We start from the raw sequence: 40,636 nt of genomic DNA, 5'->3' as shown, positions 1-40,636 counted from the left end.
TGAATCGCCCCTACTTTCCTAGACACCTCAAGAGCCTCAAACTGAGGTCAATCAGGAGGTGTTATGAGCAAGCAGCAACGTTACACGGAAGAATTCAAACTGGCCGCCGTCAAGCAGGTGACTGAGCGCCATTACCCAGTGGCAGAGGTCGCTGAGCGACTTGGTGTTTCCAGCCACAGTCTTTACGCCTGGATCAGGCGCTACAGCCAGCCCGCCGTGCAGCAACAGCATGACTCCAGCCAGCAAGCCGAAATTCGGCGCCTCAAGGCTGAACTGCGCCGCGTCACCGATGAGCGAGATATCTTAAAAAAGGCCGCCGCGTACTTTGCCAAGCTGTCAGGGTAAGGTACGCCTTCATCCGGGTGCACGCGTCCACACATCCCATCCGCCGACTGTGTCGGATGATGAATGTCCACCCGAGCGGTTATTACGCCTGGCAGCACCAGCCTTTATCTGCCCGCGCACTTGAAGACCAACGCCTCCTGGGCCAGATCAAGCAATGTTGGCTAGAAAGCGGGGGCGTCTATGGCTATCGCAAGATCCGGGATGACCTGCGAGAGATGGGCGAGACCTGTGGGAAACACCGGGTGGCGCGATTAATGCGTCATGAAGGTTTGCGTTCACAAACCGGTTATCGTCGCCGTCCCGGTCATTATGGTGGCCGGCCAACGGTGGTTGCACCGAATCATCTTGAACGCCAGTTCGATGTGACTGAGCCAAATAAGGTCTGGGTAACGGACATCACTTATATTCGAACCCATGAAGGCTGGCTCTATCTGGCCGCGGTATTGGATTTGTTTTCACGACAAGTCATTGGTTGGTCAATGGGGCCACGGATCGACCGAGAGTTGGCCATCAGCGCGTTACTGATGGCAGTGTGGCGACGGCGACCCGAGCAGGAAGTGCTGGTTCATTCTGACCAAGGGAGCCAGTTTAGCAGCTATGACTGGCAGGATTTTTTGCGGGAGCACCGGCTCAAGGCCAGCATGAGCAGACGTGGCAATTGCCATGATAACGCGGTGGCGGAGAGTTTCTTCCAACTCCTCAAACGCGAGCGGATCCGACGTAAAACCTATGCAGATCGGGAGGAGGCCCGGCAGGATGTGTTCGATTACATTGAAATGTTTTACAACCCCAAGCGTCGGCACAGTTTCAACAATGGGCTATCGCCAGTAGAGTGTGAAAAGCAATATTTCGAACGGCTCAAAAGTGTCTAGAGAAGCCGGGGCGATTCAGGGTGATATGGTTCCTCCAATGGAACAATCCGTACACAAAGATGGCTGTCCCAAATAAAAACAAAGATGGCTGTCCCAAATAAAAAGAGACCTTATCTTGCTCGGTCCATGGAGAAGGGGGGAGATGACGACGTCCCTTGGAGATCTTTACGAGAGTCGGCAAATATGGGGATCCACCTTTGGCTCGCATGACCAAACCTGATGCCAAGGGGCGGGTTGGCCGATATCTCGAATGGGGGCAGCGTTGGCAATAAATAACAAGGGCGACCAGTTGGTCGCCCTTGTGTGATGGGCAGAAGCGCGGGCTCTGCCTGTGAAGGTGACGGTTATTGCAAATCCGTGCTCAGGCTGGGGGCGCCGAAGTTCACCAGGGTGGCATGGGAATGCTCGAAGTACTGTGACCAGAAGTCACCGAGTGCATCCATGGTCTTGCCGGAACGATAGGCGTGTTTCACCGCGTCGGTCACCAGCCCGGCGCCCGTGACGTAGACGCGAGCGCCTTGCAGATCGGCAAACAGCCCCTTGCTCTTGGCCTGCTTGAGCTCGTCACCGACATTGAGCTGCTTGATCTTGTTGGTGGCATAGAAGCTGGTGTAATCGGAGTGCTCCAGCATGTCCGAAATGAGGAACACGACGCGGTCATTGACGCCTTGCTCGGCCTTCATATCGTCACCCACCTTGCGCAGCGAGTTCATGATCTCGCTCTTGGGGATGTCCTGGCGGGCATCACGCAGTGCTTTCACGAACTGTTTGCCAAAGCCGTTACGAAAGACCTTGGTCTGCGTCGTCAGGCAGGTGTCCAGGCCGCGCAATTTGCGCATGCTGACATCGTCCCGGATCTCCCCTTCCAGCGGCATATCCAGTTGCCCCGCGTAGGCCAGGCGAAGGTATTCGCCAGGCAAGAAGGCGGAGAAGGTATAGAGCTTGACGCGATCGCCAGCCTGCACGAAGCGCTCTATCTGCCCCCAACTGCTGCGTTGCAGATCGTCAGGCATCGGAATGGTCTGGTCGATGATGACCACCAGTTCGCGACCGGTGCCCGCAGGCTTGATGTCGGTCAGGCCATTGCGCTCATAGCAGCTCTGTATGTCGTTACGCTCGGCCGCCAACGCTGCACAAGGCAGTGTCAACGCCAGTAGCAATACCTGGGTGATCTTCACGATTAGGCACTCTGCTTGGTGGGAAAGAGGCCCAGGGTCTTGAGGGCCATCTGCTGTTCACGGATATCACGCAACTGCGCTTCGTCCACCCCCAGTGCGCGGCTGGCTGCTGCCAGACTCTCTTCGGGCAGGCCAGTGACATCATGGAAATCGGCGGCCTTGACGGCAGCGCCGGTCTGGCCGGGGGCATCAGTGGTGGGCGGGAGAGCCGCCTCTGCGTGCGCAACAGCCGGTTGTACGGCGGGTGCCGGCTCGGCTTGCGCTGCCGGTGCGACCTGGGGGGCCGCCTGAGGGGCCGGCTTGGGCGGCACGGTGCCTGCCTTGTACTCGATAAAGGCCAGGAAATTGCGATGGGCGGATTTCTCCCCTTCCAGCGCCCCCAGCACACCCGAGTTGGTATGGTCACGGCTCGACAACAGGGTCTGCAAGCGGCGGAGCTTGTCATCGGCATGGCTGGCAATGGCGGTGCGTTGCTGGTCCATCGCGTCCAGCATCTCTTCGGCGGTCGCGTATTCGTGTGTCAGACGCCAGGCTGTTTTGGAATGGGTGCCCGCAAAGTGGTATTTGCTGGCAAGCCAGATGCTGATCCCCTGGATGGCGATGTAAATGAGCGACAGCATGACGTAGGTGGTCAGACTGGCCTCACGGATGGCCTGCATCTTGTCTTCGATGGTGGCCTCTTCCGCCTCGTTGTTGATGGCTTGAGACTCTTCCGGCAGATCAAACGGCGACCCCATGCTGCTGTCACTCTGTGCCGTTGTTTCGGCGCGCATGTTGTTGACCATCTCGGTTTCGATGCTGTCGAGGGTGGCTGAACGCACCACGAAGGCGCCCACGGCCATGCAGGCAACAAACGAAGCACAGACAATCAGCCAGACAAACTTGCGGCTGACACCTGAATTCACGTCTTTCAGGCGGGCCAGCAGCTGCTCGTAGTCAGGTTTGTCAGAGTCCGAGAAGGAGTCTTCCAGATTGATGGCCTTGTTTGCCTTGAGGGTACGGGAGCGTTTTGAGGGCTCTTCCCCTTGCCACCAGTGACGCGCCCGGGCGATCAGGCTGTTGTGATGCAGGGAGTGCCCGGCCACTTCAGCCAGGAATGCGGATGCAACGGCGAGCAGCAGAGCCGTCGCGGCTGCCAGCAGGTGGCGGTCATTGGTGGAGGCATCCATGTTCATCCAGCCTGCCAGCACGTAGGCAAAGCCCATTGCCTCGACCAGCACCAGCACCAGCACCAGAGCAAGCACCCACGCCGGGCGCGGGGAGCGGCCGGCCTCTCCTGCCTTGGCAAGGTAGTCGAGGGAGGCGTTGTAGGCATCTGTCCCCTTTAAATGCTTCTTGTATTCGCGGTAGTACACATTCGACAGGGTCACTTCATGGTTGATCCAGCCATCGCCATCGACCGAGGCTGGCTTGCGGGCGAGACGGGCCACTGTGCCGATCAGCGGCAGGCTGTGCCATACCCGGATCAGGAAGTAGGAGACATGCTCCCAATGCCGCCACACCACCACGGCGCTGACGAGGAATGAAACAATGCCAACGGTCAGCATCTGGTTGGCGAGGATCAGCGTCTTGAGCGCTGCCAAAGAAAAGTCTTCCACTAAGTTTCTCCGTTTTCTTATTTGGAATGGGTGGCGGGAATGGGCATGTACGAAGCGACATAAGCCTCGGAACCTGCCGGGTAGAACAGGGCTCCCTGGCTGACCTTGGCGTTGCCTTTGCTGAACACGAGGTCCATGCAGGACACCGACGCCTTGGGATCGCTGGTGAAGACGCGGTATAGCACCTCACTCTCGCCCTCATAGGTGTTGGCCACCGCCTTGAGGGTCTGGGGCTTCTTCTGATTCGAGGATTTGTAACCCTGAACGACTTGCAGAATCGGTTGACGATCGACCTGGGCGTTGTCACGCAAGATGGAAACCGGAGAGACAGTCACCAGGTGGCCGTTGACGGTATTGGCCCAGACGCGATTGTTATAGCCGGGCATGTACTCCTTGGTGGCATGGCGCGGGAGAGGCTTGTCGTCTGCCATGCTCAGTACTTGGCCTGCACTGCGTGGCTTATCTGCCTCACAGCTCGACATCGGCATGTCGCTTGCGTATGCGCTGCTGATCAGTGCAAAACCACTCGCCTTGGGTTTGATGTTCTGAGCCATGTTCCACTGATAGGTGCCGGCAGGCTTGCCGCCGAAGTCCACTGCGGCCTTGGCATCGGGCAGGGCCTTGGTCGTGCTGGTGTTTGAGGCGCTCTGCTTGGCGGCGGGTTGGCGAGGGGCGGTTTGCGACGTGGCTGCCACCTTGCTTGAACCGCTTGCGGACTGAGTCGCCGGTTTGGTCGCCGCCACACGCGGTTTGGCGGTGTCGGAAGCCCCGTAACGCAGATAGCGGGTGTTGTTCTCTTCGGATTGGGCCCGCATGACCAGAGCCTGCTCGTTCGCCAGTTCTACAATTTCGACCCGGCGATTCTGACCGCGAAGCAAGGGGTCGCTGTTGTCTGCGATGGGACGCGACGAACCTGCACCTTGATAGTAAATGGAAGAGGCCGGGATCCCCGATGCGACCAGGACCTTGCCGACGGCTCGCGCACGTTGCTCGGAGAGTCGCAGATTGAGTTCTGCAGGGCCGGTGGCGTCACTGTGGCCGACGAGGAGGATACGGCGCTGATCCGAGGCGTCTGCGGCTGCGGGTTTGGCATAGAGCTGGGCCAGTTTCGTGACCACGCGCAGGCCGCTTTCTGTGAGCTGGGCAGAACCACTCGAGAACATGCCGGAATCGGGGATCTGGGCCACAAGGCCGGCGTCCTGAGGGACACCGGCCACTGCGGCTGGCTCGGCAACGGTCAGCTTCTCGGTCGCGATGTTGAGATTCTCTTCCTTTGCTATCCGGTCAAGCTCTTGTAGCCTGGACTGCCACATATAGCCTGCCGCGCAGCCCAGCGCCCCACCGAGGGCAACCCCCGCGACAGCCCCTTTTTTCCCGTTGATGGCGTAGCCCGCAGCCCCTCCTGCAATCATGCCAGCCCCACAAAGCACCGGCATGCCGTAATCCTTGCCGATATCATTGACCGTGGATTTGAAATTCTGCATCTGCTGAGAGCTGCAACCCACGGCGGCAATCAATACACAGCTGAGAGGTGCAAGACGAAACGATTTATCCATAGCGATTCCTTGCCATTTATATTTAATAGCGAGATTCAGACATGCCAGTGAGGCCAGAGAAAAGCGTCTTCGGGCGGAGTGAAATATCGACACTTGCTGACATAAAAGATATTAGCGCGGGCTGATGTTTAATATCGGCGCCAGGCGTGATCATTCTCGCAAGCGGCTGTGTCTGATATGTCCTGAGTGTCAGAAGAGGCAATTATCTATGCGGTTCAATAGGTATCGAGTGGCTATGATAAGCCAAACGAGCCTGATCATGCGAGTGGAAAAGTGATGCAACCATAGGAAAAACATCAACTTTCCAATATCTTTGCCCATCTCACCGACGCTGAACACAAAGAGGGTTATTGTGACGCTCTTGTGATTTGTGAAAGACGCAGGCCGATTATCGCTATTGAGGATGAGGGCTGTTGGGGGAAGTATGTGGTTGCCCCCACTGACAGTGCTGGCGAAATAATGTTCATGGGCAGAATAACGTCTGGCAGCCCGTTTATATAATGGATTAATTGTCGATAAATATGTCTGATAACAGTTTATAGAGTGGGGCACAGGCAGTGCGAAGCATTGCAAGACCTCTGTTGAACGCATTGCTTGATAATATTGTCGAAAGGGTTTGGTCAGGAGCAATCAGATGGCGATAACAACGCGATCCCGAAGAGAGAAGGTAGGCAGCGGACTCGGGCTGGTGATGGGGCTCATCGCCTTTAACCTGATCGTGCCCCTGCTTCCGGTTGCAACAGAGATGTCGGATATGACCCGGATGATAGGAGCCATGGTCAGCGCCATGCTTTGCGCCGAGCTGGGCGCCAGGATTGGCAAGTGGCGGGATGCCAAAGAGCAGGCCGGACCGGCAGAGTAACTTGACGTGAGAAGAGCGCCAATCGCCTGAGTGCGGCGGTGTGTGCGGGTGTAACAGGCAGGGCGACAGTTGTCGCCCTGCCTGTTTTGCTATCGCGGTTTACCGCTCAAGCGCCGCGCCGCCGGGGGTCGCTTCGATGGAGGAAGGTGGCCAGGGTGTCGCGGGGCGATGCCGCATTGCACCAGAAGGCGCCTGGAGCGAGATGGCGCCAAGGCTGGATCTGCGAGGGAAATCCTGAGATCGTGCAGGCAGTTATCTGGTTATCCCCCTGAGAGGAGTGCCCATGCGCATTGCCCTGATTGGCCTTGGCGATATCGCCCGGAAGGCCTATCTGCCGCTGCTTGCAAACGACGAGCGAGTCACCCCGCTGCTCTGTACCCGGAGTCCCTCGGTGCTCGGCGAACTGGCGCGCCAGTACCGGATTGGCGAGTGTTTTACCGAGGTCGATGCGCTGCTGGCGAGCCGACCTGATGCGGTGATGATCCACGCTGCCACCGCCGTGCACGGCAAACTGGCGGAGCTGTTCCTGCGTGCCGGCATTCCTACCTTTGTGGACAAGCCGCTGTGTGACAACGCAGGAGAGGTGGAGGCGCTCGCCAATCTCGCCATCGCCAGGGACTGCCCGCTGTTTGTGGGCTTCAACCGTCGCTATCTGCCCGCCATGGCCGCCGCACGAGACCAGCCGCTGACCGAGCTCCATTGGCAAAAGCACAGGCACGCCCTGCCAGGGGCGCCTCGCCAGTTTCTGTTCGACGACTGTATCCATGTGCTCGACAGCCTCTGCTGTTATGGCGGCGAGCCGGACGGGGAGCTGCATGCGGTGCTGCGACGCAGCAGTGAGCAGCCCGAACTGCTGGCCGGGGTGAGCGTCGCCTGGCAGAGCGGGCAGATGGCAGTGAGCGGCAGCATGAATCGCAGCGCCGGCATGACCGAGGAGCGCATCGATGCCTATGGCGACAACCTCTCATTACATATCGAGAACTGCACCCGTGGCCTGCTTGCGCGAGACAACACAGTGCAGACCCTGGCACCGGGCGACTGGCAGCCCGTGCTGGCGAGCCGAGGCTTTGTCGCCATGCTTGAGCACTGGTATGGTCAGATTGACGTCGGGCGGGCAGACGGGGCGCTGGTCGAGAGCTACCTGCAAAGCCATCGACTGGCAGAGCGCCTCGTCGCCCTGGCAAAGGGATGACCCGGAGGCAAGGGGCTGGTGACACCGGCAGGCATCACTGGCTAGAGAAGCGGCAGAGCACTGTATGAGATGGTGGCTCCTTGCGCAGTCAGCCGTGAAAGGTGCCAGCGAGCGAGCCAAGCGAAGGCGGGTTTGTTATCTTGGCGGCCATCAAGAGCTGCAGGGCAAGAGATCGCAATGAAGAAGGTGTCGAAGATGAGATGGCTGACCGCAGTGGGCGGGGTATTCCGTTCATGAGCATCATTCTGGGGATCGATCCCGGTTCGCGCATCACCGGTTACGGGGTCATTCGCATCGTCGCGGGCAAGGCGGAATATCTGGGATCGGGCTGCATCCGCACCGATCTGGGGGAGCTGCCGTCTCGCCTGAAGCAGGTCTATGACGGGGTGAGCGAGATCATTACCCAGTTCAAGCCGGACGAGTTCGCCATCGAGCGGGTCTTTATGGCGCGCAACGCGGACTCGGCCCTGAAGCTCGGCCAGGCCCGTGGCAGCGCCATCGTCGCGGCGGTCAATGCCCTGCTGCCGGTGAGCGAGTATTCGGCCACCCAGATCAAGCAGGCGGTTGTGGGCACCGGTGGCGCCGCCAAGGAGCAGGTGCAGCACATGGTGACTCATCTGCTCAAGCTCTCTGCCACCCCCCAGGCGGATGCGGCGGATGCCCTCGGGGTGGCGCTCTGCCACTTCCACACCCGTCAGAGCCTCATTCGCATGGCCGGGCGGGCCAGCGGATCGGTGCGCGGCCGTTATCGCTGATCCCCGGGGGAGGGCTTCTGGTGTTGGCAGGGGAGCTGCTGGCAAAATCGCTGGTCGGGTCACAATCTGTCGCGTCCCTCGATGGGACTCCCATGGAGAAGCGCACCGAGCGGGTGAATATCTTTCTACTTTATCAATAACTTGTGACATTCATCACATATCCGCGATGAATCGGGTCGGTTTCGTCTTGCTCCGCCACACTCCCATAATATGGCGCCTGTTCAATAACAGTGTCCGTATGAGCCTTTCAGGTTCGCGTGTTAGTCATCATGGGAGAGACAAGAGTGAAACCTTTTGCTGCTGAATTTATGGGAACCTTCTGGCTGGTGCTGGGGGGCTGCGGGAGCGCCGTGCTGGCTGCCGCCTTCCCCAATGTGGGGATCGGCCTGCTGGGCGTCGCCCTGGCGTTCGGCCTGACTGTGCTGACCATGGCCTATGCCATCGGTCATATCTCGGGTTGCCACCTGAACCCGGCCGTGACCGTCGGGCTCTGGGCTGGTGGTCGCTTCCCGGCCTCCAACGTGCTGCCCTACATCGTGGCCCAGGTGCTTGGTGGGATCGTGGCAGGTGGCGTGCTCTATGTCATTGCCAGCGGGCAGGCGGGTTTTGATGTGAGCGCCGGCTTTGCTTCCAACGGCTATGGCGAGCATTCCCCCGGCGGTTACAGCCTGCTGGCCGCACTGGTGTGTGAAGTGGTGATGACCGGTTTCTTCCTGTTCGTCATCATGGGCGCCACCGACAGCCGTGCACCGGCCGGGTTTGCTCCCATCGCCATCGGTCTGTGCCTGACCCTCATCCACCTCATCAGCATCCCGGTGACCAACACCTCGGTCAACCCGGCGCGCAGCACTGGCGTGGCGCTTTTTGTCGGTGACTGGGCCGTGGGCCAGCTCTGGCTGTTCTGGGTTGCCCCCATTGTCGGTGCCATTCTGGGTGCATTGGCCTATCGTGTGATCGCCACGAAAGAGTGATGTGTTGCTAGTTAACGTGTGGTATCGACACGCCCCCGGGCGTGTTTTTTTATGCCTGAAGGAATACCGGGCAGGGCGCCATGCCAACGATAGGGTACGGCATGATCACAGTCCCTTGGCGCTCAGCATCTCTTTGTAGCGCTGATGCAGCAACTTGACCCGTTCCACATAGGCACGGGTTTCGGCATAGGGCGGTATGCCGCCGTGTTTTTGCACCGCACCGGCGCCTGCATTGTAGGCGGCGGTGGCCAGGGCCACGTTGCCGTCATACTGCTTGAGCAGACCCGCCAGGTATTTCACCCCGCCAAAGATGTTCTGCTCCGCCAGCAGGGCGTTGCCGACCCCGAGCTCGCGCGCCGTGGCGGGCATCAGCTGGGTCAGTCCCATGGCGCCCTTGCGGGAGACGGCCAGAGGATTGAAAGCGGACTCGGCATGGATAAGTGCCCGGATGAGAGCAGGCTCGACCTGATAAGCCTTGGCTGCCGCCTGTATGGTGCTGGTGTAGTCATAGAGGAAGAGGCCTGTCGTGCGCCAGTTGACCTTGGACGCCGGATCGCAGGCATAGCAGTCGTTGAACAGCAGCAGTTCGTAGTGACCCTGCTCCGGCATCATGTCGGAATAGCGTATGACCCCGTTCTTTTGTACCGACTTGTAGACCTGGATCTGACGGCTTGCAGGCTTAGCGGGTTCAGGGGAGGGGAGCGGCGCCGTGGTGAGCGCCACGGTACGCGGCGTGGGAACCGGGGAGGAGACAGCCGTCTCCGGGGTCAGGATCACCACCTCTGCCGGCGGCGGTATCTGAGCCGGGGCTGCGTGGGAAAACAGCGGCATCATGCCCAGCAACATCCATGCTTTCAACGGCTTGCTCCTTAAGCCTCGTTAGCCACGTTGAGTAAAGCATTCGGGATGGCGCAGAACAAGTGCCCGTGAACAGGGGAGGCTGGAAATGTGATGGCAGAGGGACGTCCCACCTGAGTGCTCACTCAGGACAAGGGGCGCGGCTCATGGCGTCAAGGGACGGATGATCGCAACCTCGTCTTTTCCATCGAGTTATTGGCTTTTTTGTAAGTTAAAGGCGTGTTATCTTGCTGTTGCTCCACTCTGGTCTGATCTCTTCGTGGAGCCAGCGAGCGAGCAGGAGAGGGCCGGTATGGCCAGAGCGAAATGGGCATGACAAGCAGGCGAGCGATGGAGCTCAGATTCGAAGAGTACTGTGATGCGGATCTTTCCCTCATCAGAGACTATTACGAGACGACGTTTTCCCACTATGTGCCGGATTTGGCAGAACGGATTTTTGTGGTCCGTGACGCGCACTGGCTGGTGGGGGCGGTGCGCCTGCGCGATGAACAGGATTATTACCACTTGTGCGGCTTTCGTCTGCTCCCTCACTACCAGTCCCTGGGGCTGGGGTCCCGCCTGCTGCAGCATGCCTGCCGCGATCTTTCCGACAAGCCCGTGATCTGTCACGCCCTGCCGTTCGAGAAACCCTTCTACCTCAAGGCGGGATTTGACCACCTTCCCCTGCATGAACTCGACGGGCCCCTCCACTCTCTCTATCACCAGCAGCACGAACAGGGTTACCAGATCGAGCTGCTGGTGCGTCAGGCGAAGGCGCCTGTTTTCAACTGACGTCTTATTGGGGTTTGGTCAGCAGGTGGATCTTGCCTGGTGACAGCTCCAGCCCCAGCAGATTTTCCTTGAGCCAGGCCTGATTGGGATCCTTGTCATCCAGCTTGTAGACAGGTTGGGTCTCCAGCCGTTTCTCCATGCTCTGCAGCAGCATCCTCAGCATGAAACCAAACTTCTGTTCCGCCGCGGCAGGCTCCAGCTTGTAATCGATGAGCTTCATGTTGTCGAGGAAGAGCGCACTCTTGGCCTTGTCGTAGCGGGGCCTCGCCTCATAGGTCATGTTGAGGCGCGCGTCGTACTCGGTCTGATCCGGGAGCGCGATTTTCAACTTGCCTTTGCCAAACACCCTGGCGGTATCCGGGCTCTGGCGACCAATCTGCACATCGCTCTGCTCGAGTTGCACATGGGCCTTGATGATGCCGGGCAATTCCAGCTGTTTGTCCACTTGCACCTGGGACTGCAGGTACTGATTTATCTGCTGCTCATTGATGTCATATGAGCCTTGACCTAGCATGGCCAGACTCAGCAGCATAGATTGCAGGATCATGCTAACGACCTGATAGAATGGGTGTGCCCCATAGCATACCATCCCGACCCTGTGGGGTCTGCCCGTGCCATCTGTCCAATACACCAAGGAGTCGCCTTGCTCGACGGTCTGGAATACGACATTCAGTTGCTGTTTTCCCGCTTTCTCGGCTGGTTGTTGCTGTTGTTTCACACCGTGATCGTGGCTGGGATCTCCCTGCGGGTGGTGATGAAGCGACGTCCCATCGGGGTATCCCTCGCCTGGTTGGCCCTCATCTATGCCATCCCCTTCGCCGGGGTCGGTTTCTACGTGCTGTTTGGCGAAATTCGCCTCGGCCGCAAGCGGGCGGAGCGGGCCCAGGCCATGTACCGTCCTTACGCCATCTGGATCCGCCAGCTCGCGCGCCTCTTCCCCCAGCACTGCTGCGAGGTGGGCAGCAAGGCACGCCCGCTCCACGATCTGATCCAGGGGCGCTTGGCCATGCCCATGCTCTCGGGTAACCGGATGACCCTGCTGCACAAGCCCAAGAGTATCGTAGAGGAGATAGTGCGCGACATCCGGGGCTCCTCCCAATCCTGTTATCTGGAGTTCTACATCTGGCACCCCGGCGGGGATGTGGACGAGGTGTGCGAGGCGTTGATGGAGGTGGCGGCACGCGGCGTGGATTGTCGTGTCTTGCTCGACTCCATCGGCAGCAAGACCTTCTTCCGCTCCTCCTGGCCCAAAACCTTGCGCGCCGCCGGCGTTAAAGTCGTGGAAGTGTTGCCGGTCGGCGCCTGGCGAATCCCCTTCCAGCGCCAGGACTTGCGCATGCACCGCAAGCTGGTGGTGATCGATGACAAGGTTGGTTATACCGGCTCCATGAACATGGTGGATCCCCGTTTCTTCAAGCAGGATGCCGGGGTCGGCCAGTGGGTCGACATCATGATCCGGGTGCAGGGCCCCGTGGTGCCGTTGATGTGGTCCACCTTCGTCTGGGACTGGGAGATGGAGACCGGCGAGCGGCTGCTCGACAGTCTGCAACATGAGCCGGAAGCCTGGCCACAGACCAACTATCGGGCCCAGCTCATTCCCTCCGGCCCCTTCGTCGGTGGTGACTGTATCCAGCAGAGCCTGCTGCTCGCCATCTACCAGGCTCGTCACCATCTGGTGCTGACCACCCCCTATTTCGTGCCGGACGATCCGCTGGCTGCGGCCCTCTCTTCGGCGGCGGCCCGCGGCGTGCTGGTGCAACTGGTGCTGCCTGCGCGCAACGACTCCCTGATGGCGAACCACGCCAGCAACTCCTTCATGGAGGATCTGCTGGCGGCAGGAGTGGAGATATATCGCTATGATGCCGGGCTGCTGCACACCAAGAGCGTGCTGGTGGACGATGATTTCGCTCTGGTGGGCACGGTCAACCTCGACCGGCGCAGTCTCTGGCTCAATTTCGAGATCACCCTGCTCATCGACAACCCGGTGTTTGTCGCCGAGATGAACCAGCTGGTGCAGGGCTACATGCTGGAGGCGACCCCCATGTCACTGACCAGGTGGCGTGCCCGCCCCTGGTACAAAAAATTGCTTGAGAACATCTTCTACCTGTTCAGCCCCCTGCTGTGACAGCCAGAGCGTGGACCCCAAGCCGTTGTCTGGCTTGTGTTGATGCCCATCCTCCCCGTAGAGTGCGCCCATGCACCCGCCATTGAACCATTGTGGAGAAACAGAACTGATGAAGAAAAAAGTGGCCTTGGCCGTCGGAGCCGTGTTGGTGGTGGGAGGGCTTGGCGCCTGCTGGTACACGGGCAATACGTTCGACCGGATCCTGGCCGAGCAGATCGCCAGGGCGCAGCAGGAGAGCGGGATCGAAGTCACCTGGAGCCCAGAGACGGAGAATCTGTTTACCCGCGACGGCGTACTCAAGGTGGTGGTGCCGCCCCAGACGCTGGCGAGTTTTGATCCCCAACTGGCGGGAAGCGAACCCATCGAGATGCAGTTCGCGTTCAACAGCCGCCTGTTGCCGCTCTATATCAAGAGTCACCTCCAGCTTGATACCGCACAGGGCACGCTGGCGCCCATTCTGACCTCCCTGGGGATGCAGCAGTGGCAACTGGGGGCAGAATCGGCGAGCAGCCTCTGGACCATGAGCAACAGCTCCCGCTTCTGGGTGAGTGACTTCAAGGTCAAGGAGGGGCTCAACGAGTTCACCTTCCTGCCCTTGAACGGCGACTATCGCGGGGATCTCGACGGCAATGGCCATCTCACCGCCCACTGGTTGGGGATGACGGTCCACGATGCCCAGAGCAAGACAGATCTGGCCTTGGCGGATCTCAAGGGCAGTGCCGACATGGCCGAGATCAGCGGCCTCTGGCTCTCTCCCCGCAGCGATGCGACCCTCACGGCCTTCTCCCTGACCCAGCCGGGGAACGTCAAGATCACGCTGGAGGGGCTGACCACGGCCACCGAGCTGGCGGGGGACGATCTTCAGACGCTCTCCACTCGCTATCAGATGAAGGTGGCGACCCTCAACATGGAGAGCGAGGAAGACCGGCTCGCGCTGACCCAGGGAAATCTGGATCTCTCCCTCAAGGGGCTGGATCTCGAGGGGTATCAGACGCTGCAAGAGGCCAGCAGCAAACGGGTGGATGAAGCGGCCATCCAGGAAGCGCTGGACAAGATGCTCCAGAGAGGGGCCACGCTGGAACTGGCGGATCTGAGTGCGCGATTGAACGGTGAGCCTGTCAGCCTGCAAGGGGAGGCCAAGCTGGCGCCCACCACCCTGGCACAGTTGATGGGCAGCGAGGAGGGGATGCAGGCACTCTCCGGTCTGCTGCATGCTCACCTTGGGGAGAAGCTGGGCCAGGCCGTTCCCCAGTTGGCCCCCATGCTGGAGCAATTCACTGCCATGGGATATCTGAAGGCGCAGGAGTCACAGCTTCAGGCCGAGCTCAAGCTCGACAAAGGGGCCGTGACCGTTAATGGCCTGCCGCTGCACCCGTGAGTGCCGCGCAATGAAAAGGCTCCCTCGGGAGCCTTTTTTCTGGGGGCGCGCAACCGCTTATTTGAACACGACGGTCTTGTTGCCGTAGACGAAGACCCGCTCGTTCAGCACCAGTTCCAGCGCCCGGCTCAGCACGGATTTCTCCACGTCGCGTCCGGCCTTGGCCATGTCATCGGCACTGAAGGTGTGATCGACGTGGATCACGTCCTGCTCGACGATGGGGCCTTCATCCAGATCGTCGGTGACGAAGTGGGCGGTAGCACCAATCAGCTTGACCCCGCGGTCGAAGGCCTGACGATAGGGGCGGGCGCCGATGAAGGCAGGCAGGAAGGAGTGGTGGATATTGATGATCTTGCGCGGATAGGCTTCGACGAAGCTTGGGGTCAGCACACGCATGTATTTGGCCAGGATGACGTAATCCGGCTGGTAGCCATCGATGAGCGTGCGCACTTGCTCCTCATGCTCGGTGCGGCTGAGATCCTCGTGGCTCACGCAGTGGAAGGGGATGTCGAACTTGCCGGTCAGCTCGGCGAGGGTGTCGTAGTTGCCGATGACCGCGACGATGTCCATGTCCAGGGCGCCGGCATAGTTCTTCATCAGGATGTCGCCGAGGCAGTGAGTCTCCTTGGTCACCAGGATGACGATGCGCTTCTTGCCCGCCTTGACGAGACGACGCTGGGCGCCGGCAGGCAGGGCATCATCGAGGTCGGCCAGCAGGGTCTCGTCGTTGAAGCGCCCTTCCAGCTCGGTGCGCATGAAGAAGCGGCCGTTTTCGTGATCCACGAACTCGTCGTTCTTGTTGATGTTGAGCTGGTGCTTGTAGCAGATGTTGGTGATCTTGGCGATGAGACCCTTGGCGTCGGGGCAATCGGTCAGCAGTATTTTCTTTTCCATCTCTGTCATGATTCCGTTTGTGATGTTGGCACCCGGTCTGCGCGGGCGCGCGCGTTTTTGCTGGCACTATGCCACAAACGAAATCAGAAAGGACAGCGCGCCGTGTATCGGGTGGTGCTCGCGCGAAAATTGCCGTGCAGCCAGCACCCGGTTTGTCTTTGATGGGTTTTTGGCTGGCATCCTGCGTCTTTTTTCTTTAGGCTGTCTGCGCTTATTCTCAGGGCGGGGCGAAATTCCCCACCGGCGGTATCCCGATGTGACTCGGGGAGCCCGCGAGCGCCCGACCCGGCATTCATCCGGGACGGGGTCAGCAGATCCGGTGAGATGCCGGAGCCGACGGTCATAGTCCGGATGAAAGAGGATAAGACAGATATTGCTGGCCAGACCCTGCCGGGTTGGCCGCCGCATGGCTACTTCTGTCTGCCTTTCCATGCCCTGATTCTGGTCCTTGTCTTTTTTAGGAGTCTTACCATGAATCAGTCTCTACTCAGTGAATTCGGTGATCCCATTGCTCGCGTCGAAGCCGCGCTGGCCGCCCTGCGTGCCGGTCAGGGTGTGCTGGTGGCCGATGATGAAGATCGCGAGAACGAAGGCGATCTCATCTTTGCCGCAGAAACCATGACCAACGAGCAGATGGCCATGATGATCCGCGAGTGCTCCGGCATCGTCTGCCTCTGTCTGACCGACGAGCGGGTTCGCCAGCTCGAGCTGCCGATGATGGTGGAGGCCAACTCCAGCCACTATCAGACTGCCTTCACCGTGACGATTGAAGCGGCGCAGGGGGTGACCACCGGGGTGTCCGCCGCCGATCGCATCACCACCATCCGCGCGGCCATCGCCGACGGCGCCCGGCCCTCCGATTTGCATCGACCCGGCCATGTCTTCCCGCTGCGCGCCCGTACGGGTGGGGTACTGACCCGCCGTGGTCACACCGAAGCGACCGTCGATCTGATGCAGCTCGCCGGGCTTAAACCTTATGGAGTTTTATGCGAGTTGACCAAGGAAGATGGCTCCATGGCCAGGTTGCCGGACCTGGTGGCCTTCGGTCGTCAGCACCGGATGCCGGTCCTGACCATCGAAGATCTGGTGCAATATCGTCAATTGCTGTCAGAACGTTCAGCCTGAGCCTCATACGAAATTGTAATAAGCCCAAATTTTGGTTACGCTTTGTGCGAACCTCATCCAGGGACACTCATTTTTGCTTAAAGTTTGTACGGAAAGTGTGCAACTAAAAAAAAATGAGGGTTTTAACGCATTTATCTGTGATGAGGCCTATCCAAACTATGATTTTTTTGTGCCATAATCACGCCGCTTGCTAAACGTCTGGCGAGTTAAAGGGAGCTTTTAAAAATGAAAAAAATGTTGTTGGTAGGTGTTGTTGGTCTGTCCGCTCTGCTGGGCGGTTGTGCAAACACCAGCGAACTGGAAACTTCCGTTCAGAATCTGTCTAACAAAGTTGACCAACTGGCTCAAGATGTTAGCGCTGTTCGTGCTGATCAGTCCAAGATCGCTGCTGATGTTGCAGAAGCCAAGCAAGAAGCTATGCGTGCTAACCAGCGCATCGACAACATGGCTACTTCCTACAAGAAGTAATCCATGCGAAAAAATGGCGCATTTCAATGCGCCATTTTTTTTGCCTGAAATTCGTCAAATACCCGCTTTTTTTCCCGCTAATATCCGCCTGACAAGGCAATGCCGACGAATCGGCATCCCCTCATCTGATTTTCCTGTCGCTCAATAGAGCAGGCTGTAGAGCTTGCGACGATAACTCTGCGCTGCAGGGTGCGCACCCATGGTTGCTAGCACATCGAGATAGATCTTCTTGGCATCGCCAAAGGCGAGATCACGTTTGAGGATGGTGAACAACAGGGCCAATGCCTCCTCTTGTCTACCAACCTGGCTGTAGAGCACCGCCAGCTCCTGGGCGAGGGCATGGTCATCAGGCTGTTCAGCGTGGCGCAGCTCCAGGGCGCGCAGCTCAGGACTGTCGCTGGCCTGCAGCGCCAGCGAGAGGCGGGAGCTCAGGGTCTGGTAATGATCATCCTGTGCCACCATGGGGATGGTCGAGAGCAGGCTCTGCGCCTCGTCAAGGAGATTGAGATCCAGCGCGGCCTGTATCAGCCAGAGCGTGATGTCGTGACGCTCGGGGGCGAGGCGATGGGCCTGGCCAAGATGGGTGTGCGCCACATCGGCTTGCCCGTTCTCCAGCGCCTGCTTTGCCTGATCGAGCAGCAACTCCTCCTCTTTGGGGGCAAAGGCGGCGAAATACTGGCGCAATGTGGCTTCATCCTGCGGCCCTTCCAGAATGGCCTGTTCATCCGGGCGCCCCTGATGGAACAGCACCAGCGCGGGCAGTGCGCGCAGGGCAAGCTGGCTGGCCAGAGGCTGCAACTGGGGGTCGTTCATGTCGACTTTGGCAAGGGTCACCGCTGCATTGGCCGGGCCGACCAGCGCTTCCACTTGCGGGGTCATGGCCTGGCACTCCGGCATCTGGGGGGCGTGGAAATAGATGACGACCGGCTTTTTCATGGACGCATCGAGCAATTCTGCGTGGAAGTTCTGGGGAGTGATGTCGACGATCATGAGGCTGACTCTCGAAAAATGGTGTGGATCAACATGGGGTCCAGCGGGGTGGAATTCAAGCGCGCATCCAGCAGATGGGCATCGACCCGGCGAGTCGGGGCAGCCAGGCTGAGCCATCCGCTGCCCGCGGGCCAGTCGCGGATTTCATAGTGGCGATTGTCGAGGTGATTATTGAGCTGCCATGCCTGCTCCGGAAGGAAGCTGATCTTGTCGAGTCCGGCGGCAATGCCGTCGCCATGCGCCTTGAGCACAGCTTCCTTGCGAGACCATAGCCGATAGAAGGCCGAATGTTGCTCCTCTAGGGGCTGGGCGCTCAACCATTGGTATTCGCTTGGCGCATAGAAGCGTTTGGCCAACGACAGTATGGGGCGGTCACGCAAGCCCATCTCGATGTCCACGCCAAGGGGGCCCTCCTCACAGAGGGCGATCACCAGCCACTCTCCGCTGTGGCTGAGGTTGAACTGCCAGCAATGACTGAGCAGTGTCGGCTTGCCATGCGCACCGATGCCAAAAGTCAGGGCATCGGCCCGGCAGTGGAGTCGCTCGGCCAGCAGGCGGCGCAGCAGCACCCGGCCGAGCAGGTACTCATGCTGGCGACCCGCCTGGTGGATCTCGTGCCAGTGACGGCGTTCATCCGGGGCGAGTTCGGATGCCAGCCTGATCACTAGGTCTGCATCGACGCTTGCCGTATTTAACAAATAGAGATCCGCAGATAGCATAATATTTCACTTAAAAATGGGGGTGAAATAGCGATAACAGTCCGTTTGATGCGCTCAAAACCGATGCTTTCAAGATTGTATATTGTTTGGGCATGATCACATAAATTGCGCTAAACAGAGCATTTCCTTGCAAAAATGTGAGGTCGATTGGGATTTTCGCTTGCCTCGATAGAATTCTTGGATATAGTCGGGTGCTGTTGCCTTATAAATTGCCCTTTCGGGCTGCATTTTAACAAGTTTCACTCTTTTTGCGGGGATAAAGGATTGCGCCACCTGATGCTACTGCTGGTCGCGCTCGGAATGGTGGGTTGTGCATCGGCACCCCAACCCGAGGTCGCGAGCAAGATCGAGGTTTCCATGATGGAACCCGTGATTGAACCCGAAGTTTCACCAACCCCTGACGTCAACGAAATCCTGACCGTATACAAAGAGTGGCGCGGCGTTCCTTACCGGATGGGAGGCAGCAGCCAGCGAGGCATCGATTGCTCCGCCTTCGCCCGTGAAGTGTTCCGCAATGCCGTCGGCATCGAATTACCCCGTGATACCCGCTCCCAGGTCCATGAAGGCACCCGGGTTTCCAAACAGGATCTGGTCGAAGGAGACCTGGTCTTCTTCAAGATCAACCGCCGCCTCAATCACGTGGGCATCTATGTCGGCAATGGCGAATTCATCCATGCCTCCACCCGCGCCGGGGTGACGCGCTCCAAGCTCGACAGCAGTTACTGGCGCAGCAAATTCTGGCAGGCACGCCGGATAGACATCTGAGTCAGGCTGGACAAACGGCTCGCAGTACGGACTGTTTTTCCAACCTCACTTGAACCGGGCCCTCAGGGCCCGGTTTTTTATGACCCTCGTTTAGACTTTCCCTGGTCGACTCTCTATAGTGTGGCCCCCTTGATCCTCGGCAGGTCCAGCATGACACCCCAGCAGAAAACCGGATTGCACCCGCGCAATCGCCATCAGGCACCCTACGACTTCGACGCGCTCTGCCAGCGTACCCCGGCGCTGACCCCTTTCGTGTTCACCAACGAGCACGGCACCCGAACCCTGGACTTTGCCGATCCGGCCGCCGTCAAGACGCTCAACCGGGCATTGCTGGCACTGCACTATGGCATTGCGCATTGGGATCTGCCCCCCGGCTATCTCTGCCCGCCCATTCCGGGCCGGGTAGACTACCTGCATCGAGCCGCGGATCTGCTGGCCGAGAGCGCGGGATGCGTACCGACGGGCAAGCAGGTTCGAGTGCTGGATGTCGGTGTCGGGGCCAACTGCATCTATCCCTTGCTAGGCGCCCGGGAGTATGGCTGGCGCTTCGTGGGCTCAGACATCGATCCTGTGTCGGTGAAGGCGGCAACCCTGCTGGCCACCAGCAATGGATTGGGCAACCAGATCACATGCCGTCATCAGGGTAACCCCAAGCATGTCTTTCGCGGGATCCTGGGGCCGCAAGAGCATTTTGCCCTCACTCTGTGCAACCCGCCGTTTCATGCTTCTCTGGCGGAAGCGAGCAAGGGGACGGAACGCAAGCTGCGCAACCTGGGCAAGGGCCAGGCAGTGGCCGGGGCGCCCGTGCTCAATTTCGGCGGTCAGAAGGCCGAGCTCTGGTGCGAGGGGGGCGAGGCGGCGTTTCTGGCGGCCATGATAGAGCAGAGCAAGGAGTTTGCCAGCCAATGCCTCTGGTTCAGCTCGCTGGTGTCGAAAAAGGAAAATCTGCCTGCCGCACGAAAGGCGCTGGCTCGGGTGGGGGCGCGGGAGGTTCGCGTGCTCGACATGGCGCAAGGCAATAAGGTGAGCCGGATCCTCGCCTGGAGTTTCCTGGACGATGGGCAGCGCAAGAGCTGGTGGACCGCCCAGGGGAGATGATCGAGGACGGGGCTCAGTGGCGACACGGGCCCCGTCTCTTTTTCAGATCAGATGTTGATTCGTTTGCAGCCTTCCATTCAATCGTTTTCCTGCCCGTGTTTGCTCGCATGTTAGTGACCACTCTCGCGCCTGGTACAGGTGTACGCCGAGATTTTTTTGTACTTGCTGATGAAACTTTCATAAAATAGGACTGGTTAGACCTCTTTACAGGCTTTGAATCGAATAGGGATCGGTAAATGAAAGTTGTCGATTTTCTGAAGCACAAGCGCGAAATTCTGGCGCAACACCCCTTTGAGCTCAAGGATTGGCTCTCTCCGGCGATCCGCGACTACTGGCGTGAGTTTCAGCAAAAGGCACACCTTCACCCCTTGCTGGGAAGAGTGCTGGATCTGCAGGGGGAGTCCCAGGATGCCCGCCAGCAAGAGGCTGCCAGAGTCACCCAGGTCGCGAATGGCCAGCCTGCCCTGGCGCAGGATCCCGTGGTGGAGCTCGAAGGCGAAGCGGCGGCACTCTATGCCGAGTTGCAGACCCGCATCGGTGAAGAGACCCATGTAGGTGAGTGGTTGCAGGTCACCCAGGCGTTGATCAACCAGTTCGCGACCGTGACCGGCGATCATCAGTGGATCCACACCGATCCCGAGCGTGCGGCAGCCGAGTCTCCCTTCAAGACCACCATTGCCCACGGCTTCCTGACTCTGGCCCTGCTGCCCCAGTTGACCGGTTCGGTGGACGAGAGCACGCCGGAGTTCCCGACCGCTCGCATGGTGGTGAATTTCGGCCTGGAACAGGTCCGCTTCCCTTATCCTATCAAGGTGGACAGCAACATCCGTGCACGTACCAAGCTGTCGCGTGTCACGCCCATCAAGGGAGGCATCGAGCTCCTCAAGGAGATCAAGATAGAGATCGAGGGGATCCGTCGCCCTGGCTGCGTCATCGAGTCGGTCACCCGGATCTATTTCTGACGCGCTCGTCTTGCGTCCATGAACACAGGCCCACTTCGGTGGGCCTGTGTCGTTTCTGGCGGGTCAGAAACTCGCCCCCAGGGTGATGAGGTGACGCCACTCCTTCTCGCTCACATCCATGTTCAGGCCATGGTAGTCGAGCCAGGCATCGTCCCAATCCAGTTCGCTTGACCAGGAGAGACGCAAATGATCGCTGAAGTAATACCTGAGGCCCAGGCTGCCGCTGACGGACTGCTTTCTGGTCAGATAGGGGGATGGTTGATCGACGAATTTTTCATAACTGCCCTTGCCAAACAGCTCGAACTTCTCATCCCAGAGTGTCAAGGGCTGCCGGTAGTCCCACCCCAGGCTGACGAAGGGATAATTGATGATCCTGTCGTCAAACAGGTCTGAGTTGCTCCACACCTCCGGCCTGAAATAGGCCCGCTCCAGGCCGAGCTGGCTGATGATCTCCAGCCGGCGTTGTCTGTCATTCCAGAAGCGGTAGCCGGGACCGGAGGCATAGTCAATCTCCAGATAGCCTGCCTCGATCATGTTGTAATCGATGTCGACGGAAGATCGCAGGAACCAGTGATCGTCGAAGAAAAAGTCGAGCTTGGGTTTGAGCTTGTATTCGTGGCTGTCGGTGATGTTGTTCGCCGTTTCGTAGATGTACTCGCCATCCAGGCTGTAACGCCAGTCCAGATTGGCAAACTCGGTGGAGACCTTGAGATTGACGTTGTTGGTCTTCTTGGTGTTCTCCTTGAGCTTGATGTTGAGATCCCCGTTCCCTGTCAGCAGCCAGGCATTGGCCTCGTCAGGAGAGTCCAGCAGGGGGATCCCCGTCTTGGTGAGCGGCTTGGGTTTCTCCTGCTTGTCCAGACGCCATCGTTTGATGGCGCGGCGCGGGACCGTCATGGCCTGACTGTAGGCGGGCTTGATGCGGATCTGCTCGTCCGTGATCTCCTCTATGGTCCCGCTCACTCGATCGCCGTTGTGCATCCAGAGGATGTCCGCCATCGCCGCGGAGCCAGGCAGCAGAAGCAACAGGCAAACCACATGACTGATTCTGTTCATGGTGGTCAGGCCTTCAGCCGCTCACGGGTTTGGGCAGCCCGCTCTTGCGCTCGAGCAGGGCGGTCACCCGAGCACTGTCGATGTCGGGTGCGGCGATGAACTGCTCGGCCTCGGGGGAGAGCACCAGCGGCGCCCCCTGTGCCATCTCCGCTTCGGTGCGGGAGAGGGGGGAGTGTACCTCCAGCCAGCGACGACCGTCGGGTTCTACCGCCATCTTGACCGGCTGGTTGATGACCCGGACCGGGGTGCCGACGGGAACAAGACCAAACAGGGTTTCGATGTCATCCGGGCGCAGCCGGATACAACCCGCGCTGACTCGCAGACCGACCCCGAAATCCTTGTTGGTGCCGTGGATGAGGTAGTCCTTGTTGCCATAGCCAAGACGCATGGCGAACTTGCCGAGGGGATTGTCGGGGCCGGGGGGGACCACGGCGGGCAGATCGATCCCCTTCTGCTCCAGCCAGGACTTGCGGACCATGGGGCCGGGCACCCAGGTCGGGTTGGGATTTTTCGCGATGACGGTGGTGGTCATCTCCGGCGTCTCGCGGCCGATGTCACCGATCCCGATGGGCAGCACCATTACCTCCTGCTTGCCCTTGGGGAAGTAGTAGAGGCGAAGTTCAGGCAGGTTGATGACGATGCCTTCTCGCGGCACGTCGGGCAGCAGCATCTGGGTCGGCAGAGTGAGCCGGGTGCCCGGGGTGGGCAGATAGGGGTCTACGCCGGGATTGGCTTCGAGCAGTGCCAGAAAGCCTGTCCGGGTATGCTTGCCGATCAGTTCCAGATGATCGCCAGGCTGTACGATGTAATCTTCCAGGGCGCCGATGAGACGGCTGTCCGCTGGCGGCAGGGGATAGGTGTTGGACCAGACAGGTGCGGCCCAGAGGCTGGCGGCGGCCAGCAGCAGTGAGACGATACGAGTGTTGAACATGGTTGTTCCTATCGGCTGGGGCGAGGGACGGGTTCCCTTCCAAAAAATGAGCAGAGATTGTCAACGAATCCCGCGGGGATTACCAGTCCGGCACCATGACTGCCGGGAGGGCGGTGGCGAGCGCGTCACAGGGTGTCACTGGCCCATCAGGCTCGCCGTATTCACCCGCCGGGAACCGGGTACAGGGTGGAGACAGTGAGCGAGGAGGCGTTGCCGGGTGAAAGTCACTGGCGTTGGGAGGGGCGGGATCGCCGGATGGCGGTTTTATCGCCAGTCGTCTGATCTGCAACGAGATTTACATTGATTTCCCGGCTAGGGTTGGGTCAATATGAGTGCCCGTGGAGAGATGCCGGAGTGGCCGAACGGGATTGACTCGAAATCAATTGTGGCAGCAATGCCACCCAGGGTTCGAATCCCTGTCTCTCCGCCATTTATTCCCCTCAAGCCCGCGTCCGTCGCGGGTTTGTCATTTCTATCTCATCTCTGTCCATCCCCCGCCTCAGCCATCTCCCAATGTCTTTTCCGATTTGAGGCCTGTGGTCATGGGGTAGCGAAGTCTCACCCCATTCTCTCGAATGTCTAATCACCTGATTAGCCACTTGCCGGCCCAGACAGGTCTCCCGGGGTCATCACCAACATGGTGATGGGGAATGGGCCCGCACCTGCAGGGTCATCTGGCCGCCCCCGCGAGCTTAGCCATCGCGATCCTCCTGAGAGGTGCAGAAAGCCTGCGAGTCGATGTGTCCAGAGCTGGCCATTGGTGCTTGGTTTTCTATCCCGCAGCCATCATCAGAGCAACGTGGCTGCGGGTTGGAGACTCATGCCTTGCGGCTGGCGAGCTGGCGAAGGCGCTGGGTGCTCTGGTGCAGACTCTGGTGCTGCACCTCGTTCAGGGCGCAGTGCTTGAGCACGTACTCGGCGCTGGCCACCACCGTCTTCCAGCGCGGTGCCTTGGGCAGGGTGTCGAGGTTCAAGTACTTGTCGAGGGTGCGGGTCTGGGGACTGGAGCGGTCCATGTAGACCCGCCACAGCTTGCTCTTCTCCGCCAGCACTATCTTGCCCTTGCCGGTGCTCTGCTGCCAGGTCTCCAGGGTGAGACGCATGGTGTCCACCAGGGCGCGGCGCAGAGGTTCGTCATCCTGCTGGCGAATGAGATCGTCCGCCAGCGACCTGAACTCCCCTCCCAGCCGGCTCAGTTCCCCCAGCAACTGGCCATCCTCGATGATGGCCTGGCGAGAGAGGCTCTTGAGGGCGTTCTCCAGTGCAGCCATGCGATTGTCGTCCTGGCGCGGTTCTGTGCCAAGGGTCAGCGCATAGGCGTGCTGCCCCCCCAGGTTGATGGGCAGGGCGCGGGCGTTGAGGGTGTCTCGCTGGCCCGCCACCAGGAAGTCCAGCTCCCGCTCCGGCTGCGCGGTCATGTCGGGCCACTGGCTTGCCAGCGGGGTGGCCAGCCACTCGTCCAGCATCTGCCCCTCCATGGCTTCCGGCTCCTGACCCAGCAGGCGCGCCAGGGCCCGGGAGGCAAACAGCACCCCTCCTTGCTCATCGAGGAAGACCATGGGGTCGGCCCCCTCGCCAAGCAGGGCGAGGAGCCGCTCCTGATCCTGGTGCAGTTGCTCCTGGAGCAGCAGACGGTGCTCTATCTCCTGTTTGAGCAGGCGGTTCTCCACCAGGGAGGCGCGCCCGGCGCTGGCCTCCAGCAGGGCTCTCACCCGGGCGAACAGCTCCTCCTTGCAGAAGGGTTTCACCAGATAGTCGTTGGCCCCGGCGTTGAAACCCTCTTCAATCTCCTTGGGCTGGTTGAGGGCAGTGAGCAGCAGCACCGGCAGCTTCTCCTTGGGGTGCTGCTGGCGCAGGCGGCGGCAGACGTCGAAGCCAGAGAGGGTGGGCATCATCACGTCAAGCAGGATGAGATCCACCGGCTCCTGAGCCAGCTTGGTCAGGGCATCGTGGCCGTCGCTGCTGGGCAGGATGCGATAACCGCAGGGCTGCAGGAGGTGGCGCAGTATGTGCAAATTGATGGGCTCGTCGTCCACCACCAGGATGACGGGGGCATCTTGCGGCGGGGGGGGCAGATCCTCGCTCTCCCAGTCCGGCAGGATGACGGGCTGCTGGCGCACCAGCTGGTGCTCTATCTGGCGGCTGTCGAGGGTCAGACTGCCCGCCTTGCCGCTGGCCAGCGGCAGGGTGAAGGCGAAGGTGGAGCCGACGCTCGGCTCGCTCTCCACGAACAGCTCCCCCCCCATCAGGTGCACCAGCTGGCGGGTGATGGAGAGACCGAGGCCCGCTCCCTGCTTGCTCACTTCCGGGCTCATCTGCACCAGGGGCTCGAAGATGTGCTCCAGATGCTCCCTGGCGATGCCGATGCCGGTGTCGGTCACCTTGATGCGCAGGAAGTTGCCCTCCACCAGGGCGCTCAGCACCACCTTGCCCTGGGGGGTGTACTTGATGGCGTTGCCCACCAGGTTGTAGAGCACCTGCTCGAGGCGCTGCTCGTCCGCCAGTACAGGGGGCAGCTCGGCGGGGCTCTTGTCCACCAGGGTGAGGGGCTTGGCTTGCACGAGGTGCTGGCAGAGATCCAGCACCAGCCGGATGACCCCCTTGGAGGAGACCGGCTGGGGGTGGATCTCCAGCTGGCCGTAGCGCATCTGGTGGTAGTCGAGCAAGTCGTCCACGAGGCGCGCCAGACCGTCGGCGCTCTTGATGATGAGGCCGAGCTGTTTCTGCTGCCCTTCGGTCAAGTCCTGCTGGCTGGCGAGCATGGACTCGGCCATCCCCTTGATGCCGTGGATGGGGGTGCGCAGCTCGTGGGAGGTGTTGGCCAGGAGCTCGTCTTTGAGCTTGTCCGCCTGTTGCAGACTGAGGTTCTGCTTGTGGGTCAGCTTGACCTGCTGTTGCAGCTCCTGGGTCTGGCGTTCGATGAGCTCGATCTTGTCCTTCACCGAGCGCTGCATGTGGCGAAATGCCTGTGCCAGCCGGTCGATGTCATCGTCGGTGCGGGGGATGGTGATGGGGTGATCCAGGGCGCCGTCCGCCACCTGTTCGGCGGCGGCGGTGAGGGATCGCAGGGGCGCCGTGATGGAGTGGGAGAGCCAGCGGGAGAAGAGGATCAGCAGCAGCAGTGAGCCTGCCCCCAACAGGATCACCAGGGTCTCGAGCTGGCGGATGGGGGCATAGGCCTCGCTGGTGGAGATCTCGGCGATGAAGGCCCACTCGGTATCGAACACCTTCACCTGGGTATAGGCGGCCAGCACCTCGTCATCGTGGTAGGAGAGGAAGGGGCCGACCCCCTGCTCCCCGGAGAGGGCCTTGATGATGAGGGGGGTCTGCAGCGGTCGGAAGTCGGGGCTGAAGCTGTTCTCCACGCTGAATTCGGGGGCGAGCCAGGCGTTGGCGCGCATCCGCTTGTCCGGGCCGATGAGAATGGTCTCGCCGGTTGCGCCGAGCCCCTCCCGCTCCGCCATGATCTGGTTGAGCTTGTCCGGCAGCAGCTCGAAGATGACCACGCCGCGCACATAGTCGTACTGCATCACGGGAGCGGCGAGGTAGGCGACCACCTGGCCGGTCAGCTCGTTGCGGCCAAAATCGGTGAACTCGAAGATCTGCTGGGGCTTCTGGCCGCCATCGAGGCGGCGCTTGATCTTGGCGAAGGTGTTGCCAAGGCCGCTGGACTGGTAGGGGCCCGAGAGCAGGTTGGTGGCGAAGTTGGCCTGCTTGGTGACCGAGTAGACCACGTCACCGTTGAGGTCGACCAGGAAGATGTCGCTGTAGTTGGATTTGCGCACCATGTCGGCGTAGCCGCGATGGAAGCGCTGGTGGACGCGGCCATACATCTCGTCCGCCAGGATGAGGGCGCTGATGGAGGGCTCTATCTCCACCTGACTGTCAGGTTGTTGCAGCTTGTCCCAGGAGCCCGGCACATAGCGGGCCTGGGCGCGGGCGCGGGCCTCCTGCGGCGTGGTGCCGAGCTTCTCGAAGGCACCGGTGAAACCGTAGAAGCGACCGATACTGTTGCCGGCAAAGTCCTGCTGGGAGAAGTTGATGATCTGCTCCTTGAGGTTGCCGAAGTAGTCTTGCAGCTGGTTTTTCTTGATGTTGCGCACCGAGACCAGATGGTTGGAGGTCTGGGTGGTGAGATCCTTGCCGTGGCTATAGAGGAAAAACAGGGTGACGACCAGGAAGGGCACCAGGCCCAACATGAAAAAAGCCAGCATCAGCTGCGGTCTGAGCCCCCGAGGCCTGAAGTTCCATTTCATCGCATGATTTTCAATTGAGAATCCAGTTACTAAGCGCGATGAGTTTCTGACTAAAGGCTAACTATTTCAATGGCTTTATCTTAAATTCGCTCGTCGGGTCACAGGGAGCGGGGGGATTTTCGACCAAGGCGTCTAAAGGGTGAGCAAACAGCACGGGAAAGGGCTTAAAGTGAGAAAAAAGGGTTGTGCCCGGGCTCGGGGTACGTATAATGCGCCTCGTTGTCAGGCAACTGGCACGCAAGCAGTCATGCGGGAATAGCTCAGTTGGTAGAGCACGACCTTGCCAAGGTCGGGGTCGCGAGTTCGAGTCTCGTTTCCCGCTCCAATACTCCATGGCACCAACCATGGACATCACTCTCAAGGCAATGCCTTGTCAGCATGGCGCGTTAGCAAAGCGGTTATGCAGCGGATTGCAAATCCGTTTAGTCCGGTTCGACTCCGGAACGTGCCTCCATCTTCTCCCTGTTTTCCACGTCACTGACGTTGTCCATCCGCCCTGGCGGCCCAGGATGATGCTTCATTGCATGTCAGTCAGCCGTGAACAACCTTCCCGTTGCCACGTCTTGTGCAGATGTAGATCCATCTCGGCCAATGCCTCGCCCCTGGACCCGGACCTCTCTTCACCCCCCTGTTCTGCCAGCGCGGCCATCTCCTTTATCAGCAGACCGCATTGCCACAGGCTGGCGGTGGGGACCCCGTGATAGGGGATGTCGATGGCATCGTCACGATTGAGCCGCCACTCCTGCCACTGACTCCAGGCGAGCACGCCCAATGCCCCCAGCAGCGCCGCATCTGCAAGTTTCATCCTGTGTTCCCCCGTTCTGGTCCAGTCCCCGTTAACTCTGGAACAGGGGCCGCGTTTTGCCACCTTTGTTGTTTTTTAGTTAAAGAATGTAACCCGGTTTCATTTTTAGGCTTTTAGCCCCATTTTTTATCAAAAAATGGCGCTGTCGGTGTAGTAATCCTACAATGATTGGCGTAATCTTTGTTCAGTGGTCTTACCAGTGAGGCGTTACATCATGTTTCATCCCTTCTCCCTGACTCAGATAATCCTTCGCCGCATCTTCGTCCTGATGGCGGGTCTGCTCGCCTTCCCGGTGATGCTGTTTCGCCGGGATCGCGCCCGTTTCTACAGCTACCTGCACCGCATCTGGAGCAAGACCAGCACCAAGCCGGTCTGGCTCAAGATGAGCGAGCGAGGGGAGCGGATCTTCTACTGATCCTCCCCGTGACGCCCGCTTCACCCGGCGCCAGACTGGCGTGACAGGCAGGGCGCACCTCCCGATATAAAAAAACCGACACCCTGGTGTCGGTTTTTTTATGGGGCTCGAACCGCCACCGGCCTTGTATCCATGGCTGGTCCACGTTGTCTCTTGTCTCTTGTCTCTTGTCTCTTGTCTCTTGTCTCTTGTCTCTTGTCTCTTGTTTCTGTGGGCGACCCTTTATGCCGCAAATGCCAACGCATTCTCAGCCGCGCCCGTGCGACATGACGGGAGGAAGGGCTGGCGGTACTCAGGGCGCTGGCCCCAGGGTGGCCAGCGCCGCGCGCAGACGGGCGAGGCCGATGGGCTTGAACAGGCAGTCGTTCATGCCGGCGGCGAGGCAAAGCTCCCGCTCGCGAGGCTGGGCATGGGCGGTGAAGCCCCAGACGGGCAGGTCATGGCCAAGGGCACGCAGGCTGCGTGTCAGCTCGAAGCCGTCCATCACCGGCATCTGGCAGTCGGTGATGACCAGATCGAAGGGGTGGCTGGCGAGGGCGCGCAGGGCCTCCAGGCCATTGCTGCGTACACTGACGTCGTGTCCCAGGTGCTTGAGCTGCTGGCGCAGCAGGATCTGGTTGGCGTGATTGTCATCGACCACCAGGATATGCAGCCGATGGGGGAGGGGTTGAGCCTGGTGGGGCTGGGGCGCCGGCATTGCCGTGATCGGGGCGGGGGGTTGCTGGGCGAGCGTGAGGGGCAGTCTTATCTCGAGGCGGGTGCCCTCGCCGACCTGGCTGTGAACGGCTATCTCCCCCCCCATCATCTGGCACAGGATGCGGGCGATATTGAGGCCCAGCCCGCTGCCGGGGAACTGGCCCTGGCCGTGGGCGCGATAGAAGGGGGTGAAGAGCCTGGGCAGCTTGTCCGCGGGAATGCCGGCTCCGGTGTCGGTGATGGTGAGGTGCAGCACAGGAGGCTGCTCGCCCCCGGTCAGGGTGGCGGTGATGGCGACCCGGCCCTGCTCGGTGAACTTGATGGCGTTGCCGATGAGATTGAAGAGGATCTGGCGCAGGCGAAGGGGATCGATCAGCACCCTCGGCATGGGGGTGTCGGGCAGCCTGACCTCATATATCAGTCCCTTCTGCTCGGCCATGCCCGCAAAGACCCGGGTGACGGACGAGAGCAGGGGGGCGAGATCGCAGGGGGTGGGAGTCAGGGTCATCTGGCCTGCCTCTATGGAGGCGATATCCAGGCTGTCCCCCAGCAGATCCAGCAGGCCGTTGGCGGAGTCGGCGGCGATGCGCAGCAGCTCGCCGCTGTGACGGCTGAGAGCGGGATCCTCGGTGGCCAGCTCCAGCATGCCGAGGATGGCGTTCATGGGGGTGCGGATCTCGTGGCTCATGGTGGCGAGGAAGTCGCTCTTGGCTCGGCTGGCGCTGTCGGCCTGCTGTTTGGCCTCGCGCAGCGCCTCTTCCAGCCGTTTGCGGTCCGTGATGTCTATCCAGCCGTCGATCACCCCGCTGATGGCCCCCTCCCCGTCGAAATAGGGCACCATCCAGTGATAGATGTCGCTCTGGGTGCCTCTGTGATGGAAGAGGCGATCCGCAAAGATGGGCTGCCCCTCCTGCAATACCCTGGCAAAGTCCTGCTCCAGCACGGCGATGCTGCCTGCATCGAGCACCCCTGACAGCCCCTGGGCGAAGGGCTGACCCAGGATGGCCTTTGGCTCGGCGCCGAGCTGGGTCAGGTATTTGCTGTTGCACAGCAGCACCTTGCCGCTCTTGTCCCGTACGACGATGGGGTGGGGCAGGCTCTCCCCCAGTGCCCGGATGAACCTGACATGGGCCTCCAGTTGCTGGCGGGAAGCCTGCTCGGCGCTGGCCATCCGCTTGAACATGCGGTTGCGATAGAGCAGCACCAGCGCCAGGGTGAGGAGCCCCACGAACACCAGGTAGACGATGTGGGCGTGGCGATCCATGAAGCCGGGCACCGGCAGTTTGCGGTTGCGCCACTCGTAACTCATCATGGCGAGCTCGTTGGGGGGGATGGCGAGGATGGTCTTGTCGAGGATCCCCATCAGCATCCCCTGTCCGGGCAGGCTGGCAAACCCCATCCGGATCGGCTCGTCATCGGCGGGGCCGGCGATGCGCAGCGGGCTCTGGGGATCATTGTCCAGCGCATGGCGGGCAAAATAGAGGGGCACGATGGCGGCATCCACCCGCCCCTGGGCGAGCACCTCCATCGCTTCTGCGGCACTCTCCACCTGGGTGATGCGGCTGCCCTCCAGTCTCTGTGCGAGGGGCACATGGCGCGTCATCGCCACCGTCTTGCCCGCCAGACGCCGGATGGTGTCGATCCCTTGTCCCTCCTGGCGGGTGAGGATCACATAGATGTTGTCGGTGGCGTAGGGCACCGAGGTGCGCAGCCCGTAGTGTTCGGCCACCTGCTGGGAGATGGCGCCGATGAGGTCGATGGCGCCTGACTGCATGGCTTTTGCCAGCTGACCCTCGGAGTCTGCCCGCACGAACTCGAAGGTGAGGCCGGTGCGTGTGCGGATCTTGTCCAGCATGTCCACCGTCATGCCGACCAGCTGGCCGTCATGATCCAGGGCGCCATAGGGGTAGAGGTTGTCCATCAGCCACACCCTGATGGGGGGCGCTTGCCGCATCCAGGCCCGCTCGGCGGCATCATAGAGATCGGCGCTTCGCTCGTTCATGTCGCGGATGGGCCCGTTCCACTGGGTGAAGAGGGTGTTGCGCGCCCGGTCGTCGATGGCCGCCAGCCCCGGTTGACCAGGCTGAGCAGGGCGGGCTCGGTGGCCGGGACGGCAAAGCGGAACTCGGCAGGCGCCAGCTCGGGCGGGGCCTCGCCCCGCTGGCGAAGGTTGTCGAAGCGCTCGCTGTTGAGGTAGTGGGTGGCGTGGGCATCCCCCAGCAGGATGTCGTCGCGGCCGAAGAAGACCGCATCGAACGCCTCCATGTTGGAGGGATAGGTCACCAGGGTGAGAGTGGGGTAGTAGTGGCCAAAGCGCGCCCTGTCTATCTGATCCCGGACGGCGGCTACCCGCTGTCCCGGTGTGAGCAGTGCCCCCCGATAACGTCTGGGCACGGAGAAGACGAGGGGGCTGCTGAAATAGGGGTTGCTCAGGCGGATCGCCCGGGTGTCACTGTCCGCCAGGGTGAGATTGCCGAGGCTGGCGAGGTGTATCTCCCCCCGTGCCAGGGCACGGAGCAGGTGCGCCTTGTCGGGGAAGGCGCTCAGGGCAACGGGTTTGTCCAGCATCCGGGCCAGCAAGTCGATGTAGTCGGCACTGAGCCCCTCGACGCGCTGGCGAGCGATCATGGTGAAGGGGCGGTAGTCCTCTTGCAGGATGCCGACCCGCAGTTGGGACTGCTGGCGCAGCCATCCGAGCTCCGCCTCCGACCAGCGGGGAGGCAGCGGGGCGGGATCGTAGCGGCTGTGCAGGGTCAGGGCCTGCACAGGTTGAAGGCAGAGCAGACAGAGCAGGATCAGTGTTCGATATAGGTTCATCTAGCCACCCGACGCGACAGCCATCCCTGCCAAGCCTCATCCAATGGCGGCCATTCTACCGGAAAATGGCTATAACGAGTCCGCTATTTCTCCACGCGCGTCGGCGGCAGCACGGCAAGCAGGGCGGCCTGGCCGCCCCGCCCTCAACCGAACTGGTAGGCCCCCATGTAGAGGCTGCCGTAATCCCAGCTGTCGTGCAGCTTTCGGGGTCTGTCGGCCCCCGCCGCGCCGAGCGCCACAAACAGGGGGCGCAGGTGATCGTCATGGGGATGGGATTCCACCGCGCCCGGCGCCCGGGCCCGGTAATCTTCCAGCGCTCCCCTGTCTCCCTCTGCCATGGTCTGCTCCAGCCAGCGGGCAAACTGGCTCGCCCACTGGGGAACCGGCGAGCCGTCCGGCCCGAGGGCACGGAGGTTGTGGGTGATGGCGCCGGAGGCGAGGATGCCGATCCCTTGCTCGCGCAGCCCCTGCAATGCCTCCCCCAGTTGCCACAGCTGGGCCGGGGTGAAGCTGGCCGGGATGGCGATCTGCACCAGGGGGAGTTCACTGTCCGGATCCATCAGGGAGAGGGGGGACCAGACTCCGTGATCCAGCTCGCGGCGCACCGGGGTGGCAGGCAGACCGGCCAGCAGCAGCTGATCGCTCACCGCTTCCTGCAACCATTGCGGGCTCGTCGCGGGCCAGCGGATCTGGTAGAGGGGCTCGGGGAAGCCGTAGAAGTCGTACATCAGGGCCGGGCTGGGCTCGACGTTGATCTGCAGCTCGCTTCGGCTGAACCAGTGGGCCGAGATCACCACCAGCCCTCTGGCACCCTCGAGGCGCAGTTGCTTCAGGAACCGGGTCGCGGGCTGATCGCGCAGGACCAGATCCGGGGCGCCGTGGGAGATGAACCAGACAGGGGCGATAGACATGACAGACTCCATATGCGTTGTGCCGATGCGCGCGGCGCACCGACAACCCGAGGCCAGGGCGACATGCCGCTGACGATGTGGTCATTATCTGCCCCTATTGATGGGTTAACAATCAGGCTTTATGGATAAGCACTCTTCACTTTTGGTTGATAGTCTGGCATCAGGGCGAGGGAGACCGGGGCAGAAACGACAACGCCGGCGCAGTGCGCCGGCGTTGTGATCAGGGTCCGTCGGACGTGGCCTCTGACGGGATGCCCCGCAGCACCACCGCCAAGATCAACGCGGGCCCAGTGCGGGTTTATTGAATGCCCAGCAGCTCCACGTCGAAGATGAGGACTGAGCCCGGCGGGATCTTGCCGGCGGCTCTGTCGCCATAGGCCAGGTTGGCGGGGATGTAGAAGCGGGTCTTCTCCCCTTCCACCATCAGTTGCACCCCTTCGGTCCAACCCTTGATCACCTGGTTGAGGCCGAACTCGATGGGTTCGCCACGGGCGACGGAGCTGTCGAACACGGTGCCGTCCAGCAGCTTGCCCTCGTAGTGCACCTTCACCTTGCTGGTGGCGGTGGGGTGAACGGTGCCGGTGCCCGGGGTCAGCACTTCGTACTGCAGGCCGGAGGCGGTGGTGGTCACCAGGGGTTTTTCCTGGTTGCTGGCGAGGAACTCGGCCCCCTTGCGCACGTTCTCTTCCGCCAGCTTCCGGTTGTTGCTGCTGGAGTAGAAGTAGTAGGCGGCGCCGGCGATAAGAAGGGCTATCAGAATGAATTTCATCGGTTTTTCCTGTTCCTTGAAATCAGAGTGCAATGAAGGGGCATCTTATCCCAGCCGGGGAGGGAGGGCGAGGGGGGATGCCGGAGGATGTGACCGGACGGGCAAGGCACCGGGGGCATGATGCCCCCGGTTCGGATTTACTTGACGGCCACCATCATCAGGGCGGGCAGGGCGAAGAAGAGCCCGGCCACGTAACCCAGCGCCAGCAGCTTGTTCTCGCTGCCGACCCGGGCCAGGGTTTCGGCGGCCTTGATGGGCAGCTCCCGCAGGAAGGGCACGCCATAGATGAGCGCCACGGCGAAGACGTTGAACAGCACATGCACGAAGGCGATGCTCAAGGCCAGCTGGGCGCCGGCGCCGCTGATGGCGGTGGCCGCCAGCAGGGCCGTGATGGTGGTGCCGATGTTGGCCCCCAGGGTGAAGGGGTAGAGCTGACGGGTGTTGAACACGCCGCCGCCCGCCAGGGGGATCATCAGGCTGGTGGTGGTGGAGGAGGACTGTACCATGACGGTCACCAGGGTGCCGGAGGCGATGCCGGTGAGCGGGCCACGTCCCAGCGCCTTGTGCAGCAGCTCCTTGGCACGACCCACCATGACCCGTTGCAGCACCTTGCCAAGGGCGGTGACGCAGAACAGGATCAGCAGAATGCCGATGACGATGGTGGCGATGGCGGGGCCCTTGCCCGGCAGGAAGGCGACGGCGCTGTCGATGAGATCCAGGGAGGGGGAGATGAGGGGCTTCATGAAGTCCATGCCCTTCATGGACATGTCGGCGGAGCCCAGCAGCAGACCGGACAGCCACTCGGCACTCTTTTGCAGCAGACCGAACATCAATTCCAGGGGCAGGAAGATGAAGACGGCCAGCAGGTTGAAGAAGTCGTGCACGGTGGCGGCGGCGAAGGCGCGGCGAAACTCGCCCCTGTCACGGATATGGCCGAGGGAGACGATGGTGTTGGTGATGGTGGTACCGAGGTTGGCCCCCATCACCATGGGGATGGCCATGCTCATGGGCAGGCCGCCCGCCACCAGGCCGACGATCACCGAGGTGACGGTACTGGAGGATTGCACCAGGGCGGTGGCCAGGATGCCGAGCAGCAGGGCGACGAAGGGGTTGTTGGCGAAGGCGAAGATCTGGGCCGCGCCCTCGGCGCCGCCGGAGAACCCTTTAAAGCCGTGTGAGACGGCGCCAACGGCGACCAGGATCAGGTAAACAAAGGTGATCACCGCGAGCCAGTTGAACAGGGGGCCGGTAGCGCGGGTCTGCGGGGATGACGGTTTGCTTTGCATGGTGCCTCTTGGGACGTCTGCGTTGAATTGGACGGGCGCATTACAGCAGTGCTCTATGACAGAAATATGACAAAGTGACACTTTGATGATGATTTGATGACAGGGGGCTCGGGATTGGCGGGCCAGATGGGAGTGTAGTGATTAATTCTGATTGTTTTGTTGTTTTAAGTGAATTGGTCTGTCGAATGTAGGGATGCGTTAGAAACTGACGGACGGGGTGCCATCCACTGGTGGATCCTGTGCCGCCACTCAGTCAATGGGAGTAGACTGCCTCGTCATTTAATCAGTAATTGCGAGTCTGTCATGAAACATTGGTCCCTTCTTCTCCTGCCCCTGGCGATGGCCTCTCTCTCCTCTCATGCCGCCGTGCTGCCCTCCGATTGCAGCTCCAAAGACGTGGCGATCGGCTCGGCCGTCAACAGCGCGACCGGGGTCAACAGCCATTGCTCCGCGCAGAGCGCCAAACAGCGTGTGGACAACGCGGTCAACGATCCCGCTGGCTATGCCAAGCGCAAGGCGGCCCAGGCCACCGGCGTGGATGACGCCTACTACAAGGCCAAGAACACCCAGCAGCGGGTCGAGAATGCGGTGGACAATCCCGGTGACTACGCCAAGCGCAAGGCCGCCGAGGCTGCCGGTGTGGGCGAGACCTACAACAAGGCGAAGAACACCCAGCAGCGAGTCGAGAACGTGGTGGACGATCCCGCCAAGGCGGCGGGCCGCGCCGTGCTGCGCAAGACGGGCACCTACTGAGGGGAAACCCGGCAGAAGGCGATGCGTCGTGCAAACAAGAGAGGGGAGCCCGTGGGCTCCCCTCTTTGCATCTTGCGATCGAGATGGCTTACTGGCCGTCGGCCGCTTCCTCGTACTGACGGAAGGGGATGCGGAACACGGCGAGGCGCAGGAAGAGGTAGGTGACCCCGATCCCCGCCCAGATGAGGCCAAGCTCCAGGGAGCTCTGCTCCAGGTTGATCCAGAGGGCGCCGATGGTGGCGGCCCCCAGCAGCGGCAGCACCAGGAACAGCAGGTGCTCCTTGAGGCTCTTGTTGCGCTTCTCGCGCACCCAGAACTGGCCGATCACCGAGAGGTTGACGAAGGTGAAGGCCACCAGGGCGCCGAAGTTCACCAGGGCCAGGGCCATGTCCAGATCGAAGGAGACCGCGGAGAGGGCCAGTGCCCCCACCAGCAGCACGTTGATGGCCGGGGTGCGCCAGGTGGGGTGGATATAGCCGAACACCCGCTCCGGGATCATGCGATCGCGTCCCATCACGTAGAGGATGCGCGACACGCCGGCGTGGGCCGCCATGCCGGAGGCGAGCACGGCCGCGGTGGTGCACACCAGCACCACGCTCTGGAACAGGGTGCCACCCACGTAGAGGGCGATCTCCGGCAGCACGGCGTCCGGCTCCTTGAAGCGGGCCAGATCCGGGAAGAAGAGCTGCAGGCTGTAGGAGACGGTGACGAAGATGATGCCGCCGATGAGGGCCGTCAGCACGATGGCGCGGGGGATCACCTTGCCGGCATTCGGGGTCTCTTCGGAGAGAGAGCTCAGGCCGTCGAAGCCCAGGAACGAGAAGCAGAGGATGGTGGCGCCGGTAAACAGCGGCAGCATGCTGGCAGACTCCACATGGAACGGACGGCTGCTCATCAGGGTGCCGGCCCCTTCACCGTGACTCAGGCCCCAGGCGATGAGGCCGAGGAAGGTGACGATGATGGCGATCTGGATGAAGACGATGAAGCCGTTGAGGTTCGCCACCAGCTTGATGCCGCGCAGGTTCAGGAAGGTCATCACGGTCACCAGACCGAAGATGAAGATCCAGGGCTCCACGGTGGGGAACATGGCGGTCAGGTAGATCTTGGCCAGCAGGATGTTGATCATCGGCATGAACATGTAGTCCAGCAGGGAAGACCAGCCCACCATGAAGCCCACGTAGGGGTGGAACACCTTCTGGGCATAGGTGTAGGCGGAGCCTGCGGACGGGAAGCGGCGCACCAGGTGGCCGTAGCTGAACGCGGTCAGCAGGATGCCGCCGAGCGCCAGCAGGTAGGCGGTGGCCACGCGACCATCCGTGATGTCACCGACGATGGCGAAGGTATCGAATACCGCCATGGGCGTGAGGTAAGCCAGACCCATCACCACGACCTGGAACAGGGTGAGGGTCTTGAGCAGCTTGGCACCGGCCATCACGCTTTCTCCTCTGCACAGGCCCCGTGGGCGAGATGGGACGGGATCAGGGACGCGGGAACGCGTCGCTGGACACAGGGGGCGCCCATCTGTGGCACAGATGCGTGGCGCACGCCGGCGGGGACCGGCAGGAAAGCAGTGAAATGCCCCATGTTTTTCCTCACAACGTCGGGAGATTGCTTGGCAATCTGGGTATCAATTCCGGCACATGGCCGGCCTCTTGGTGAATGGTGGTGTGCCCCAGAAAAGCAAAGAACCGATGTTGTTGAAACATCGGCTCTCAAGGGGCGCCGTATTGTGCCCTCAGGGGGGGGAGGAGACAAGTGAAAAAGGCCGTCAGCGGGGAATTTGTTCCCCCGGTGAGCGATCACTTCGCCACCGCTGCCGAAAAGTCGATGACAACCTTGTCATCAGGCGGGGCCCTGCTTTGCCGCCATGCGAAACCGGCGCCCTGAGGGCGCCGGTTTTGCTCAGGAGGCGTCCTGCTCGGGGCGGCCGAGGCGGACCCGGAACACGGTGAGGCGCAGCAGCAGGTAGATGGCACCGAGGGCGGCCCAGATCAGCCCCAGCTCGAAGGAGGCGGGCTCCAGGTTGAGCCAGAGCACCCCGATGCAGGCGGCGCCGCACAGGGGCAGGGCGAGGAACAGCAGGTGATCCTTCAGGGTCTTGTTGTGACCCAGCCTGAGATAGAAGTGGGCAATCACCGCCAGGTTGACGAAGGTGAAGGCCACCAGGGCGCCGAAGTTGATGAGCGCCAGCGCCATCTCCAGATCGAAGGCCACCGCCGAGAGGGCCAGCATGCCCACCAGCAGCACATTGAGAGCCGGGGTCTGCCAGGTGGGGTGGATGTAGCCGAAGACGCGGCTCGGCAGGGCGCGATCCCGGCCCATCACGTAGAGCAGGCGCGACACCCCGGCGTGGGAGGCGAGCCCCGAGGCGAGCACCGCCACCGTGGTGCAGACCAGCACCACCGCCTGGAACAGCTTGCCGCCCACATAGAGGGCGATCTCCGGCAGCACCGCATCCGGCTGCTGGAAGCGGGAAATGTCCGGGAAGAAGAGCTGCAGGAAGTAGGAGACGGAGATGAAGAGCACGCCGCCGATGAGGGCGGTGAGCACGATGGCCCGGGGGATCACCCGATCCGCGTTCGGGGTCTCCTCCGACAGGGTGGTGATGGCGTCAAACCCGAGGAACGACAGGCAGAGGATGGAGGCGCCGGTCAGCAGGGGATTGATGTGCATCTGCTCGGAGAAGAAGGGGCGGCTGCTCGCCACCGTGCCGAGGCCCTCGCCGTGGCTCACGCCCCAGGCGATGAGGCCGATGAAGACGGCGATGATGCTGAACTGCATGATGACGATCAGGCTGTTGAAGTTCGCCACCAGCTTGATGCCCCGCAGGTTCAGGAAGGTCATGACGGCGGCCAGGGCCAGGATGTAGGTCCAGGGGGCCACGCCGGGGAAGAGGGCCTCCATGTAGATCTTGGCCAGCAGCATGTTGATCATGGGCATGAACATGTAGTCGAGCAGGGAGACCCAGCCCACCATGAAGCCCACATAGGGGTGGAACACCTTCTGGGCATAGGTGTAGGCGGAGCCTGCCGAGGGGAACTTGCGCACCAGGTGGCCGTAGCTCATGGCGGTGAACAGCATGCCGATGAGGGCGAGCAGGTAGGCGGTCGGCACATGGCCTTCGGTGATCTCGGTGACGATGCCGAAGGTGTCGAACACCGCCATGGGGGTGAGATAGGCCAGCCCCATGATGACCACGTGCCAGAGTTTCAGGCTTTTTTTCAGACCGGCGGGGTGCGGGTGCATCAGGCGATCCCCCGCAGGCAGGCTGACGGGATCAGGCTGACGGTGAGGTCATCCTGCACGGTGGGGGCGCCAGTCCGGGATGCGGACGGATGGCGCAGACCGGCGCGGGCCGGCAGGAAAGCGATGATATGCCCCATGGAGTTCCTCACTAAGAAGCGGGTGTCGTGAGATGGCGTGCCACCTCGTTATCATTTCCGGTCTGTTCCGGCCTCGTTATGGATTTGTTTGGCGCAAAAAAAGAACCGGGCTCCGATGAGCGGACGGTCCTTGAATACGGCGGCGCATTGTGCATTCGTGATGCCCCCTTGACAAGCATATCAAGGGAGCAAAAACGCATTTTTTTGCACGTGGGCGAACGCGGTCTTCCGGATCAGGCCAGGGAGGCGGACAGGGCCTGCTCCAGCAGGTCGAGCCCCTCGTCGACGATGGCTGCCGGGGCGGTCAGGGGAGCGAGGAAACGGATCACGTTGCCACGCACGCCGCAGGCCAGCAGCACCAGCCCCCGCTTGCCCGCCTCGGCCACCAGCCGCTTGGTGAGATCCGGGTCCGGTCTGGCGGCATCCCCCTCCTTCACCAGCTCCATGGCCACCATGGCGCCGGGGCCGCGGATGTTGCCGATGCAGTCAAACCGTGTCGCCAGCTGGTGCAGGCGTGCCTTGATCTGCTCCCCCTGGGCCAGGGCCTTCTGGTTCAGACGCTCCTCCTCGATCACCTCCAGCACCGCCAGGGCGGCGGCGCAGGCGATGGGGGAGCCCGCATAGGTGCCCCCCAGGCCACCGGGCTTGGCGGCGTTCATCACCTCGCTCTTGCCCACCACGGCAGAGAGCGGGAAGCCGCCGGCCAGGCTCTTGGCGAGGGTCATGATGTCGGGTTCGACACCGCTGTATTCGGTGGCGAAGGTCTTGCCGGTGCGACAGAAACCGGTCTGGATCTCGTCGCAGATGAGCAGGATGCCGTGCTGGTCGCACACCTGGCGCAGGCGCTGCATGAAGCTGGCGGAGGCGGGGTAGAAGCCCCCTTCCCCCTGCACCGGCTCGATGATGATGGCGGCCACCCGGGTGGGTTCAATGTCGGCGCTGAAGCAGAGATCCAGCGCGGCCAGGGCATCGTCTTCACTCACTCCCAGGTAGTCGGCGGGGAAGGGGAGGTGATAGACCTCCCCCGGGAAGGGGCCGAAGCCGGTCTTGTAGGGCACCACCTTGCCGGTGAGGGC

Annotated in this window: 36 protein-coding genes, 3 tRNA genes and 1 riboswitch (1 of these 40 running past the window's edge); of the genes, 18 read left to right on the top strand and 21 right to left on the bottom strand. The window is 61.2% G+C overall.

Annotated elements, in window-relative coordinates:
* Positions 1 to 63: 63 nt before the first annotated feature.
* Positions 64 to 1,217 (top strand): IS3-like element ISAeca4 family transposase gene (locus AB5Y80_RS14230; protein ID WP_139739419.1). Its coding sequence is split into 2 segments (ribosomal slippage): positions 64 to 301 and positions 301 to 1,217, totalling 1,155 coding nucleotides; the frame shifts between segments, so codons are not numbered across the junction.
* A gap of 344 nt (positions 1,218 to 1,561) precedes the next feature.
* On the opposite strand, the gene AB5Y80_RS14225 is transcribed toward AB5Y80_RS14230, so the two are convergent.
* From AB5Y80_RS14225 to AB5Y80_RS14215, 3 genes are read right to left on the bottom strand one after another with little or no spacing between them, the layout of a single operon-like run.
* Positions 1,562 to 2,395: a hypothetical protein gene (locus AB5Y80_RS14225; RefSeq protein ID WP_042017295.1), complete on the bottom strand. Its 834-nt coding sequence runs from the start codon at positions 2,393 to 2,395 to the stop codon at positions 1,562 to 1,564.
* 2 nt (positions 2,396 to 2,397) lie between these two features.
* Entirely contained in the window at positions 2,398 to 3,993 is a 1,596-nt protein-coding gene (locus tag AB5Y80_RS14220; RefSeq protein WP_368173091.1) for a hypothetical protein, read from the bottom strand.
* 17 nt (positions 3,994 to 4,010) lie between these two features.
* On the bottom strand, positions 4,011 to 5,549 hold the full coding sequence (locus tag AB5Y80_RS14215; RefSeq protein WP_368173090.1) for an OmpA family protein: 1,539 nt from the start codon (positions 5,547 to 5,549) through the stop codon (positions 4,011 to 4,013).
* Positions 5,550 to 6,183: 634 nt separating this feature from the next.
* Here AB5Y80_RS14215 and AB5Y80_RS14210 point away from each other — a divergent pair.
* From AB5Y80_RS14210 to aqpZ, 4 genes are all read left to right on the top strand, one after another.
* Positions 6,184 to 6,411, top strand: a complete 228-nt coding sequence (locus tag AB5Y80_RS14210) for a hypothetical protein (RefSeq protein ID WP_182975985.1) — start codon at positions 6,184 to 6,186, stop codon at positions 6,409 to 6,411.
* A 283-nt stretch (positions 6,412 to 6,694) separates the two neighbouring features.
* Entirely contained in the window at positions 6,695 to 7,603 is a 909-nt protein-coding gene (locus AB5Y80_RS14205) for a Gfo/Idh/MocA family protein (RefSeq protein ID WP_368173089.1), read from the top strand.
* 233 nt (positions 7,604 to 7,836) lie between these two features.
* Complete coding sequence (gene ruvC, locus AB5Y80_RS14200; protein WP_010673515.1) at positions 7,837 to 8,358, top strand: crossover junction endodeoxyribonuclease RuvC; 522 nt, start codon at positions 7,837 to 7,839, stop codon at positions 8,356 to 8,358.
* 284 nt (positions 8,359 to 8,642) lie between these two features.
* Positions 8,643 to 9,329: an aquaporin Z gene (gene aqpZ / locus AB5Y80_RS14195; protein WP_010673516.1), complete on the top strand. Its 687-nt coding sequence runs from the start codon at positions 8,643 to 8,645 to the stop codon at positions 9,327 to 9,329.
* A gap of 105 nt (positions 9,330 to 9,434) precedes the next feature.
* Here the strand turns inward: aqpZ and AB5Y80_RS14190 are convergent, their stop codons facing one another.
* Complete coding sequence (locus tag AB5Y80_RS14190; protein WP_368173094.1) at positions 9,435 to 10,175, bottom strand: lytic transglycosylase domain-containing protein; 741 nt, start codon at positions 10,173 to 10,175, stop codon at positions 9,435 to 9,437.
* Positions 10,176 to 10,499: 324 nt separating this feature from the next.
* Here AB5Y80_RS14190 and AB5Y80_RS14185 point away from each other — a divergent pair, with 324 nt between their 5' ends.
* Positions 10,500 to 10,958 (top strand): GNAT family N-acetyltransferase, encoded by a 459-nt coding sequence (locus tag AB5Y80_RS14185; RefSeq protein ID WP_029313989.1) that lies wholly within the window; start codon positions 10,500 to 10,502, stop codon positions 10,956 to 10,958.
* 4 nt (positions 10,959 to 10,962) lie between these two features.
* Here the strand turns inward: AB5Y80_RS14185 and AB5Y80_RS14180 are convergent, their stop codons facing one another.
* On the bottom strand, positions 10,963 to 11,505 hold the full coding sequence (locus AB5Y80_RS14180) for a DUF1439 domain-containing protein (RefSeq protein ID WP_042017301.1): 543 nt from the start codon (positions 11,503 to 11,505) through the stop codon (positions 10,963 to 10,965).
* A gap of 96 nt (positions 11,506 to 11,601) precedes the next feature.
* Between AB5Y80_RS14180 and cls the strand changes: the two genes are divergently transcribed.
* Positions 11,602 to 13,083: a cardiolipin synthase gene (gene cls / locus AB5Y80_RS14175; protein ID WP_010673520.1), complete on the top strand. Its 1,482-nt coding sequence runs from the start codon at positions 11,602 to 11,604 to the stop codon at positions 13,081 to 13,083.
* A 109-nt stretch (positions 13,084 to 13,192) separates the two neighbouring features.
* Complete coding sequence (locus AB5Y80_RS14170) at positions 13,193 to 14,461, top strand: DUF945 family protein (RefSeq protein WP_109422099.1); 1,269 nt, start codon at positions 13,193 to 13,195, stop codon at positions 14,459 to 14,461.
* A gap of 57 nt (positions 14,462 to 14,518) precedes the next feature.
* Here the strand turns inward: AB5Y80_RS14170 and purU are convergent, their stop codons facing one another.
* Positions 14,519 to 15,355, bottom strand: coding sequence for a formyltetrahydrofolate deformylase (gene purU / locus AB5Y80_RS14165; RefSeq protein WP_029313992.1), 837 nt, complete (start codon positions 15,353 to 15,355; stop codon positions 14,519 to 14,521).
* 209 nt (positions 15,356 to 15,564) lie between these two features.
* A riboswitch (FMN riboswitch) is annotated at positions 15,565 to 15,722 on the top strand.
* A 104-nt stretch (positions 15,723 to 15,826) separates the two neighbouring features.
* Here purU and ribB point away from each other — a divergent pair.
* Both ribB and AB5Y80_RS14155 read left to right on the top strand, forming a co-directional pair.
* Positions 15,827 to 16,480: a 3,4-dihydroxy-2-butanone-4-phosphate synthase gene (gene ribB, locus AB5Y80_RS14160; protein WP_010673523.1), complete on the top strand. Its 654-nt coding sequence runs from the start codon at positions 15,827 to 15,829 to the stop codon at positions 16,478 to 16,480.
* A 225-nt stretch (positions 16,481 to 16,705) separates the two neighbouring features.
* Positions 16,706 to 16,948, top strand: coding sequence for an Lpp/OprI family alanine-zipper lipoprotein (locus AB5Y80_RS14155; protein ID WP_010634682.1), 243 nt, complete (start codon positions 16,706 to 16,708; stop codon positions 16,946 to 16,948).
* Positions 16,949 to 17,089: 141 nt separating this feature from the next.
* Here the strand turns inward: AB5Y80_RS14155 and AB5Y80_RS14150 are convergent, their stop codons facing one another.
* A complete protein-coding gene (locus AB5Y80_RS14150) occupies positions 17,090 to 17,938 on the bottom strand; it encodes a tetratricopeptide repeat protein (protein ID WP_041214740.1) in 849 nt (282 codons plus the stop codon).
* A complete protein-coding gene (locus AB5Y80_RS14145) occupies positions 17,935 to 18,657 on the bottom strand; it encodes a 4'-phosphopantetheinyl transferase superfamily protein (protein ID WP_301481309.1) in 723 nt (240 codons plus the stop codon). The genes AB5Y80_RS14150 and AB5Y80_RS14145 overlap by 4 nt, the downstream gene beginning before the upstream one ends.
* A gap of 276 nt (positions 18,658 to 18,933) precedes the next feature.
* On the opposite strand from AB5Y80_RS14145, the gene AB5Y80_RS14140 reads away from it, so the two are divergent.
* From AB5Y80_RS14140 to AB5Y80_RS14130, 3 genes are all read left to right on the top strand, one after another.
* Positions 18,934 to 19,422, top strand: a complete 489-nt coding sequence (locus AB5Y80_RS14140; protein ID WP_039039319.1) for a C40 family peptidase — start codon at positions 18,934 to 18,936, stop codon at positions 19,420 to 19,422.
* Positions 19,423 to 19,572: 150 nt separating this feature from the next.
* Complete coding sequence (gene rlmF / locus AB5Y80_RS14135) at positions 19,573 to 20,520, top strand: 23S rRNA (adenine(1618)-N(6))-methyltransferase RlmF (protein WP_323911873.1); 948 nt, start codon at positions 19,573 to 19,575, stop codon at positions 20,518 to 20,520.
* Positions 20,521 to 20,756: 236 nt separating this feature from the next.
* Positions 20,757 to 21,482 (top strand): MaoC family dehydratase, encoded by a 726-nt coding sequence (locus AB5Y80_RS14130; RefSeq protein WP_010673529.1) that lies wholly within the window; start codon positions 20,757 to 20,759, stop codon positions 21,480 to 21,482.
* A 63-nt stretch (positions 21,483 to 21,545) separates the two neighbouring features.
* Here the strand turns inward: AB5Y80_RS14130 and AB5Y80_RS14125 are convergent, their stop codons facing one another.
* Together AB5Y80_RS14125 and AB5Y80_RS14120 are read right to left on the bottom strand one after the other, a co-directional pair.
* Positions 21,546 to 22,529 (bottom strand): DUF481 domain-containing protein, encoded by a 984-nt coding sequence (locus AB5Y80_RS14125; protein ID WP_368173093.1) that lies wholly within the window; start codon positions 22,527 to 22,529, stop codon positions 21,546 to 21,548.
* Positions 22,530 to 22,551: 22 nt separating this feature from the next.
* Entirely contained in the window at positions 22,552 to 23,469 is a 918-nt protein-coding gene (locus AB5Y80_RS14120) for a L,D-transpeptidase family protein (protein WP_039039321.1), read from the bottom strand.
* A 340-nt stretch (positions 23,470 to 23,809) separates the two neighbouring features.
* Here AB5Y80_RS14120 and AB5Y80_RS14115 point away from each other — a divergent pair.
* Positions 23,810 to 23,899, top strand: a tRNA-Ser gene (locus tag AB5Y80_RS14115).
* 388 nt (positions 23,900 to 24,287) lie between these two features.
* Here AB5Y80_RS14115 and AB5Y80_RS14110 read toward each other — a convergent pair.
* Complete coding sequence (locus AB5Y80_RS14110) at positions 24,288 to 27,725, bottom strand: ATP-binding protein (RefSeq protein ID WP_368173088.1); 3,438 nt, start codon at positions 27,723 to 27,725, stop codon at positions 24,288 to 24,290.
* Between the two features lie 249 nt (positions 27,726 to 27,974).
* Between AB5Y80_RS14110 and AB5Y80_RS14105 the strand changes: the two genes are divergently transcribed.
* Both AB5Y80_RS14105 and AB5Y80_RS14100 read left to right on the top strand, forming a co-directional pair.
* A tRNA-Gly gene (locus AB5Y80_RS14105) sits at positions 27,975 to 28,050 on the top strand.
* 55 nt (positions 28,051 to 28,105) lie between these two features.
* Positions 28,106 to 28,179 (top strand) — tRNA-Cys (locus AB5Y80_RS14100).
* Positions 28,180 to 28,242: 63 nt separating this feature from the next.
* On the opposite strand, the gene AB5Y80_RS14095 is transcribed toward AB5Y80_RS14100, so the two are convergent.
* Positions 28,243 to 28,530 (bottom strand): hypothetical protein, encoded by a 288-nt coding sequence (locus tag AB5Y80_RS14095; protein ID WP_139700576.1) that lies wholly within the window; start codon positions 28,528 to 28,530, stop codon positions 28,243 to 28,245.
* A 214-nt stretch (positions 28,531 to 28,744) separates the two neighbouring features.
* On the opposite strand from AB5Y80_RS14095, the gene AB5Y80_RS14090 reads away from it, so the two are divergent.
* A complete protein-coding gene (locus AB5Y80_RS14090) occupies positions 28,745 to 28,945 on the top strand; it encodes a YbfA family protein (RefSeq protein ID WP_010673543.1) in 201 nt (66 codons plus the stop codon).
* Between the two features lie 292 nt (positions 28,946 to 29,237).
* Here AB5Y80_RS14090 and AB5Y80_RS14085 read toward each other — a convergent pair whose 3' ends face one another.
* The 5 genes from AB5Y80_RS14085 to AB5Y80_RS14065 form a co-directional block, all read right to left on the bottom strand.
* Positions 29,238 to 31,643 carry a response regulator gene (locus AB5Y80_RS14085; protein WP_368173087.1) on the bottom strand — a complete coding sequence of 802 codons (2,406 nt, stop codon included), beginning with the start codon at positions 31,641 to 31,643 and terminating at the stop codon, positions 29,238 to 29,240.
* Entirely contained in the window at positions 31,640 to 32,458 is an 819-nt protein-coding gene (locus AB5Y80_RS14080; RefSeq protein ID WP_368173086.1) for a transporter substrate-binding domain-containing protein, read from the bottom strand. The genes AB5Y80_RS14085 and AB5Y80_RS14080 overlap by 4 nt, the downstream gene beginning before the upstream one ends.
* Positions 32,459 to 32,601: 143 nt before the next feature.
* The gene (locus tag AB5Y80_RS14075) at positions 32,602 to 33,369 is read right to left on the bottom strand and encodes a class III extradiol ring-cleavage dioxygenase (RefSeq protein WP_041213317.1); all 768 of its coding nucleotides are present in this window, start codon (positions 33,367 to 33,369) and stop codon (positions 32,602 to 32,604) included.
* Between the two features lie 298 nt (positions 33,370 to 33,667).
* On the bottom strand, positions 33,668 to 34,138 hold the full coding sequence (locus AB5Y80_RS14070; protein ID WP_010673545.1) for an FKBP-type peptidyl-prolyl cis-trans isomerase: 471 nt from the start codon (positions 34,136 to 34,138) through the stop codon (positions 33,668 to 33,670).
* A gap of 137 nt (positions 34,139 to 34,275) precedes the next feature.
* The gene (locus tag AB5Y80_RS14065) at positions 34,276 to 35,424 is read right to left on the bottom strand and encodes a Na/Pi symporter (RefSeq protein ID WP_323918111.1); all 1,149 of its coding nucleotides are present in this window, start codon (positions 35,422 to 35,424) and stop codon (positions 34,276 to 34,278) included.
* Between the two features lie 303 nt (positions 35,425 to 35,727).
* Between AB5Y80_RS14065 and AB5Y80_RS14060 the strand changes: the two genes are divergently transcribed.
* Positions 35,728 to 36,177 carry a hypothetical protein gene (locus AB5Y80_RS14060; RefSeq protein ID WP_127464653.1) on the top strand — a complete coding sequence of 150 codons (450 nt, stop codon included), beginning with the start codon at positions 35,728 to 35,730 and terminating at the stop codon, positions 36,175 to 36,177.
* 88 nt (positions 36,178 to 36,265) lie between these two features.
* Here AB5Y80_RS14060 and AB5Y80_RS14055 read toward each other — a convergent pair whose 3' ends face one another.
* The 4 genes from AB5Y80_RS14055 to gabT form a co-directional block, all read right to left on the bottom strand.
* Entirely contained in the window at positions 36,266 to 37,609 is a 1,344-nt protein-coding gene (locus tag AB5Y80_RS14055; RefSeq protein ID WP_039039328.1) for an APC family permease, read from the bottom strand.
* A gap of 470 nt (positions 37,610 to 38,079) precedes the next feature.
* Positions 38,080 to 39,423 (bottom strand): APC family permease, encoded by a 1,344-nt coding sequence (locus AB5Y80_RS14050; protein WP_041214747.1) that lies wholly within the window; start codon positions 39,421 to 39,423, stop codon positions 38,080 to 38,082.
* Positions 39,423 to 39,560, bottom strand: a complete 138-nt coding sequence (locus tag AB5Y80_RS14045; RefSeq protein WP_010673549.1) for a hypothetical protein — start codon at positions 39,558 to 39,560, stop codon at positions 39,423 to 39,425. Before AB5Y80_RS14045 ends, AB5Y80_RS14050 begins: the two co-directional genes overlap by 1 nt.
* 233 nt (positions 39,561 to 39,793) lie before the next feature.
* Positions 39,794 to 40,636 carry the 3' portion of a 4-aminobutyrate--2-oxoglutarate transaminase gene (gabT, locus tag AB5Y80_RS14040; RefSeq protein WP_010673550.1) on the bottom strand. Its footprint extends 447 nt past the window's final position, so 843 of the gene's 1,290 nt are visible here — the last part of the coding sequence; its start codon lies beyond the right edge, outside the window — the gene reads right to left on this strand; it ends in the stop codon at positions 39,794 to 39,796.

Origin of the sequence: Aeromonas sp. R2-1 (assembly GCF_040908425.1) — a bacterium.
GTDB lineage: Bacteria > Pseudomonadota > Gammaproteobacteria > Enterobacterales > Aeromonadaceae > Aeromonas > Aeromonas caviae.
The sequence above is the reverse complement of the archived record's forward strand: the minus strand, read 5'-3'. Positions and strand labels throughout refer to the sequence as shown.

What these genes read in the sequence shown, in the direction of transcription:
- purU (WP_029313992.1), bottom strand. Translation starts at nt 15,355, where the DNA reads ATGGAAAAGAAAATACTGCTGACCGATTGCCCCGACGCCAAGGGTCTC.
- AB5Y80_RS14080 (WP_368173086.1), bottom strand. Translation starts at nt 32,458, where the DNA reads ATGAACCTATATCGAACACTGATCCTGCTCTGTCTGCTCTGCCTTCAA.
- AB5Y80_RS14050 (WP_041214747.1), bottom strand. Translation starts at nt 39,423, where the DNA reads ATGCACCCGCACCCCGCCGGTCTGAAAAAAAGCCTGAAACTCTGGCAC.
- AB5Y80_RS14070 (WP_010673545.1), bottom strand. Translation starts at nt 34,138, where the DNA reads ATGAAATTCATTCTGATAGCCCTTCTTATCGCCGGCGCCGCCTACTAC.
- AB5Y80_RS14075 (WP_041213317.1), bottom strand. Translation starts at nt 33,369, where the DNA reads ATGTCTATCGCCCCTGTCTGGTTCATCTCCCACGGCGCCCCGGATCTG.
- AB5Y80_RS14065 (WP_323918111.1), bottom strand. Translation starts at nt 35,424, where the DNA reads ATGCAAAGCAAACCGTCATCCCCGCAGACCCGCGCTACCGGCCCCCTG.
- AB5Y80_RS14090 (WP_010673543.1), top strand. Translation starts at nt 28,745, where the DNA reads ATGTTTCATCCCTTCTCCCTGACTCAGATAATCCTTCGCCGCATCTTC.
- AB5Y80_RS14155 (WP_010634682.1), top strand. Translation starts at nt 16,706, where the DNA reads ATGAAAAAAATGTTGTTGGTAGGTGTTGTTGGTCTGTCCGCTCTGCTG.
- AB5Y80_RS14085 (WP_368173087.1), bottom strand. Translation starts at nt 31,643, where the DNA reads ATGAACGAGCGAAGCGCCGATCTCTATGATGCCGCCGAGCGGGCCTGG.
- ribB (WP_010673523.1), top strand. Translation starts at nt 15,827, where the DNA reads ATGAATCAGTCTCTACTCAGTGAATTCGGTGATCCCATTGCTCGCGTC.
- AB5Y80_RS14060 (WP_127464653.1), top strand. Translation starts at nt 35,728, where the DNA reads ATGAAACATTGGTCCCTTCTTCTCCTGCCCCTGGCGATGGCCTCTCTC.
- ruvC (WP_010673515.1), top strand. Translation starts at nt 7,837, where the DNA reads ATGAGCATCATTCTGGGGATCGATCCCGGTTCGCGCATCACCGGTTAC.
- AB5Y80_RS14095 (WP_139700576.1), bottom strand. Translation starts at nt 28,530, where the DNA reads ATGAAACTTGCAGATGCGGCGCTGCTGGGGGCATTGGGCGTGCTCGCC.
- AB5Y80_RS14140 (WP_039039319.1), top strand. Translation starts at nt 18,934, where the DNA reads ATGCTACTGCTGGTCGCGCTCGGAATGGTGGGTTGTGCATCGGCACCC.
- AB5Y80_RS14215 (WP_368173090.1), bottom strand. Translation starts at nt 5,549, where the DNA reads ATGGATAAATCGTTTCGTCTTGCACCTCTCAGCTGTGTATTGATTGCC.
- AB5Y80_RS14170 (WP_109422099.1), top strand. Translation starts at nt 13,193, where the DNA reads ATGAAGAAAAAAGTGGCCTTGGCCGTCGGAGCCGTGTTGGTGGTGGGA.
- AB5Y80_RS14210 (WP_182975985.1), top strand. Translation starts at nt 6,184, where the DNA reads ATGGCGATAACAACGCGATCCCGAAGAGAGAAGGTAGGCAGCGGACTC.
- AB5Y80_RS14145 (WP_301481309.1), bottom strand. Translation starts at nt 18,657, where the DNA reads ATGCTATCTGCGGATCTCTATTTGTTAAATACGGCAAGCGTCGATGCA.
- rlmF (WP_323911873.1), top strand. Translation starts at nt 19,573, where the DNA reads ATGACACCCCAGCAGAAAACCGGATTGCACCCGCGCAATCGCCATCAG.
- AB5Y80_RS14180 (WP_042017301.1), bottom strand. Translation starts at nt 11,505, where the DNA reads ATGATCCTGCAATCTATGCTGCTGAGTCTGGCCATGCTAGGTCAAGGC.
- AB5Y80_RS14045 (WP_010673549.1), bottom strand. Translation starts at nt 39,560, where the DNA reads ATGGGGCATATCATCGCTTTCCTGCCGGCCCGCGCCGGTCTGCGCCAT.
- AB5Y80_RS14130 (WP_010673529.1), top strand. Translation starts at nt 20,757, where the DNA reads ATGAAAGTTGTCGATTTTCTGAAGCACAAGCGCGAAATTCTGGCGCAA.
- AB5Y80_RS14150 (WP_041214740.1), bottom strand. Translation starts at nt 17,938, where the DNA reads ATGATCGTCGACATCACTCCCCAGAACTTCCACGCAGAATTGCTCGAT.
- AB5Y80_RS14190 (WP_368173094.1), bottom strand. Translation starts at nt 10,175, where the DNA reads ATGTTGCTGGGCATGATGCCGCTGTTTTCCCACGCAGCCCCGGCTCAG.
- AB5Y80_RS14110 (WP_368173088.1), bottom strand. Translation starts at nt 27,725, where the DNA reads ATGAAATGGAACTTCAGGCCTCGGGGGCTCAGACCGCAGCTGATGCTG.
- AB5Y80_RS14120 (WP_039039321.1), bottom strand. Translation starts at nt 23,469, where the DNA reads ATGTTCAACACTCGTATCGTCTCACTGCTGCTGGCCGCCGCCAGCCTC.
- AB5Y80_RS14205 (WP_368173089.1), top strand. Translation starts at nt 6,695, where the DNA reads ATGCGCATTGCCCTGATTGGCCTTGGCGATATCGCCCGGAAGGCCTAT.
- AB5Y80_RS14055 (WP_039039328.1), bottom strand. Translation starts at nt 37,609, where the DNA reads ATGGCCGGTGCCAAGCTGCTCAAGACCCTCACCCTGTTCCAGGTCGTG.
- AB5Y80_RS14185 (WP_029313989.1), top strand. Translation starts at nt 10,500, where the DNA reads ATGACAAGCAGGCGAGCGATGGAGCTCAGATTCGAAGAGTACTGTGAT.